The following is a 57,425-nucleotide window of genomic DNA, read 5'->3' on the forward strand; positions in this document are numbered from 1 at the left end:
TGACGCCGCCGATGATGCGCAGTCGGTGGCGCGTACGTTGTTGGATCTGTAACCCCCCTGCTTGCTGTAGCAACACTCATTGTCACTGGGAGATATCACATGTCAGCTGCCGAAGTTCGTCCGCCCCTGCCGCCGTTCACCCGTGAGTCGGCCATCGAAAAGATCCGCCTGGCCGAAGACGGCTGGAACTCCCGCGACCCTCAGCGGGTATCGCTGGCCTATACCCTCGACACCCAGTGGCGCAACCGCGCCGAGTTCGCCCACAACCGCGAGGAAGCCAAGGCCTTCCTGACCCGCAAATGGGCCAAGGAGCTGGATTATCGGCTGATCAAGGAACTCTGGGCCTTCACCGACAACCGCATCGCCGTGCGCTACGCCTACGAATGGCACGACGACTCGGGCAACTGGTACCGCTCCTACGGCAACGAGAACTGGGAGTTCGACGAAAACGGCCTGATGGCCCACCGCTTCGCCTGCATCAACGACATGCCGATCAAGGAAAGCGAGCGTAAATATCATTGGCCGCTGGGCCGGCGTCCGGATGATCATCCGGGGTTGTCGGAGTTGGGGTTGTAGGTGGATTGGGCAGCCAGGGCGATGTTCCCCTGGGACGGCCATGCACAACACCACCCCCGTAGGAGCTGGCTTGCCAGCGAATGAGCGAATGAATGTGCCACCGCCATCGCTGGCAAGCCAGCTCCTACAATTACCGCGCCGACACCATTATCCGAGTGCTGCTCGAGACCCTGTAGGAGCCGGCTTGCCGGCGAAGACGGCGGGCCTGACACACCAAGATTCGAATCGCTGGAACGCAATCCCCCACCTCGCAGTTTTCGGATAGCACCCCCTCCCCACCCCCGGCACCATGCGCGGCCCCATTCGCCACAGCCCATGGATAATCCTGTGAAACGCCTTTCTCGCCTGCTTCCAGTGGTCCTGCTCCTTGCCGTGACCGGTTGTACGACCATGCCCGATGCGCAAACCCATCACTCCGGTTTCCTCGACGACTACGCTCGCATGAGCAAGGACCCGCAATGGCCCAAGAGCGAGGTGTGGGTCAAGCCCGGTCTCGAGCTGAGCCAGTCCTACCAGAAACGGGTGTACATCGAGCCGCCACGCCTGTACTCCAGCGACCCGGACCTCAAGCGCAACCCGGCTGAAACCCGCGCCATGCTCAAGTACCTGAACCAGGCGATGATGCATCAGTTCCTCACCGCCGGTTATGAAGTGACCCGCCACCCTGAGCCCAACACCTTGATGCTGCGTACCGCGATCACCGGCAGCGAGCGTACGCCGCGCGACCTGTCGATCCCGGAATACCTGCCGATCGGCTTCATCATCGGTGGCGCCATGCACCTGACCGGCACCCGCGACGAGAGCGTGCGGATCTTCTTCGAAGGCGAGATGCGTGACGCCAACAGCCGCGAACTGCTGGCCCAGTCCGTCAGCGCCACCACCGGCAAGAACATCTCGCCATCGGCCGCGACCAAGGTCGAGGACACCTATCCAGCCCTCGATGCCTGGGCCAAACAGCTGCGCGAACGGGCCGACCAGGCCTTCACCAAGCCCGCCAGCAGCAACTGACCCACCACCTTGCACCAGGCTCATCCAGGTTGGCTAGACTGTGGCTGACGAGCAAAACATCACGCACAACAGCGCCGCCAGAGGACCGTCCATGAGCCATTCTTTCACCTTGAAAAACGGCTCCAGGGCGCAGTTCAACCCGGATGACTCGACGCTGTCGATCACCACGCCCCTGGGCGAAGTCCAGCACAGCACCCTCGGGCGCGCCGAATCGCGCCTGCTCGACCTGCTGCTGGCCGAGCCCGGGGTGATCAAGACTCGCGAGCAGATCATCGAACACACCTGGAACGATCGAGTCGTTGCCTCCGGCAGCCTGAACCAGGTGGTGTTCTCCCTGCGCAACCTGCTCAACGACAGTCGTGACCACGACATCCTGATGACCATCCCGCGGCGCGGCTATCGCTTCAACCCGCTGTATGTCAGCGGCGGCCCACACACAGAGCCTGCGGCCGTGGCGACCGAGCCCGAACAGCTCGCTGTACCGGCTGGCGAAGCGCCCGCAACCACGACAAGACCACCGCTGAACGGGCTGCGGCTCGGCTATGCGGTGACCTTGCTCATGTGCCTGGCGACCCTGGCCCATTTCAGCCTGTCGGCAAAGCCCCCGAGCATCGAGGTCGCCAGCACCCAACGCGGCCAACTGACCCTCAACACCCTCGGCTTCAGCCTTGATGAGGCCCAGGCGCTGGGCAAGACCGTCAACCAGCAACTGCACAACCTGCCCAAGGACCTGGCCGGATACGTGTGGATCCACCAGTCCAAAAGCAATTACTCGATTTCATGCATTCGCACCGACCAGACCACCCGCAACCTGCTGTTCAACCCTCAGCACCGGGAACTCGCCGCTGTCCTGGCGCAATGCCTGGAGGTGAGCCTGTGAGCCTGTCGCACAAAACCACCTGGCAATGGCTGCTGCTGGCCCTGATCAACCTGGGCTGCATCGCTGCCCTGCTCTACTCGCCGGTGCCGTTCAAGAGCAACAGCAATTTCCACACCCTGAGCCGGCAATGGCTGGAAGATCAGAGCCAACTGAACACCGAGGAATTCCTCACCGTCAGCGAACATCGCATGACCCACTCGACCATCGAAAGCCTCGACGGCCAACTGCGCAATGCCACGCTCACCGCCGATATCATCCAGGCCAGCCCCAACGCCGTTGAGGTCAAAGTGGTGCGCGCCAAACTGAGCCAGGACAGCGAACTGTTCGCCATCGACAAAACCCCGGACCTGTTTTTTCGCCGCCAGTACGTGGTCCAGGAAGGCTCGACCCTCAACTACAGCTTCCTTGCCACTCCCAGCGACAACACCCTGTGTTTCTTCCAGCACGAGATGGATCGCCTGCGCTGCATGAACCACTGAAGGCGTGACAAATGACAATCAATGATTGGCGTTGAGCGCCACACAGGCCGAGCCTGCTGCATTTCCCCTGCCCCAGGAGACCCGCATGCTCAGCCGTCGCTTGAACGCCCTACCGCTCAAACAAAAAGTCCTGCTCTGCCTGTTCGCCTATCTGTGCGGCATCACCCTGGCCTGGCTGGTGGACATCTGAGCCAGCCGCCCCGCTGCCTTTTGCAACCGCCGAATTTGCACTGATCAGGGTCTCGTCATGACGTCGCGCGCAATCAAATTTCACTACGCCGTAGATGCCTCGCAACTGGAAATCACCTACCAGCCCATCTTTGGCGCACACCACGCGCGCCTGATCGGCGCCCGGGCCCTGCCACGCTGGACCCAGGACGGATTGAGCATCGCACCGGGCGCGCTCTGCCACATCGAATCGACAGCGGCCGTACTGCGCCAGATCGCCGAGGACTACAGCGGCTATTTGTGGGCCTGCAAAAACTTCACGATCCACCTCGAACTCAGCGCCCAGGCCATTCTCGACGCCCACTTCCCGGACCTGGTCGACGCGGTGCTGGCCCGCTACGACATTCCACCCCCGGCCCTCACCTTCGGCCTCGGGACCGGTGTGCGCCGTGATCAGCCAACAGGCGCCTCGCGGTTCACGGCCCAGCCGCTGTCCATCACCGCGCTGGCCCGGCGCTACTTCTCGATCGCCAATGAAGCCCAGACCCTGCCGCGCTGAGTCATGGCGGCAAACCAATAAGCATTAATGATTTTTATCAAGCCTTCATGCCGGGCATTGTCCCGCTCAACACCTCAGCCCCTTCATGTTTAAGGATTGCACCGCACATGCCATTTCGTAAGTTCGCCATCGCTTCCCTGCTTTCGTTGCTGTCGCTGCCGGCACTGGCCGATGACAAGGGTTTCTATGTGGGCGCGGGCCTGACCCAGATCGAAACCGACAACAGCTCCCTGAGCGATGAAGACAACAGCTACAAGGTCTTTGCCGGCTACCGCGCCAATGGCTACCTGGCGTTCGAAGGCGCGATCGTCGATCTCGGCAAGTTCAAGGAAGACAACCTGGACTTCGAAGGTCACTCGGCACAGGTCGCCGCCCACGTCGGCTTTCCCCTGGGCCAGCGTTTCCGTCTGTTCGGCAGCGTCGGGGCGCACGCCTGGGACGCCGACGGCAATGCCACCGACGACGACACCGGGGTCGACCTGACCTACGGCGCCGGAGTCGAGATGGACGTGTTCCGCAACATCGGCATCCGCGCCGAGTACGAAGTGCTGCAAGTCGGCGACATCGATCTGAATCAAACCACCGCCTCTGCCTATATACTGTTCTGATTGCACACACCGGGCGCGCACCGTGTTCGCCCGGTTTGATCCTTTCAGACAGCGCTATGCGTTTTCCAGGTACCCTCCCTGTCCAGCATGACCACCCTCGCGTCTCCTGCCCTGCTCACCCTCGAATCGGTTGCCCTGGACCAACTGTCCGTTGGCAATGACTTCTGGCGCATCGACTTCTCGTCCATCGAAAAAGATGCACGGGTGCAGCGCCTGCGCCACGTCCGCGGCCCACGCCTGCGCCACAGCCGCTTCGACCTCGGCTGTTCGATCAGCGCCGTCAGTAGCGTGCCCGAAGGCCACGTCACCCTGGCCCTGTCGCAATCGGCCACCGGCCGACCGACCTGGAACCAGCAGCGGCTGCACCCCAACGAGCTGATGGTGTTGTACAGCGGCGAAGAAGTGCATTACCAGGGTGAGCCGGACGAAGCGCTGTTCACCGTCACCACCACCCTCGAACACTACGAACAGTGCCGCCAGGCCCAGGGTGCCGTGGACGTGCTCAAGCAGCGCCGCGACCAGCGCTATCAGGCACCGGACCTGTGCTCGCTGAAATCGGCGGTGAATACCATCAGCGTCTCGCTGAACCAGCGCCATCCGCCGGATGCCCTGACCGGCGCGCAATGGGAAGCCACCTTGCTCGGTTCGCTGCTGCAGGCCCTGAGCCCCACAACCGAATCGACCCGCGAGGCGCCACTGCGCAGGAAAATCGCCAGCCAGGCCATCGACTACCTGCATGCCCACGCCCATACCACGGTGACCATGCAGCAACTGACCCAAACCCTGGGCACCCCGGGCCGCACCTTGCACCAGGGTTTTGTCGAGGCCTTCGGCACCACGCCCATGGCCTACCTGCGCACCCTGCGCCTGTCCAATGCCCGGCACGACCTGCTGACCCAGCGCTGGGCCACTGTCACCGAAACCGCCATGCAGTGGAATTTCTTCCATCTGGGGCGCTTCTCCCAGGACTATCAGCGCATCTACCGGGAAACACCGTCACAGACCTTTCGCCGCAACAGCGCCTGAGCGGCCGCTGACGGTCGCAGCAACAAAAGGTTACGGGTAAGATGGCGGCCTGCACGACCCCATCGCCCCACCGAATAAGTCGACCCCATGCCTTTCGAACTCAGCGTAGATCTCACCACCCTGGCCATTCTGGTCGCTGTCGCGTTCATTGCCGGTTTCATCGATGCCATTGCCGGCGGCGGTGGCTTGCTGACCACTCCCGCCCTGCTCACCGCCGGCCTGCCGCCACACCTGGTACTGGGCACCAACAAGCTCAGCGCGACCTTCGGCTCGGCGATTGCCAGCGTGACCTTCTACCGGCGCAAGCTGTTCCATCCCCGGCAGTGGGTGCACGCCATCGTCGGCACCCTGGTCGGCGCCTTGACCGGTGCGATCGTCGCCCACTACCTGCCGGCCGAATGGCTGAACAAGATGCTCCCGGTGATCGTCTTCGCCTGCGGCCTGTACCTGCTGTTCGGCGGCACGCCCAAGACGCCGACCGACAGCGATGCGCCGATCAAGAAGAAATGGCAGTCGACCCAGGGCTTCAGCCTGGGGTTCTATGACGGCGTGGCCGGTCCGGGCACCGGGGCGTTCTGGACCGTCAGCAGCCTGCTGCTCTACCCCATCGATCTGGTCAAGGCCAGCGGCGTGGCACGCAGCATGAACTTCGTCAGCAACGCGGCGGCGCTGTCGGTGTTCATTTTTTCCGGGCAGGTGGATTGGATCATCGGCGCAAGCATGGGCGTGGCCGTGATGGTAGGCGCCTTCTTTGGCGCACGCACCGCCATCAGCGGTGGGGCGAAGTTCATTCGCCCGGTATTCATCACTGTGGTCCTTGGCCTGACCGTGCGCCTAGCCTGGCAGCACTGGTTCAGCGTGGCCTAAGCGCCGCGCGACATAGACGTCGATCAGGTAACGGGCAATCGAGCGCGACGCCGGCAACGGCGGCAGCGCGTGAATGTTGAACCACTGCGCGTCTTCGATCTCGTCGGCTTGCGGGACGATCTCGCCGCTGGCGTATTCGGCATGAAAGCCCAGCATCATCGAGTGCGGGAACGGCCAGCACTGGCTGCCCAGGTACTGAATGTTCCTGACCTCGATCTGCACCTCTTCGCGCACCTCACGAATCAGGCAGTCCTCGGCCGACTCCCCCGGCTCGGCGAATCCGGCCAGGGTGCTGTAGACCCCACTGACAAAACGCGGCGAACGCGCCAGCAAAATCTCGTCGCCACGGGTGATCAGCACGATCATGCTCGGTGAAATCCGTGGGTAACTGCGCAGGTCGCACGGCGCGCAGTACATCGCCCGCTCGCGCGGTACCTGAACCATGGCCTGGCCACAGTTGCCGCAAAAGCGATGCTCGCGGGCCCAGGTGCCGATTTGCGCGGCATAGCCGAGCACCTTGTACAGGGTGTGATCGCCGTCGAGCATGAACGCGCGCAAGCCCTTCCAGTTGCAGCCCGGCACCTCGCTGGCGGCCTTGAGTTCGAGCAGGTACACCGGCTCACCGTCGAGGTGGCCGATACCGTGTTCGGCGAGGATCGACAGTTCCTGGCGCTTGAGCCATTCACGCGGGAACAGCGCGCCGTTGTCATCGAACAAAAAGCCCTCGGGGCTGCGAGCCACGGCCCAGCCGCCAGGGGTATCGGTGTCCAGTACTGCAGTGGTCCAGCGTGAAGTCATGTGTACTCAATCCAGAAATTCGGGTTTCTGTTTGCTCATATGGGCGGCCATGGCCACGCGCAGATCGTTGGATTGCAACATGGCGGCGTTCCAGGTGGCGATGTATTCCAGGCCATCGTTGATGCTGTGATCGCGCATATAGCTGATCATTTCCTTGGTCCCGGCGATGGCGATCGGCGACTTGGCGGCGATCTCGCGGGCAATGCCCATCACCCCTTCCAGCAGGCTGGCGGCGTCCGGGTAGACGCGGTTGACCAGGCCGATGGCCCGGGCTTCCTCGGCACCGAAGGTGCGACCAGTGTAAGCCAGTTCGCGCAGCATGCCGTCACCGATGATGCGCGGCAAGCGTTGCAGGGTGCCGACGTCGGCGGCCATGCCGATGTCGATTTCCTTGATAGAGAACTGCCCGTCGGCGGCGGCGTAGCGCATGTCGCAGGCGGAGATCAGGTCGATGGCACCACCCAGGCAATAACCCTGGATCGCTGCCAGTACCGGCTTGCGGCATTTGTCGACGGCATTGAACGAGGCCTGCAGGGCGAAGATCTTGCGTCGCAGCAGACGTGCGTTACGCCCGACGTCCTTGCCCATTTCCGTCGCAACGGAAGCGAGCATCATCAGGTCGATGCCCGAGGAGAAATGCTTGCCGGCACCGCTGATCACCACCGCACGCACTTCGTCAGTGTCATCGATCCACTGGAAAATCTCGATAATCTCGGTCCAGAACGCGGCATTCATGGCGTTGATCTTTTCCGGACGGTTGATCTGCACATGGGCGATGTTGTCCGCCAGTTCGACGCGAAAGGCTTGATATTCGGGCATGGCAGTAATCCTTGCAGGGTCTGGAAAAGAGCCCCGGACTATAGCAAGCCTGTATTGGCGGTCGAAGGCAGTGCTTCGGCCAAAAGCAGGACTGAAAAAAACCGCGCCTGCTCGGGGCAGGCGCGGTCGGTTGCAGCAGGTAAAGGGATCAGTGCATGAACAGCGCGATCAGGATGATGATCGGGATCGGCACACCGAGGAAGAACAATAGAAGTGAGCGCATGGGAATTCTCCTCTCGTTAGCGAAGTGGCGTTGGCGAAGTGGCAGGGATATAGCCGACCGGTTCCAGGTACACCACGGCATCCCGGCGACGACCACCGAAGGTGGCAGCGAGGCTGGCGAAGAAAGCACCGCAGAGCAGCGCGACGAACATCCACAGCGCAGTCCAGGCGGCGACGGTGCTGGCGGTGTCGGCGGCCTCCTTGGCAGCTTGTTTGGCGTGCTCAACCGCCTGGCGGGCCTTGCCGTAGACCTCATCGACCCGGCGCTCGGCATCGGCCTGGCTGAGGTTGGTACGCTGGGCCACCAGTTGCGCAAGGTAGGTACGGTCTTCCGGAGTCAGTTGGCCGTCGTTACTCATGCTCTGCACAAAAATCCGTGCTACGGCAGCGTGGGCTGCGTCGTCGCTGACGGCGGCAGGACGATCATCGCGAAACAGCGTATCGACGAAATAGCCGTAGTCGTTGCTGGAGCCCTGGCTGGCAGCGGTGCCGGCCACCTGGGTCATGGCACTGGCGGCACCGCCGGCGACGCTGGCACCGGCCTGCACCCCACCACTGATGACATTGCTGATGGAGCCGACCACCAGGGTCGCAGTCACCAGCGTCGCGACTGCCCAGGCGAGGAAGCCGTGGGCGGTGTCGCGAAAGTACACCTCATCACCATGCATGTTTTCCCATTTCACCCGCAGGCGTCCGGCGATATAACCACCCAATCCCGAGGCGACGATTTGCGTGAACGCCAGCCAGACGATCGTCGATATCCCCAGGCCCTTGGCACTGACCCCGCTGTCGGCCCAAGGCGACACCGCCGAAAAGCCCAGGCCGAAACCCAGTACGACGAGAATCAGCGACAACGCGGCAGCCGCAGCCGCCCCGGCAAAAATCGCCGCCCAGGACACCCCCGACACGGCACTCGAGGCCGGCAGGTCGGAGGGGTACATATCGGAGGATCTATTCATAGTGGTGGTGCTCCAGGCATGGGAAAACGCTTCACCTGGAGGATTGCAGCGGGCGTGCCAGTCGAAAGGATTTATAAAATCCTTCTATTTCATAGAGTTATGAAATCATTCGATAAAGGCGGTCATGCAATTTGCAACAATCTGTGTCTGAGGGCGGGTTAAATGCATTGGATAGCCCTTGCGACACGAGGTCGAACACAAGCTCCGGATTCACTCTGGATCCACTGGTAGGAGCGAGCCTGCTCGCGAAAAACCCGAGGCCGCCGCGCACATCCAGGACAGCTGCGTCATCGTTGACGATCTTCGCGACGATGCGACGATTCGACAGGCTCGCTCCTGCAGTTTTGGCCGCAGGCGAACGCAATCCCTGCTCGGGAAGGGGCCGGCAGATCCAGCATGTGAAGTGACTGATACACCGCTTTCGCTGGCAAGCCAGCTCCTACGACCCTCTATGAAAGTTAATTTAGCAACCCCACGCCCATTTCTTGGCACACTACCCCGGTAATCCATTTACCCCAGGCAAACCCCATGACCCGAATCCTGACCATTGAAGACGACGCGGTCACCGCGCGGGAGATTGTTGCCGAGCTGAGCAGCCATGGCCTCGACGTCGACTGGGTGGCCAATGGTCGCGAAGGGCTGGCGCGGGCGGTCAGTGGTGACTATGACCTGATCACCCTCGACCGCATGCTGCCGGAACTCGACGGCCTGGCCATCGTCACCACCCTGCGCACCATGGGCGTGTCGACACCGATCCTGATGATCAGCGCCCTGTCCGATGTCGATGAACGGGTGCGCGGCCTGCGTGCCGGTGGCGACGACTACCTGACCAAACCCTTTGCCACCGACGAAATGGCCGCCCGGGTCGAAGTGCTGCTACGCCGCCAAAACACGGTCAAGAACTTCGAAACCACCCTCGGCGTCGCCGACCTCGAACTCAACCTGATCAGCCGCGAAGCCACCCGCGCCGGCCAGGTGCTGACCCTGCTGCCCACCGAATACAAACTGCTGGAATTCCTGCTGCGCAACAGCGGGCAGATCCTCTCGCGGATGATGATTTTCGAAGAGGTCTGGGGCTATCACTTCGACCCCGGCACCAACCTGATCGACGTGCACATCGGCCGCCTGCGCAAGAAGGTCGATCCACCGGGCCTGCTGCCACTGATCCGCACCGTGCGAGGCTCGGGCTATGTCATTGCTGAACCCGTCTAAAGGCTGGCGCTCGTCCAGCAGCCGCCTGCTGGCGCTCTACAGTTCGCTGTTCGTGGTCTGGAGCTGCCTGTTGCTGGGGGTGATGTACTACGAGGTGTCGAGCTACCTCGACAACCTCGCGCGGCACTCGATGATGCAGCGCCAGCACCTGTTCTCGCGCTTTCACGGCAGTCAACTGGACGAAGCGCTACTCGCCAGCCGCACCTTCGACCAGCGCGGGGTCGATGCCTATGGCCTGTTCGACGCGCTGCAACGCCCCCTGCACGGGCTGATCCGACAGATCCCCGACGACCTGCCGCTGGACGGCCAGGTGCATGAGCTGGACAACTGCGGCGACCCGGATGACAGCCTGCTGGCCCACGCCAGTTGCGACGCCGTGGCCACCCCGACCCTCGACGGCCGCTGGCTGGTGCTGGTGCGCGACAACGGCTCGCTGTTCGCGGTGACGCGGATCATCCTCCACGCGCTGTTCTGGGGGGTATCGCTGACGATCATCCCCGGCGTCGCCGGCTGGTACCTGCTGCGTCGCCGCCCCTTGCAGCGGATTCACGCCCTGCAGGCCAGCGCCGAAGCCATAGTCGCTGGCAACCTCAATCATCGCCTGCCGCTGTCCAGTCGCCGCGACGAACTGGACATGCTCGCCGCCATCGTCAACGCCATGCTCGAGCGCATCGAGCGCCTGGTCAACGAGGTCAAGGGTGTGTGCGACAACATTGCCCATGACCTGCGCACCCCGCTGACCCGCCTGCGCGCCCAGCTGTACCGGATGCAGCAGCAGGCCGGGGAGGGCTCGGCCGAAGCAGCGCAGCTGGATCAGGTAATCGGCGAAACGGATACCTTGATGGCGCGCTTTCGCGGCTTGCTGCGGATTTCCGAACTGGAAGACCAGCAACGCCGCTCGGGCTTCGTACTGTTCGATCCGCTGCCGCTGCTGCAGGAGCTACACGATTTCTACCTGCCGCTGGCCGAGGAAGGCCAGTTGACCCTGACCCTGCAAACACCCGCCAGCCTGCCGCCGGTGACCGGCGACCGCGCGCTGCTGTTCGAGGCGCTGTCGAACCTGCTGAGCAACTCGATCAAGTTCACCCCGGTCGGTGGCGACGTGATCCTGCGGGCCAGCGATCAGGCTGGCAGCACCCGGATCGAGGTCGCCGACTCGGGCCCGGGAATACCCGCCGACAAACGCGCAGCGGTGTTCCAGCGCTTCTACCGGGTCGACGACAGCGCGCAGAACGGCGGCTTCGGTCTCGGCCTGTCGATTGTCGCCGCGATCGTCCAGTTGCACGGCTTCAACCTCGAGGTCGGGGTCAGCGAGCGCGGCGGCGCGCGCCTGACCCTCGACTGCCGGCAACGCCTGCTGGCGCCTACTGAGTGATGCAACGGGTGGTCGTGGTGACCCGGGTCACCTCACCGTCGGCCCGGGCATAGCCGAGCACCTGGGTGTTATCGCTGCTGTTGCAGGTTTTCACCGGGGGCGCCTGGACGACCACCGGCGGTGGTGGTGGGCTGGCGCAACCGCCGAGGGTGGCGAACGCCAGGAACAGTGCAGCCAGGGCAGATCTCATAGATAGGTGCATGAGGTGGCCTGCAAATGTGATGAGTGGGGAGCGGCTCTTTACCGGGCACGCCTGAACTGTAGAGCGGCGCAGGCTGACGATAGTTCAACGCGCCCTACTCGGCCGACCACAGGCGCCGCAGGCCGCTGCTGCCCAACTCGTAGCGAAGCTCCTCGACCATGCGTTGCAGATCGCTGTCACTGCTCAACCTGGCCGGCTTGATCCCGGTCACGACCAGGTTGACCTGGCCGCTGTGCAGTTCGAACACCCGCAGGGTCAGGGAGCCGTCGCCGTCCACGTGCAACTCGCACGCCAGAGGCGCGAGGGCACGTTCGATGTAACTGCGCAGTTGCGCGTGGCTGATCACGGCAGGCACCTGTGTACTGGGAAGGGATGTGCCAACGTCCGCTGGATATTATCCAATGGACGTTTTCGCACCCTGACAGCCTAGGGACCTGCGCGTCGGCGCAACAGCCGAGTTTGCACTATTGCGGCTGGTGCATTTGCACCTTCATTTCGGGCGTTTTGCCCGATGCTCGGTGCCAAACAAGCCGCGTTCACGCGCCCAGACGATGGCTTCGCTGCGGCTGTGCACCGCCAGCTTGGAATAGACCGTGGCCACGTGATTGCGGATGGTATTGGGCGCAAGCCCCAGGCGCGCGGCAATCTCCTTGTCGGCCAAGCCCTCGCAGATCAGCCCCAGCACGTCGCGCTCGCGGGCCGTCAGCTCGGTAAAGGTCACCCCCGGTTGCTGGGCCCGCTGCGGGTTCTTGGCGTTGGCGAGTTTTTCGATCAGGGTCTGGCTGAACCAGGAGGCGTCCTGCATCACTTCCTCAATGGCCGCCACCAGCTCGGTCTCGGTGCGCTTGCGCTCGGTGATGTTCATCAGCACCAGCAGGTAGCAGCTGTGCTCGTGAATGCTCACGGTGTCGGCCCATACGGCGCAATCGATCAGCTCGCCGCCCTTTCTGCACACCTTGAGGTCGAGGCTGTCGAGCCGGCCATGCTTTTTCAGCTCGGCAAACAGCTTATGGGCGGCGTCCTTGCTGTCCGTGAGACCGATATCCGCCAGGGTCTTGCCCAGCAACTCATCAACCGGGTAGCCGCTGGTGGTGATGAACGCCTCATTGACCTCGGCAATCTGCAGGGTCTCGGCACTGCACACCAGGGTCGGCACCGGACTCATGCGAAACGACTTGGCGAAGCGCTCTTCGCTATGGCGCAGGGCAGTTTCGGCGCGACGGCGCAACTCCAGGTCGACGAAGGAAAACAGCATGCAGGCTTGTTCGTTGAATTCCAGCGGTTGCCCCGCCACCACCACCAGCTTGCGACTGCCATCGGCGACCCGGAGATCAGCCTGCATCTGCGGAATGGTAATGCCCTGGCTCAGGCGCTCGATCGCCAGCTCGCGGCGCTCGGCGTCCTCCAGCACATCGCGCTCATACAGCGAACGGCCGATGATCTGCTCGCGGGAAAAGCCGGTCATTTCGACAAAGCCCTGATTGACCTTGATGTAACGCAAATCGCTGAGGCGGCAGATCACCGCGGGCGCCGGATTGGCATTGAAGGTTTTTTCGAAACGCTGCTCGGCGCCGGCCCATTCGGTGGCGTCGCTCAGGATCAGCACCATGGATTCCACTGCGCCCTGGGCATCGGTCAGGACCAGGCTGCGCACGCGGTGCACCCAGGTGCGTTCGGGGTCGGCGGTGGGCGTGACTTCCACCAGCACATCGCTGAAGGTTTCGCCGTTGGCCGCGCGGCTGATGGGGTAGTTTTTCAGCGCCACCGGGTGGTTGTTGCGATAGCGCAAGCGGAAACGTTTCGCGTACTCGCGGGCATTGCTGCCCAGGTCGCTGATGCGTTCGACGCCGTGCATCAACAGCACCGCATCGTTGGCCCACAGCAGGCTCTTGTCGGCATCCAGCAGGATCACGCCGTCGGACAACCCGGCGATGATCTGCTGCATCTGGCGGCGATTGGTTTCGGTGACCAGAACATCCTGACTCATTGCATCTCCCCGATTCGCTGGGCCGCAGCCCTTGTGAAGGGTACGACCGCAGCGCTTGAGGATAGTGCAGCGCTAGTGCACGCGCGCGGCAAGCGTGCCCTCCTCCAGCACCAATTCGCGCAGGGTGTCGAGGAACAATTTGAGCACCGGCGAGCTGTCGTCGGCACGATAAGTCGCGTACAGCGGCACCTGGGGCAAGGCCGGGGCCAGGCTGCGAAACACCACGCCGGCCGGGGCCAATTGCTCGATCGAGGCCGGCAACAAGGCCACGCCAAAGCCGGCGCGGACCAGGCTGAGCAAGGTCTGCACCTCGATCACCTGCTGGCTGATCTGCGGGGTGAAGCCGGCCTTCAGGCAGCATTCGTAGAGGAAATTGGCGAAGCGCGACTGCTTCAGCTCCAGCGCGACAAAAGGCTCCAACGCCAGGTCAGCCGGGGCCAGGGTGCTGCGCGCGGCGAGTGGATGATCCACTGGCAGCACCACGCGAATCGGTTCATAGATCAGCAGTTCGTTGCGCAATTCAGGATCATCAGTGCCGACCCGGAACACACAGGCATCGATGCGTTTCTCCTTGAGCGCCGACAACTGCGCCGCCGGGGTCATTTCGTGCAGGCGCCAGCTCACCTGCGGATAGCGCTCGCGAAAACGGCTCAAGGCTCGCGGCAGCACGCCGACCATCACCGAGCTGATCATGCCGATTTCCAGTTCACCGAGTTGCCCGCGCCCGGTCTGACGAGTCAGGTCCAGCGCCCGCTCCAGTTGCTCGAACACTAGCGGCGCCTGCTGCTTGAGCACCGCCCCGGCGGCGGTCAGCTCGACCCGATGGTGACTGCGCTCGAACAGCGGCGTGCCCAGTTCCTCTTCCAGCAGACGAATCTGCTGGCTCAAGGGCGGCTGACTGATGTGCAGCCGGGTGGCGGCACGACCGAAGTGCAGCTCTTCGGCCAGGGCCATGAAGTAACGCAACAGGCGCAGGTCCATGGCCCGTTACCCCGTCACACTCAGGTCCAGCGGCGTCGAGCGCTGGCGGATGCCGGTCAGGCTGAACAGCGCATTGGCAATCGCCGGCGCCACCGAGGGGCTGCCCAGCTCGCCGACACCACCGGGTTTGGACGGTTCGCCATCGAGCACCAGGATGTCCACTTCGGGCATGTCCGACATGCGTGGCACCCGGTAATCGTGGAAATTGCTCTGCAGCACCTGACCGCCTTTCATCTCCATGCGGTCGAACAAACCATGGCCCAGGCCCCACATCAAGCCGCCGTAGATCTGCTCCTCGACCCCGCCCGGTGACACCGCCAGACCGCAATCGACCACACAGGTCAGCTTGTCGACGCGAATCTCGCCGGCCTGTTTCACCAGACGCGCGACCACTGCGATGAAGCTTGTGTAGCCCTGATTGGTGGCGATGCCCAGCGCCGTCCCTTGCGGCAGCGGCTGGCCCCAACCGGCGCGCGCGGCGGCCTGCTGCAGCACGCTGACGTGACGGGGCCGCTCATGCATATGGGCCAGGCGAAAGGCCAAGGGGTCCTGGCCGGCGGCATGAGCCAGTTCGTCCATGAAACTTTCCACGGCAAACACGTTGGGGATGAAGCTCACCGAACGGTACCAGCCGCTGGGCACGCCGGGTTCATGGCGGACCCAGGCCAGGTCGAGGTGCGGAGCCCGGTAGGCAAAATCCCAGGCGGTGATGGCCTCGGTGGTGCTGTAGTCCATGTGATCGGGACGCTCGAAATAGCCCGGTTCCCACTGCTCCGGCGAGGCCGGCGACACCGCGTTGAGCTGCAAGGCGCGCAAGCCGCCATCGGCATCCAGCGCGCCCTTCATGCGGTGGAAAGTCGCCGGGTGGGCGAACAGCGCGCGCATTTCGTCCTCACGGCTGTTCATCAGTTTCACCGGCACCGCGACCTGCTGCGCCAGGTAGGCGACCTCAAACAACCAGTACTTGGATTCGCGCGCACCGAAGCTGCCACCGGAAACCATCTCGTTAATCGTCACTTTGCTGCGGGGGATCTTGCACACCAGCTCCGCCGCTTCCAACGCCGAGGACGGCACCTGCACCCCGCCCCAGTAGGTGATGGCGCCGTCCTTGACCTGGGCGCTGATGCACAGCGGCTCCAGCGGGTTCTGCACTTTGTAGGGCATCACGTAGTCGGCTTCCACCAGCTGCTTGGCCAGCGGCCATTGGCTGGCGACGTCACCGGCGCTCAGGGTCGGCACCCGCAGTGCCTTGCTGTCGCCAATGGCCGCAGCCTGGGCGGCGGGCAGCTCGGCGCTGGCGAAATCCTTCAGCGCCGACTCGCTCCACTGCACCTTGAGCAACGCCCGGCCCTGGCGCGCCGCCCAGTAATCATCGGCGAGCACGGCGACGCTTTCCTGATTGCCCCCCAGCACATCCGAGCGCCCGGGAATCCGCAGCACCTTGCGCACCCCCGGCACTTTCAGCGCGGCACTGGCATCGATGTCCAGCACCTTGGCGCCGACCACCGGAGTGCGTTGCAGCACCGCCACCAGCATCCCGGGCAACTGCACATCAAGGCTGTACTTGAAGCCGCCGCAGACCTTGGCCGCGGCGTCGCGCTTGTGCCGCAGCTTGCCGATGTACTTGAACTCAGCCGGATCCTTGAGCCTGACCTGCGCGGGTGCCGGCAAACTCGCCGCCACCGCCACCAACTCGCCGTAGCCCAGGCTGCGCTGGCCATCGCCGTGCAGCACGCGGCCGTTGTCGGTGCGGCAACTCGCCGGGCTGACCTGCCATTGCTGGGCCGCCGCGGCAATCAGCAAAGCGCGCGCGGTGGCGCCGGCCGTGCGCAGGCGCTCGTACTCGAGGGACACGCTGGTGCTGCCGCCGGTGGAAAAGACTTTCCATACCGGGTGGATATAGGCCTCGAAGAATGGATCTTCGGGGGAGATCACCTGGACCCGCATCGGGTCGACGTCCAGTTCTTCGGCAACGCAGGCTGCCAGGGCGGTGTGGGTGCCGGTGCCGGAGTCGTGCTTGTGCACCACCAGCTTGACCGTGCCATCGGCAAAGATTCGCACCCAGGCGTTGGGCTCGAACTCAGTGGCCGCCGGTGTCTTGGTATCGCCGGATGCCAGGCTGGGCGGCAGGTAGAAGGCAATCGCCAGGCCCGAGGCGACCGTAGCGGCCTGTTTGAGGAAGGTGCGGCGCGGCAGTTCGGGACGGTTCATCAGGCCTCCCTGGTCGCGGCAGCCGCGCGTTTGATGGCCTGGTTGATGCGCCCGTAGGTGCCGCAGCGGCACAGATTGCCGGACATCGCGTTGCGGATCGAATCGTCGGTCACCGCCGCGCCGGTATTGAGCAAGGCCGCCGCCGACATGATCTGCCCGGATTGACAGTAGCCGCATTGCGGCACATCTTCGGCGACCCAGGCCAGTTGCAGCGGATGGCTGTTGGTTGGCGACAGGCCTTCGATGGTGGTGATCTGGTGGCCGACGGCGGCACTGACCGGCAACTGGCAAGCGCGCACCGCGACACCATCGAGGTGCACGGTGCAGGCGCCACACAGGCCCATGCCACAACCGAATTTGCTGCCGGTGAGGTGCAGGCGGTCACGCAATACCCATAACAAGGGCATGGAGGGCTCGGCCTCTACCTGCTCGTGTCGTACGCCGTTTACCGTAAGGTCGATCATTGTCAGGCTCCCGCAGAGCGGCCCGTCTTTGTGCGGGCCTGGTGCCGGGATTATTGAAAAACCGCGGCAAATCGGGCCAGCGACGTTTTCTGCCAAGCGCTGTAAGGAGGACTAACAGCATGTACAAGCGATACCCGTCAGTGCAGTCGATGAACGCGTTCATCCAGGCGGCGCGCAGCGGCAGCTTTTCCAGTGCCGCGCGCAAACTCGACCTCACCCACAGCGCGATCAGCCAGCAGATTCGCTCGCTTGAAGACTTCATCGGCCAGCCGTTGTTCGTCCGCGAAGGCGGCGGCAGCACCCTGACCGATGCCGGGCAACTGTTCGCCAGCGTGCTCTCCGATGGCCTGGCCCAGGTCGATCGCGCACTGTCTTCGGTGAAGAACCGCAGCGTCGGCCAACGCCTGACCCTGGATGTCGACAGCGAACTGGCGCAGAGCTGGCTCAACCCGCGCCTGCCGCAATTGCTGGCAGCGCTGCCGGACACCGAGGTGGTGTTGCTGTCGATGCCGCGCTCGGACCGCAGTGCGTTCGAGCGGGTCGACCTGGCGCTGCGCTACGGTTATGGCGATTGGGAAGACTGCGAGATGACTCAGATCTGCGGTGACCGGGTGCTGGCCGTCGCCTCCCCCGAGCTTCTGAAACGCCATGGTCTGCAACCCCCCATTAGCCCGGAGCAGGTGCTGCAACTGCCGCTGCTGGGCTACACCCGCCGCTCGTGGATCCCCTGGCTCGACGCCGCCGGCCTGGAGCCCCGCGAGCCTGGCGCGCAGGTGATCTTCGACAATGCCGCCAACCTGATCGCTGCCGCCGAAGCGGGGGTTGGCGCCGGGCTGGTGCGGGGGTTGTTGGCGGCGGATGCGTTGCGCAGTGGGCGGTTGGTGGCGCTGAATGAGGCGCAGATTGCTGCGCATTACAACCTATATGCAGTGTGGCCGCCGGGGCATGGAGAGCGGGTTGCTGGGGTGGTGGAGGTGGTGCGGGGGATGGCGGCGGCTACGGTTTAGGTTGATAAGAGCGGTTGCGCGCGGCCCGAATGCACGCGCAGAATTCTGTGGGAGCTGCCCGGGCGGCGTTCCGTTGCTAGCGATGGCTATTGGTTGGTGTACATATCCATTCCTGCGGTAACGGCGGCTTATGGTTTCGCTTTTACAGCGAGTCCCTTTTTCAAACGCCAAAAAGGAACCAAAAGGCTTTGCCCCAACATCCGGCCACCTCGCCTAGGCTCGGGGTACCTTCGCTCCGGCATCCATCCGTGGGTCATCGCCTCGGGTTGGCTTCGCTGGCACCTCCTCTCGATGACTGCGGCTTCACCGCAGCGCGCTATGCGCTCCCCTCGGATGAATGCCTGCACTCAGCCATCTGTAACGGGGCCGGTGGATCAAAATCAAATGCGGCCGAGGCGGCCTACCGGCCGGCCTGGGGACCTATGCAGTGGATGCAAATCTTTCGATTGACCATGACATTGTAGGAGCCAGCCTGCTGGCGATGGTCGTCAACGATAACGCGTGCTGTCTGGATGTACGCGGCAGCCTCAGGTTTTTCGTCGGAACGCCGCCCGGAGCCGGCTCGCTCTTACAGTGGATCTGCGTTGCATACAGATTTTGAAATCGACCAAGGACAGTGTAGGAGCGAGCTTGCTCGCGAGGATCGTCAACGATAACGCGTGCTGTCTGGATGTACGCGGCAGCCTCAGGTTTTTCGCGAGCAAGCTCGCTCCTACAGGCTTCTGCGCCAACCAGAGAAAACAGGCCGGCCGGCAGGCCGCCTCGGTTGCTGTGACCACTCAACAGGCCGAGCGTTAGCTCGCCTGCCGCTTTTGATCTTGATTCACCGGCCCTTCGGGAGGCTGAGCGGAGGTATTCATCCGGGGGGAGCGCGCAGCGCGCTGCGGCGCAGCCGCAGTCATCGAGAGGAGGTGCCAGCGAAGCCAACCGGAGGCGATGACCCACGGATGGATGCCGGAGCGAAGGGACACCGAGCCTAGGCGAGGTGCCGGACGCAGGGGCAAGACCTTTTGGGTACTTTTGGGGCGTTTGCCAAAAGTGCCTCGCCGTAAGGGCGAAACCATAAGCCGCCGTAACCGCAGGAATGGATATGTACACCGATAAATAGCCATCGCTGGCAGGCCAGCTCCCACAATAGAGCTAGCGTTGCTGCAGGAATGGAAACGTACACCTGAAAAATGCCATCGCTGCAATGAGGCACCCCAACCATATCCCCCGCCTATCACCCCCTCGCCCAATTAATATTGTACGAACCCAACCCCCTCTCCCAATACTCGCCCCCATGCAGACAGCGTCCCGAGCCGGATGCGCACAGGCGAGGGAATGGGTGATGCGTCATCCATAGAAACGGCCGATTGCCCGGGACGTGGCTGCTGTGAACCGCAAGGTTCCCTTCCCCGCTCTATCAGGAGATCGACTTCAATGATCATCGATATCAGTTGCTATCCCACCGACCTGGTGGACCTCGCCTGGAGGCATGACGGTGACCCCTTCACCGGCGAGCGTCTGCTGGAGATGATGGATGGCCCTTATATGGTCAACGGCAAACCCCGGCGCATCGACAAGTGCTTCATCCAGCCCCCCCAGGGCAACACCATCTACACCTGGACCGACGGCGATCTGACCGGTCGCGAATCCATCGACGCCTACATGGCGTACACCCTGAAGATGGTCCAGACCTACCCCGACCGCTTCATCGGCTGCTTCGTCTACAACCCCCGTTGCGGCGTCGAGAACGGCGTCGAGGCGATCGAGCGCTACGTCACCCAGCACGGTTTCAAGATGGTCCAGATGCAGGCCAACATGCACGCCTATCGTCCCGACCGGGCGCTGGACTGGGTACGTCCGGCCTTCGAGAAATGCGCCGAGCTGGGCATTCCGGTCAAGCTGCACACCGGTGACGGGCCATACAGCATCCCGTCGGAATGGGTGCCGATGATCAAGGAGTTCCCCAACGTCAATTTCATCATGGCGCACTTCGGCGTGCAGACCGGCGGGGTCTATGTGTTCGAGCCGATGCAATGGGCCATGGAACTGCCCAACGTCTACTGCGAATCAGGCTGGTGCCTGCAGTCGCGGATCGTCGAGTTCGCCAAGGTCCTGCCGACCCACAAGATCCTGTTCGGCACCGACACTCCGCCGAACGAGCCGGGCATGTGGCTGCGCCTGCTGGAAGTGCTGTGCCACGAGCCGCCGCAGGGCATGAACCTCGACGAGGACACCCTCGAAGAGTACCTGGGCAACAACACCGCACGGATGATCGGCCTCGAACCGACGCCGCCACCGCGCACCGTTTGCGAAGCAGAGGCGCAGCTCAAGCGCCCCGTCACCACCCAATTGGCCAGGAGCTGAAGCGATGATTATCGACACCCATCTGCACCCCACCAACCTGGTCGACGAGGCCTGGCGCCACACCGGCGAACCCTTCACCGGCGAGCGCATGCTCAAGCTGATGGACGGCCCGTACATGATCAACGGCAAGCCACGCCGCATCGACATGGGCTTCATCCAGCCGCCACCGGGCAACACCGGCTACCGTGACGGCAACCGCCGTGGCCGCGAGGGCGTGCGCGACTACATGTCGTACATCTCCGAACTGTGCGTGAAGTACCCGGATCGTTTCATCGGCAACTTCAACTTCAACCCGCGCTGGGGACCGGAAAACGGTGCGGCGGAGCTGGAATTCCACATCAAGGAATACGGCTTCAAGATGCTCAAGCTGCACGCCAACATGCACGGCTATCGTCCGGACCGCGCGCTGGACTGGCTGCGTCCGGCGATGAAGGTTTGCGCCAAGTACAACATCGTGGTGCTGATCCACACCGGTGACGGCCCGTACACCATTCCAACGATGTTCTACCCGATCATCCGCGAATTCCCGATGGTCAATTTCATCATCGGTCACTTCGGCATCCAGACCGGCGGCAACTACTCGTTCGAGGCGTTCTGGATGGCCATGGACACGCCCAACGTGTACTGCGAATCGGGCTGGTGCTTCCAGTCGCGGATCGTCGAGTTCGCCAAGGAACTGCCGCGCAACAAGATCGTGTTCGGCACCGACTCACCGCCGAACGAACCGGGGATGTGGCTGCGCGAGCTGGAGGTCTTGTGCTCGCCGGCGCCGCAGGGCCTGGGGATCGATGAGGATCACCTGGAGGATTACCTGGGCAACAACATCGCCCGGCTCTGCGGCATCGAGCCGACTCCACCGCCCAAGGACCTGATCGAGGCGGATATTCGCCTGACCACGACCTACCTCTAAGCGCAGAACCGGTACGGATACCGAAACCCGAATCCGAACCGGAACCTGTGGGAGCTAGCCTGCTAGCGATTGCAGTGTGTCAGCCAATACAAATGCCGGCTGACACGGCCTCATCGCTAGCAGGCTAGCTCCCACAATGAGCTCGCCAACCTCAATCGTTAAGCGCTCTAACGAGGTGCATCCATGACCCTCTTCACCCTTGGCGACACCCAGGATTTCCACGTTTTCATCGACGCCTACCGCGAGCAATTCCCCGACGATGTGCTGACCATTGACCAGCCGCTGTCGGCCGACCAGGACGTCACCGCGCTGGTCGATGCCCTCGCCAGCCAGGGCCGCGACCCGCTGCTGATCTGCGAAAACGTCGGCTCGCTCGGTGTGTCGGTCGCCACCAACCTCTTCGCCTCGCGCACTCGTATTGCGCGGATGCTCGGCGTCACCCCGGCGCAGCTCCACGAAACCTTCCAGACCCGCGCGAACAACCCGATCCCGCCACGCTACGTCGAGAGCGGTCCGGTGCTCGACGAAATATTCGAAGGCGAAGCGGTGGACCTGGCGCTGCTGCCGATGCTCAAGCATTTCGACAGCGACCGCGGGCCCTACGTCACCAATGCGGTGATCATCGCCCAGGATCCGGTGACCGGCATCGCCAACATGAGCTATCACCGCTCGATGAAGCATGCGCGCCAGGCCCTGGCCACCAGCCTGCACTCACGCGGCCATCTGTGGCGCATGCTCCAGGCCGCCCGCGAGCGTGGCGAAGAATTGCCAGTAGCGATGGTGGTCGGCGCTCACCCGCTGTTCATGCTCGCCGCCGCCGCGCGCCTGCCGTTTGGCAGCGACGAGCGCGCCGTGGCCGGTGGTCTGTTCGGTGCACCGCTGGAACTGGTCAAGACCCCGCGCTACGGCATCGGCGTGCCGGCCTTCGCCGAGTTTGTCCTCGAAGGCGCCATCGACCCCACGGCCTACGCCGAAGAGGGGCCGTTCGGCGAGTTCAGCGGCTACTCCTCCGACCGCTCGACCAACAACGTGCTGCGGGTCGACACCCTGCTGCGGCGCAAGGACGCCTGGCTGGTGGACGTGGTCGGCGGGCGCTACGCCGAGCACCTGACCCTGGCGCGCCTGCCCCGCGAAGCGGAGATGAGCGAAAAGCTCAAGGCGCGTTTCCCGGCGGTGACCGCGGTGCACTACCCCAACTCCGGCACCCATTTCCATTGCTACGTGGCCCTCGACCAGAGCCGCGACGGCGAGGCCCGGCAAATCATGCTGGCACTGCTGGGCTGGGATCCGTACCTGAAAAGCGTGATCGCCGTGGACAGCGACATCGACATCAGCGACGACAGCCAGGTGCTCTGGGCCTTGGCCACACACTTCCAGCCGCATCAGGACCTGTTCGTCATCGACGGTCTGCCGGGCAGTCCGCTGGACCCCTCGTCCTCGGTCAACGGCACCACCTCGCGCATGGGCCTCGACGCTACCCGTGGCTCGGGCTTCGACGGCATCCGCGCGCAATTGAGTGCCGAGGTGCAAGCCAGGGCCCGGAATCTGCTCGCGGGGCTGCGGTCATGACCGCGCAGCGCCTGGTGGTGGGCATCAGCGGCGCCTCGGGCTTTATCTACGGGGTGCGCCTGCTGCAGTTGCTCGCCGAACTGCGCATCGAAAGCCACCTGATCATTAGCCGCGCGGCGCTGCTGACCATGGCCCACGAGACCGACTACAAGCTCGCCGACGTCACCGCCCTGGCCAGCCACTACCACCGCAGCGATGACATGGCGGCGGGCATTGCCAGCGGTTCGTTTCGCTGCCTGGGCATGGTGGTCGCGCCCTGTTCGATGCGCACCCTGGGGGAAATTGCCACAGGCACTTCATCGAGCCTGATCAGCCGCGCCGCCGACGTCACCCTCAAGGAACGCCGCCCCCTAGTGCTGATGGCCCGGGAAACCCCGCTGACCCTGGCGCACCTGCGCAACATGACCGCCGTCACCGAAATGGGCGGGATCATCGCCCCGCCGGTGCCAGCTTTCTATGCCCGCCCGGAAAACCTCGGGCAGATGATCGACCACAGCCTGGGCCGGGTCCTCGACCTGTTCGGCCTCGACAGCGGCACGGCGCTGCGCTGGCGCGAGCCGGACACACAAACCCCTCGTAGGAGCGAGCTTGCTCGCGAAGAGGCCATGCCAGCCACCGATGATGTGACTGACCCACCGCCTTCGCGAGCAAGCTCGCTCCTACAAAAGCCTTATCCAGTCATCAAAAGGAGCCTCACATGACCACTCCCTTCAACGCCCCAACCCCCAACCGCAAGATCCCGGTGACCATCCTCACCGGCTTCCTCGGCGCCGGCAAAACCACCCTGCTCAACTACATCCTCAAGGAGAACCACGGGCGCAAGATCGCGGTGATCGAGAATGAGTTCGGCGAGGTCGGCATCGACGGTGACCTGGTGCTCAGCTCGGAAACCGAAGAAATCTACGAGATGGTCAACGGCTGCGTGTGCTGCACCGCCGAGGTTCGCGAGGACCTGGTGCGCATCGTCCGCGAGCTGGTGGCGCGCCCGGTGCGCCTCGACCATATCCTGATCGAGACCAGCGGCCTGGCCGATCCGTATCCGGTGGCGCAGAGCTTCTTCATCAACGACCCGATCGCCGAGGAAGTGGAGCTCGATGCGATCGTGACCATGGTCGACGCCAAGCATGTCGCCCAGCACCTGGAAGACCTGCAACTGGACGGCGTCGACAACCAGGCGGTGGACCAGATCGTCTGTGCCGACCGCATTGTGATCAACAAGGTCGACCTGGTCAGCGAGGCCGAAGTCGCCGCCCTGAGTGCAAAAATCCGTGGCCTCAACGCCACCGCCGAACTGGTCACCAGCCACTACGCGCAGATTGACCTGTCGCGGATCCTCGGGGTTGGCGCCTTCGAATCGACCCAGAAACTCATGGAAATCGGCGCCGAGCACCAGCACCACGCCGACGATCACCACCACGAACACGAGCACGATGAACTCGACCACCAGCACGACCCCAGCGTGTCCTCAGTGGGCATCAGCGTCGACGGCGCGGTCAATCTCGGTGCCTTCCATCGCTGGATCAGCCAACTGCGCAACGACCAGGCCGAGACCCTGTACCGCATGAAAGGTGTGCTGGCGGTCAAGGACCAGGACCAACGCTACGTGCTGCAGGGCGTGCACAGCCTGGTGGAGTTCCGCGCCTCGACCCTGTGGGGCAATGAGCCGCGCAGCAGCAAGATTGTGTTCATCGGCCGCGACCTGGATCGGGCGGCGCTGAACCAGGGCTTTGCCGCCTGCCTCGCCGGCTGAACAACGCTGGAGCCGGTGGATGGCGGCTCCGGACAGACTGAACGGGTTCCTCTCAACAACAACAAAACGCCAGAGGTTTGACCATGTCTGCAGATTCCGTGACAACCGCCATTCACCCCGTGGACCAGATTTTGCCGGTCCGTCAGATGCTCACCCTCGGCCTGCAACACATGGCCGTCTCCTACATCGGTGCGATCGCCGTGCCGTTGATTGTCGCCAGTGCGTTGAAGATGTCCCAGGCCGATACCGTGGTGCTGATCAGTACCACACTGTTCTGTTCCGGCATCGCCACCCTGCTGCAAACCGTCGGTTTCTGGAAGTTCGGCGTGCGCTTGCCGATTCTCCAGGGCGTGGCCTTCAGCAGCGTCGGCCCGGTCATCGCCATCGGCAGCAACCCCGAGGTCGGCTTTGCCGGGGTCTGCGGCGCGGTGATTGGCGCGGGGATTTTCACCCTGCTGGCCGCGCCCTTCGTCGGTCGATTACGCCGGTTTTTCCCGCCGGTGGTGACCGGCTGCATTGTCACGGTGATCGGCCTGCAGCTGTTTCCGATTGCCTATGAATGGGTCGGTGGCGGGCGTCACGCCAGCGACTTCGGCGCTCCGGCCTACCTCGCGGTGGCGCTGGTGGTACTGGCGACCATCCTCCTGGTCAACCGCTTCGGCAGTCCGCTGCTGCGCAATATGGCGGTGCTGGTGGGCATGCTGGTGGGCGCTGGACTCGCCTACGGCCTGGGCATGGGTGACTTGCACAGCGTGAAGGAATCGCCCTGGGTCACCGTGCCCTACCCCTTCTATTTCGGCCTGCCGACCTTCAGCCTGATCCCGATCGCGACCATGGTGGTGGTGATGATCGTCCAGATGGTCGAGTCCATGGGGCTGTTCGTGGCCATTGGCGACATCGTCGACAAGCCGGTGCAGGACAAACAAGTGATCAACGGCCTGCGCGCCAACGGTCTGGCGAGCACCATCGCCGGGATGTTCGCAGCCTTTCCGTTCATTGCCTTCATGGAAAACGTCGGCCTGGTGATCCTCACCGGGGTGCGCAGCCGCTGGGTGGTGGCCGTCAGCGGCCTGCTGATGTGCGCCATTGCGCTGGTGCCCAAGGCCGGGGCGATCATTGCCTCGATGCCCACCGCCGCCCTCGGTGGCGCCGGGATCGCCATGTTCGGCGTGGTCGCTGCAGCGGGGATCCAGACCCTGGCCAAGGTCGACTACGAGCGCAATCGCTACAACGTGCTGATTGTCGCCTTCACCATCGCCGCTGCGCTGGTGCCGGTGCTCGCCCCGGCACTGTTCAAACAATTGCCCGAGTGGAGCCAGCCGTTCCTGCACAGCAGCGTGGTGATCGCCTGCCTGGTTTCGGTGCTGCTCAACGCCGCGCTGAACGGCGTCGCCAATCCGCAAAGCGCCGGTAAGCAAGCCACTTCCCACAGCCTCTGACTGATTATTTCTGCCTTGGAGAAGTCCATGACGCACACCCAGAACATCCTGATCAAGAACCCGGCGGCGGTGATGACCGGCCGCCGTGGCCAGAGCGCTCGCGCCGGCAATGTCGACATTCGCATCGTCGACGGACGCATCAGCGAGATGGCCGCCAACCTTGAAGCGCAGCCCGGCGAGCGGGTGATCGACGCCCGGCATTGCGTGGTCTACCCGGGCTGGGTCAACACCCACCACCACCTGTTCCAGAACCTGCTCAAAGCGGTGCCGGCCGGCATCAACCAGGACCTGCAAGGCTGGCTGGCCAGCGTGCCCTACCCGCGCCTGAACCGCTTTACCCCGCAGCTGACGCGCATCGCCGCCCGCCTGGGTATGGCCGAATTGCTGCTGTCGGGAGTGACCACCTGCGCCGACCATCATTACCTGTATCACGCCAACGGCAGCACCGAGAGTGGTGACCAGTTGTTCGAGATCGCCGATGAGTTCGGCCTGCGTTTCGTCCTCTGCCGGGGCGGCGCGCTGGAGTCGGCCAGTGCCCACCCCGGCTTCTCGAAAACCGCGCTGCAGCCGGAAAGCCTCGAGCAGATGGTCGGCGATATCGAGCGGCTGAAATCCCGCTATCACCAGGACGCCCCGGACGCGATGCGCCGGGTGGTGGTGGCGCCGACCACGCCGACCTTCTCGCTGCCGCCGACCCTGCTGCGTGAGTTGGCCCACACCGCGCGCGGCATGGGATTGCGCCTGCACACCCACCTGTCGGAAACGCAGAACTACGTGAATTTTTGCCGCGAGAAGTACAACTGCCTGCCGGTGGAGTTCGTCGCGGAAAACGAATGGCTGGGGCCGGATGTGTGGTTCGCCCACATGGTCCATCTGCAACCGTCGGAAATCCGCCTATTGGCGCAGACCGGCAGCGGCATTTCCCATTGCCCGGTGAGCAACGCGCGGCTCGGCAGCGGCATCGCCCCGGTGCCGGCCATGGCCGCCGCCGGCGTGCCGATTTCCCTGGGGGTCGACGGCGTGGCGTCGAACGAATCCGGGAGCATGGTCGGCGAGGCCCACACTGCGTGGCTGATCCACCGCGCCGCCCAGGGCGCCAGCGCCACTACCGCCGAAGAAGTGATTCACTGGGGCACCGCCGGTGGCGCCCAAGTGCTCGGGCTGGGCGCGGTCGGCACGCTGCAGGTCGGGCAAGCAGCTGACCTGGTGCTGTACGGCCTGGATCACCCACGCTTCCTCGGTTTCCATGACATCGGCGTGGCGCCGGTGGTGGCCGGCGAACCGATTGCCGTGCGCTACAGCCTGGTCGGCGGGCGCCTGGTGGTGGATGACGGGGTGATTCCGGGGCTCGACCTGGGGCAACTGCGCGCGCAAGCCCGCGAAGGGGTGCAGCAGTTGCTGCAGGAGGCGATGGATTGAACGCGAATGAATAAAAAGCCGCGCTGAAGTGTTCTCCGAGTGTTGCCCATTGATGTGCGCCGCAACTCGGAGAACCTCATGACTATCCGTACCCCTTCCCGCAGCGTGCCGCTGCTGATCGCCGGCTACCTGATCGCGCTGCTCGGCAGCCCGCTGGTCCTGGCCCACGGCGAAGAAGACGCACCGCCCGCCCCCAACTGCCCGAAAGGCCAGGTCTGGGACAGCAAGACCAAGCGCTGTCAAAGCCAGCAAAGCCGCCTGGTCCCGGATGCCGACCGCACCACGTACGCCTATCGCCTGGCCAAGTCCGGTCGCTACGAAGAGGCGCTGGCCCTGCTCGACACCCTCGAACAACCCAACACCGCCATCGCCCTGAATTATCGCGGCTATGCTACTCGCAAGCTGGGCCGCACCGATGAAGGCATCCATTACTACCTGGAATCGGTCAAGCTCGATCCACGCTACGCCAAAGTGCGTGAATACCTGGGTGAAGCCTATGTGATCAAGGGCCGCCTCGACCTGGCGCAAGAGCAGTTGCAGCAGATCCAGTCGATTTGCAGCACCACCTGCGAGGAGTACCAGGACCTGGCCAAGGCCATTGCCGATTCATCGAATACCTGACGGACTCGAGCGCGAGTCACGGAGGTCGCCATCGCCAGCGATCAAGTGGTAAAAGCCGAACTGAGCCAGCACCTGGCGCGCCTGTGGCGTTACGGCCTGGTGTTGTCGCGACAGCGGCATGTCGCCGAGGACCTGGTGCAGGCCACCTGTGTGCGGGCGCTGGAGCGCGCCGGGCAATTTGTCCCGGGCACCCACATGGACCGCTGGCTGCTGCGCATCCTGCATTCGATCTGGCTCAATGAAGTGCGCGCGCAGAAAGTGCGTCAGGGTGAAGGACTGTCGCCGGCGGACGCGGTGCTGGCCTTCGATGGCGAACAGGTCGCGCACCTGCACGTGCTGGCGGCACAGGTGATCCGCCGCGTCGATGCCCTGCCTGAAGCCCAGCGTGAAGCCGTGTTCCTGGCCTACGTCGAAGGCTTGTCCTATCGCGAAGTGGCCGAGGTGCTGGCGGTGCCCATCGGCACGGTGATGAGCCGGCTGGCCGCGGCGCGCCTGAAGCTGGCGGAGCACCCTCCGCTGCGCTCGGTGTCCAGCAACCCCAGTGGAGAACGGCGATGAGCACGACCTGCAGTGATGAACGGCTGGTGGCTTACCTCGACGGCCAACTGAGCAGCGAAGAACGCCGCCAGCTCGACGCTAACCTGGCCCACGATCCGGCCCTGCAACAGCGCCTGGAATGGCTGATGCACAGCGACCTGCCCTTCCAGGGCGCCTATGCCAGCCTGCTGGACCAGGCGCCCATGGAGCGCATGAGCCGCATGCTCGAGGTGCTGCCCACGCCCCTGCTCAGCACCCCACTCAATCGCCGGCTGTTCCTCGCCACTGCCGCCGGCTTCCTGGTAGCCGGGGTCGCGGTCGATCGGCTGTTTCTGCACTGGATGGAAGACACCGAGGAAAAAACCAGCAACTGGCGGGCGCTGGTGGCCGACTACATGTCGCTGTACATCCCGCAGACCCTGGAGCACCTGCCGGTGGACCCGGCTGCCCAGTTGGCGCAGTTGCAGATCATCGACCAGCGTCTCGGCCTGCCACTGACCCCGGCACAGCTGGAACTGGCCCAACCGCGTTTCAAGCGCGCGCAACTGCTCGAATACGACGGCGTGCCCATCGCCCAGATCACCTACCTCGACCCGCTGCACGGCCCCTTCGCGCTGTGCATCACCCGCTCCAACAACGGCCCCCAGGCGCCGGCCCACGAAGTACGACACGGGATGAACATTGTTTATTGGTCGGGGCAGAATCACGCGTACCTGGTGATCGGCCGTAACTCGCCGGAGGAGTTGGAGGGGATGGCGGTGTTGTTACGGAGTCGACTGGATGCCTGATGTCCTTTATTGGCGGTGTGTGCAGCCCCTGTGATCCACCACAAATCCCTGTAGGAGCCAGCTTGCTGGCGAAGGCGGTCGAACAGCCGCCATCATCGGTGACTGACACACCCTATTCGCTGGCAAGCCAGCTCCTACAAGGATTCGGGCGCTCACGCCAACGTCGGCAACCACAATCTGAAGCGCGCACCACCCAGCGGCGACGCCTCGACCGTGAGGCTGCCGCCCTGGGCTTCGAGGGCGCGGCGGCTGATGGCCAGGCCGAGGCCGAAGCCGCCGGTGGCGCGGTCGCGGCTGCGGTCGAGGCGGTAGAAGGGTTCGAAGATCCGTTCGCGCTCATCCTCGGGGATACCGATGCCGTCGTCGTCGACCCAGATTTCACAGCCCTGGGGCGTCACCTGTACGCCGATCTGGATGCGCTTCTCGCAGTAGCGCATGGCGTTGCGCAACAGGTTCTGGATCGCCCGGGCGGTCAACCGTGGGTCGAGGCTGAAGCGCTCAAGCTGGCCATGCAGCAGCACATCGATGACGATCTCTGGCGACTCCAGCTCTTCATCGACACTGCCGAGGATGCTGTCGATAAATTCGTCCAGCGACACCTCGACCTGCTCCGGCAAGCGCGCCGGATTCTGCAGGCGGCTGTAGGACAGCAACTCCAGCACCAGTTCATCCAGTTCGCGAATGTGCGCCACCAGCCCCTGCAAACGCTCGCGACTGGCCGCCGGCAGCTCATCGGAGAGCGCCAGGGCCAGGCCGAAATCGAGGCGGGTCAGTGGTGTGCGCAACTCGTGGGACACCGCATTGAGCAGGTCGCGCTGCTGGTTCAGCAGGTTTTCGATGTCGCCGGCCATGGTGTCGAACACGTTCGCCAGGCTGCCGATGTTGGAGCTGGGCGGCAGCTGGGTGCGCTCGCCGAGGTGGCCCTTGCCGAAGCGTTCGGCGGTGTTTTTCAGGCGTTCCAGATCGCGCCAGTGGGGGCGCAGCCAGAGCAACAGGCAGGCCAGCAGCGCCGCGCCGATCAGCACGTTGATGCCCCAGTAGAGCAAGGCGACGTCCAGTGGATCCGGCGGCACGATCAGCTTCAGCGCGGTGGTAGCGTCCAGCGGCGCCATGGCCATGGTGCGCCAACCCCAGTCACCGGTGCGCACGGCCATTTCCCCGCCCTGCAACAGCGCGCGTTCGTGCTCGCTGAAATCGCCATCGCTGATGGGCACCACGGCAATGCCTAACGGCTTGAACTGCTCATCGAGCTGCGCTGCCAGCGCCGGCCACTGTTCGTGCGGCACAGCGTGGAACTGCTTGACCAGCAGGTTCTGCATGCCCCTGGAGTGATCCAGGTTGTAGCTGGAAAAGCGCTCGTGAAACACCGAGACCACCAGGTCCGGCACCAGGTAAATCGCCGCGCTGAAGGTGACAATGGTGATCAGGTACAGGCGCGTCAGGGCACGAAGCATGGCCTCAGCATTCCCATTCGGAGCGGCTGAACAGGTAGCCCTTGCCCCACACGGTCTTGATCTTGCGCGCCTCGCCGGCATGGTCGTCGAACTTGCGCCGCAGCTTGGAAATCGCCACGTCCACCGAGCGGTCGGTGCCGTTGAATTCGATGCCGCGCAGGCGCTGCAGGATCTGGTCGCGGCTGAGCACTTCTCCGGCATGCCGCGCCAGCACCACCAGCAGGTTGTATTCGCCGCTGGACAACTCCACCGGCTGCGCACGCCAGGTCACGGTGCGCTCCGACAGGTCGATGCACAGGTTGCCCATGAGGATCTGGTCGCTGGCGGTCTGCGGCTCGTTGAGGCTGCTACGGCGCAGCAAGGTGCGCACCCGGGCCAGCAGCACCCGGGGTTCGCAGGGTTTGGTCACGTAGTCGTCGGCGCCCATTTCCAGGCCCAGCACCTGGTCGTGGCTGTCGTCACGGGCGGTGAGCATGAGGATCGGCAGGCTCGCCGAGTCGGCCCGCAGCAGGCGGCAGACCTGCAGGCCATCCAGGCCAGGCAGCATCAGGTCGAGGATCACCAGATCCGGCGGATTGAGCCGCGCCCGTTCACGCACCTGATCGCCACGGCTGATGACGTTGACGTGATAGCCGTTGCGTTCCAGGTAGCTGGCAATCAGTTCAGCGAGCGCGGGGTCGTCTTCGACCAGGAGGATGTTGGGCATGGGTGTTCCGAAAAAATGGGGGGTGCCTGGGGGGTGACGAACCCTTGTAGGAGCGAGCCTGTCGAATCGTCGCACCGTCGCGAAAAACTGCAGGACGCCGTGTAGTTTCTGGATGTCCGCGTCATCGTTGAGGTTCTTCGCGAGCAGGCTCGCTCCTACAGGGGGGCATGACATTGCCCGCGATAAAGAAACCAAGGATATACGCCCCCAACGCCTCCTGAGCAAAACCTTCACACAATTTCACACAGCCAGTACAAAACTTCACCGCTACCCTGTGCGGCTGCCCGTAGCATGCCCGGGTCATTATTGGGGTATTTCCATGTCCAAGCACCTGTTCGCACCGCTCAGCCTGATTGCCCTGGCACTGCTGCTGAGCGCCTGCGACACGTCCTCGACCGCCGAGGAAAGCGCGCCGCTGGCGAGCGTGCGCATCGAAACCATCGAAGCCCGGCCGCTGTCGATCAGCAGCGAACTGAGCGGACGAATCGTCGCGCCGCGGGTCGCCGAAGTGCGTGCGCGGGTCGCCGGGGTGGTCTTGCAGCAGGCGTTTCGCGAAGGCAGCGACGTCAAGCAGGGCCAGGTGCTGTTTCGCATCGACCCGGCGCCATTCAAGGCTGACCTCGACAGCGCCGAGGCGGCGTTGCGCAAAGCCGAGGCGAATGCCTTCCAGGCCCGCCTGCAGGAGCAACGCTACGCCCAGTTGATCGCCGACAAGGCGGTCAGCGCCCAGGAATACGACAACGCCCGCGCCAACTCGCGGCAGACCGCCGCCGACGTCGCCGCCAATCAGGCTGCGGTGCAGCGGGCCAAACTCAACCTCGGCTACGCCACCGTCACCGCACCGATTTCCGGGCGCATCGGCCGCGCGCTGGTTACTGAAGGCGCCTTGGTCGGCCACAACGAAAGCACGCCCCTGGCGCTGATCCAGCAACTGGACCCGATCCACGCCGACGTCACCCAGTCGACCCGTGAACTGAACGAACTGCGCCGCGCCTTCCGCGCCGGCCAGTTGCAGCAGGTCGGCCAGGGCCAGGCCAAGGCCACGCTGATCCAGGACGACGGCAGCCTCTACCCGCTGCCGGGCAAGCTGCTGTTCGCTGATATCAGCGTCGACCCCGGCACCGGTCAGATCATCCTGCGCAGCGAGTTCCCCAACCCTGACCTCGACCTGTTGCCCGGCAGTTTCGTCCGCGTACGCCTCGAGCAGGCGGTGAACCAGCAAGGCATCAGCGTGCCGCAACGGGCCATCCTGCGTGACAGCGCCGGCATCGCCCAGGTACTGCTGCTCGACAGCGAGGCGCGGGTCAGCCAGCAGCCGGTGCAACTGGGCCAGGCGCAACAGGATCGCTGGATCGTCACCGAGGGCCTCAAGCCCGGCGACCGCATTGTCATCGAAGGCCTGCAACACGCCCGCCCGGGTGAAAAAGTAGAGATCGACGACACCCCTCTTTCCAAGGCCCTGGTCATCGGGCAGTAGGCAGGACGCAGACTTTATGCCGCACTTCTTTATCGACCGCCCGGTGTTCGCCTGGGTGGTCGCGCTGTTCATCCTGCTGGCCGGTGCCCTGGCCATTCCGCAACTGCCGGTGGCCCAGTACCCGGACGTGGCACCGCCGCAGATCGAGATCTACGCGGTGTACCCCGGCGCGTCGGCGCAGACCGTCGACGAAAGCGTGGTCAGCCTGATCGAGGAAGAGCTCAACGGCGCCGACCACCTGCTGTATTTCGAATCCCAGAGCAGCCTCGGTTCGGCGACCATCAAGGCGACCTTCCAGCCCGGCACCAACCCTGAGTTGGCCCAGGTCGACGTGCAGAACCGCCTCAAGGTGGTCGAGTCGCGGCTGCCCCAGGCGGTGATCCAGCAAGGCCTGCAGGTGGAGAAAGTTTCCGCCGGTTTCCTGCTGCTGATCACCCTGACCGCAAGCGACGGCAAGCTCGACGACGTGGCGCTGAGTGACTACCTGGCGCGCAACGTGATGAACGAAATCAAGCGCCTCGACGGGGTCGGCAAGGCCTCGCTGTACGGTGCCGAACGGGCCATGCGGATCTGGATCGACCCGCAGAAACTGATCGCCTTCAACCTGACCCCGGCGGACGTCAACGCCGCCATCGTCGCGCAGAACGCCCAGGTCTCGGCCGGCAGCATCGGCGACCTGCCGACCCGCAATACCCAGCAGATTACGGCCACGGTGCTGGTCAAGGGCCAGTTGTCGAGCCCGGAAGAGTTCGCCGACATCGTGCTTAAAGCCAACCCCGACGGCTCCACGGTGCGCGTCGGCGATGTGGCGCGGGTTGAGATCGGCAGTCAGGAATACCAGTTCTCCACTCGCCTCAACGGCAAGCCGTCGACCGCCGTCGGCGTGCAACTGGCGCCGGGTGCCAACGCGCTGAACACGGCGACCTTGGTGCGGGCGAAGATGGACGAACTGGCGCGCTATTTCCCGGCCGGCGTCGAATACAAGATTCCCTATGACACCTCGCCCTTCGTCAAGGTCTCGATCACCAAGGTGGTCTACACCCTCGGCGAAGCGATGCTGCTGGTGTTCGCGGTGATGTTCCTGTTCCTGCAGAACATCCGCTACACCCTGATCCCGACCCTGGTGGTACCGGTGGCGCTGATGGGCACGTTCGCCACCATGCTCGCCCTGGGTTTCTCGATCAACGTGCTGACCATGTTCGGCATGGTCCTGGCGATCGGCATCCTGGTGGACGATGCGATTGTGGTGGTGGAGAACGTCGAGCGGATCATGGCCGCCGAAGGCCTGTCGCCCAAGGAAGCCACCCGCAAGGCCATGCAGCAGATCACCGGGGCGATCATCGGCATCACCCTGGTGCTGGTGGCGGTGTTCATTCCAATGGCCTTCATGGAGGGCTCGGTGGGGGTGATCTATCAGCAGTTCTCGCTGTCGATGGCCACCTCGATCCTGTTCTCGGCCTTCCTCGCCCTGACCTTGACCCCGGCCCTCTGCGCGACCTTGCTCAAGCCGATCGCCAAGGGTGAACATCACGAAAAAACCGGTTTCTTCGGCTGGTTCAACCGGCGCTTCGAGCAGCTGACGGTGCGCTATGAGGGCTGGGTCAGCTATGCGCTGAAACGCAGCGGTCGCTACCTGCTGATCTACGGCGTGCTGCTGATCGGCCTCGGTGTGCTGTTCACGCGCCTGCCCTCCTCGTTCCTACCCGTCGAAGACCAGGGCTACACCATCACCGACATCCAACTGCCGCCGGGCGCCAGCAAGAACCGCACCGTGCAGGTGGTGGAGCAGATCGAAGCGCACAACGCCACCGAGCCGGGCATCGGCGACAGCACGGTGATCCTCGGTTTCAGCTTCTCCGGCAGCGGGCAGAACGCAGCGCTGGCGTTCAGTACGTTGAAGGACTGGTCCGAGCGCGGCAGCGATGACTCGGCGACGTCGATTGCCGACCGCGCCAACATTGCCTTCAGCCAGATCAAGGACGCCGTGGCCTATTCGGTATTGCCGCCGCCGGTGGATGGCCTCGGCACCTCCAGCGGCTTCGAGTTTCGTCTGCAGGACCGTGGTGGTCTGGGCCACAGCACGCTGATGGCGGCGCGCACCGCGTTGCTGGACGCCGCGGAGAAAAGCCCGATCCTCGCCAACGTCCGCGAAAGTGCCCTGGCCGAAGCGCCGCAGGTGCAGTTGATCGTCGACCGCAAGCAGGCCAATGCGCTGGGGGTGTCGTTCGCCGACATCGGCAACGTGCTGTCCACTGCGGTCGGCTCGGCCTACGTCAACGACTTCCCCAACCAGGGGCGGATGCAGCGGGTGGTGGTCCAGGCCGAAGGCGACCAGCGCAGCCAGGTCGAGGACTTGCTGAAGATTCACGTGCGCAACAGCAACGGCAAGATGGTGCCGTTGTCGGCCTTCGTCCGTGCCGAATGGACCCAGGGCCCGACCCAACTGACCCGGTACAACGGCTACCCGGCGGTGAGCATTTCCGGCGAACCGGCGCCCGGTCACAGCACCGGTGAAGCCATGGCCGAAATCGAACGTCTGGTGGCGCTGGGGCCGGTGGGTCTGGGCCAGGAATGGACCGGGTTGTCGCTGCAGGAGCGGTTGTCCGGCAGCCAGGCGCCGATCCTGTTGGGCCTGTCGCTGCTGATTGTGTTCCTGTGTCTGGCGGCGTTGTACGAGAGCTGGTCGATTCCCACCTCGGTGCTCCTGGTAGTGCCGCTGGGGGTGTTGGGCGCGGTGCTGGCGGTGACCTTGCGCGGGATGCCCAACGATGTGTTCTTCAAGGTCGGGCTGATCACCATCATCGGTCTGTCGGCGAAGAACGCGATCCTGATCATCGAGTTTGCCAAGAGCCTGTACGACGAGGGTCACGATCTGATCGACGCCACGGTGCAAGCCGCGCGCCTGCGCCTGCGGCCAATCGTCATGACCTCGCTGGCGTTCATCCTCGGCGTGGTGCCGTTGGCGATTGCCACCGGTGCCAGTTCGGCCAGCCAGCAGGCGATCGGCACCGGGGTGATCGGCGGAATGATCACCGCGACCCTGGCGGTGGTGTTCGTGCCGGTGTTTTTTGTGGTGGTGATGAAACTGGTGCGCAGGTCGCGTTGAGCAACACCTGTGGGCTGGTGGGTCTGAATGAGGTATCGCTGCGAAGATGGTGCTCCATTCACCTTTCATGTTGAATGGGACACCGCCTTCGCCGGAAGCCGGCTCCTACAGTCCATAGACCTCTGTAGGAGCTGGCTTGCCAGCGAAGCTTTTAGCGTTCTCAAGGACGCCTTCGCCGGCTAGCCAGCTCCTACAGGTGATCCGACCCGCCCAGGAGGCGACCCGCCCATGCCCCATCCCCTACGCACTCACCCCCGCCTCACCGCCGCCGCCCTGCTGGGCATCGCGGTCGGCCTTGTGGCGCCGGCCGATACACTAGTGAGCAAGATCCTCATTGGCTGGAATGCCGGGGTCTGGACCTACCTGGTATTGATGCTGTGGCTGACCATTCGCGCCCGCGCCGATGAGGTCGAGCGCATTGCCGAAGTCGAGGATGAAAATGCCGGTGCGGTGCTGTTGATCGTGTGCATCGCTGCCATTGCCAGCCTGGTCGCCATCACCGCCGAGCTGGCCGGCGCCGGCGATCTCGACACGTCGCACAAGCTGCTGCGCTATGGGTTTACCGGGTTGACGGTGATCGGCTCGTGGCTGCTGATCGGGATGATTTTCAGCGTGCACTACGCCCGGCTGTTTTACACCTGGGACGGCAAGGAACCGGCGCTGCGCTTTGCCGAAGGCCTGAAAAAACCCGACTACTGGGACTTCCTGTACTTCTCCTTCACCATCGGCGTGGCGGTGCAAACCGCTGATGTCGGGGTCGCCACCCGCGAGATCCGCAAGATCGTCCTGGCGCAATCGCTGATCGGTTTCGTGTTCAACACCGCGATCCTCGGCTTCTCGATCAACATCGCCGCCGGCTTGTTCGGCTAAGCCTTTTATCTCCTTGTTCATCTCCCTCTTGACGAGCCAATGGCTTTTGGTGTCTTCTGAAACCGGTTTCAGACACTGAGACCCAATAATTCCAAAAACAGGTCGTCCATCGTGAACAGTTTTTCCGCCGCCCAACGCAGCCGCGTGACCATGCTTGATGTCGCCGAACGTGCCGGGGTCTCCAAGGCCAGCGTGTCGCGTTTTATCGGCGAGGATCGCGCCCTGCTCTCCGAGGCCACCGCCTTGCGCATCGAGCAGGCAATCAGCGAGCTGGGTTATCGGCCGAACCAGATGGCTCGCGGCCTTAAACGCGGACGCACGCGCTTGATAGGCATGCTCCTGGCGGATATCCGCAACCCCTATTCGATTGCCGTGATGCATGGCGTGGAAACCGCCTGCCGCCAGCACGGCTACAGCCTGGTGGTGTGCAACACCGACCGCGATGACGAGCAGGAAAGCCAGCACCTGGCGGCCCTGCGCTCGTACAACATCGAAGGCCTGATCGTGAACACCCTCGGTCACCACCCTGACCTGCTGCGCGAACTGCACCGCGAAATGCCCATGGTGCTGGTGGATCGCAAGGTCGAGCAACTGCACAGCGACCTGGTCGGCCTGGATAACCCGGGTGCGGTCGACGCCGCCCTGAGTCACCTGCAGGAGCAGGGCTATCGTCACGTGCTGCTGGTCAGCGAACCCCACGACGGCACCAGTTCGCGGATCGAACGGGTTGACAGCTTTCACCAGCAGATCGCCGAGCGCCCGTTGCTGCGCGGTGCGGCAGTCGAGACCGGTGACGAACTGCAATCCCATATCCAGGCCTTCCTCGCCGACCCGGCAGCCGGGCCGAAAGCCTTGTTCTGTGCCAACGGCATTGCCGCCCTCGCCGCCACCCGCGCGTTGCGTGAGCTGGGTTGCGATCTGTTTGGCGAGGTTGGCCTGATCGCCCTCGATGACCTGGATTGGTACCCGCTGGTGGGCAGCGGTATCACCGCGCTTGCCCAGCCGACGGAAGCGATTGGCGCCAGTGCGTTTGATTGCCTGCTCAAGCGCCTGCGCGGTGATCAGGGGCCGATCAGGAGTGTGGATTTTTCGGTGCGGTTGGTGGTGCGGGGGTCGACTGGGGGAGTTTTGCGTTGATGCGGAGGGCCTCATCGCGAGCGGGCTCGCTCCTACAGTAGGTGTGTGCTGGCTGTTTTTTTTGGTTAAAAATGAAACCGGTTTCAGAGGGGTAGAACAATGCATAAACCTGCTGTTTCCATCAGCCTTTCCAGCTACGGCGCCGACCTTGTAAGGGCGCGCGGGCAGTTGGCGTTTGTCGAGATCCTGGCCAAGGCCGGGGCGCAACGCATCGAATGGCGCGAAGAATTGCTGACCAGTGAAGACCCGCGGGACCTGGCCCGGGCCGTCGAGCAATGGGGGCTGGAGGCGGTGTATTCCTCGCCACTGGAGTTGTGGGTCGCCGGTCGCTCGCAGGCCAACCCGCTGCTGGTCGCCACCCTGAAACGGGCACAGGCGTTCGGCGCGAAATGGCTGAAGGTCTCGTTGGGTTACTTCACCGAGAACAACGATCTTGGGCATCTGGCCGAGGTGCTGGCCGAGCACCCCGTGCAGTTGCTGGTGGAGAACGACCAGACCCTGCACGGCGGGCGCATCGAACCCTTCCAGCGCTTCTTCGCTGCGGTTGAACAACAGCAACTGCCCGTGGAGATGACCTTCGACATCGGCAACTGGCAGTGGCAGGGCCAATCCGCCGCCAGCGCCGCACGCCTGCTCGGACGGCATGTCGGCTATGTGCACTGCAAGGCAGTGACCCGTCGGGCCGACAGCAAGCTGGTGGCGATCCCGCCCACGGCGGCCGATGTGCAGACCTGGGAACAGCTGCTGCGGCACATGCCCCAGGGCCTTGCCCGCGCCGTGGAATATCCGTTGCAGGCCGATGACCTGCAGCACCTGACCGGCGCACACGTCGCCCTCCTCGCCCGGCTGGGCCAGGCCGAACGGGAGCACGCCCATGTCTGAGCTCGATATCCTGTCCTTCGGCGAGACCATGGCCATGCTGGTCGCCGAACAAACCGGCGACCTGGCCCAGGTGATGAACTTTCACAAGCGCATCGCCGGGGCTGACAGCAATGTCGCCATTGGCCTTTCCCGTCTGGGCTTCCAGGTAGCGTGGCTGAGCCGGGTCGGCAACGATTCCCTGGGACGCTTCGTCCTCGACACCCTGCAAGGCGAAGGCCTGGATTGCGCGCAGGTTGAAATCGACCCGGCGCACCCCACCGGCTTTCAGTTCAAATCCCGCGAGGAAGGCGGCGCCGATCCGCAGGTGGAGTATTTCCGCCGTGGTTCGGCAGCCAGTCATTTGTCGCCCCGCAGCGTCACTCCACGCCTGCTGCAAGCGCGGCACCTGCATGCCACGGGTATCCCGCCTGCCCTGTCGCCGAGCGCACGTGAACTGTCATTCGAGCTGATGACGCTGATGCGCAGCGCCGGCCGCAGTGTCTCGTTCGACCCCAATCTGCGGCCGTCGCTGTGGTCCAGCGAGCAACAGATGATCCGCGAGATCAACCGCCTCGCCGCCCTCGCCCATTGGGTGCTGCCGGGCTTGAGCGAAGGCCGGTTGCTCACCGGGTTCGACACGCCGGCCGATATCGCCGGGTTCTATCTGGACCAGGGCGCCGAGGCCGTGGTGATCAAGCTGGGTGCCGAGGGTGCGTATTACCGCACCCCGCTGGACCAAGGCTTTGTCGCCGCCGTGCCGGTGGCGCGGGTGGTCGATACCGTCGGTGCCGGTGATGGTTTTGCCGTGGGCCTGATCAGCGCCTTGCTGGAGAACTGCAGCCTGACCGAGGCGGTGCAGCGTGCGAACTGGATTGGCAGTCGTGCGGTGCAGAGCCGGGGGGATATGGAGGGGTTGCCGACTCGGGCTGAGATGGGGGTTGAATTTTCGGCCGCCTTCGCCAGCAAGCTGGCTCCTACAGGGGATAAATGCCCGGCCTGAATTTGATGAAAATCTGAAATCCCAACCTGCTGCGACAAAAACAACAAGCTCAGGAGCATCACCCATGCAAACGCCGAAACTCGCCACCCGCCGCTGGTGGTACATCATGCCGATTGTCTTTATCACCTACAGCCTGGCGTATCTGGACCGCGCCAACTATGGCTTCGCTGCCGCCTCCGGGATGGCCGCTGACCTGATGATCACCCCGGGCCTGTCGTCGTTGCTCGGCGCGCTGTTCTTCCTCGGCTACTTCTTCTTCCAGATTCCCGGGGCGATCTACGCGCAGAAAAACAGCGTGAAGAAACTGATCTTCGTCAGCCTGATCCTCTGGGGCAGCCTGGCGACCCTGACCGGGGTGGTGTCCAACGCCTACTGGCTGATCGTCATCCGCTTCATGCTCGGCGTGGTCGAAGCCGCGGTGATGCCGGCGATGCTGATCTACCTGTGTCACTGGTTCACCCGTGCCGAACGCTCACGGGCCAATACCTTCCTGATCCTCGGCAACCCGGTGACCATGCTCTGGATGTCGGTGGTGTCCGGCTACCTGGTGCAGCACTACAGCTGGCGCTGGATGTTCATCATCGAAGGCTTGCCGGCAGTGCTCTGGGCCTTTATCTGGTGGCGCCTGGCAGATGACCGTCCGGCGCAAGCGAAGTGGCTGAACGACCAGGAAAAGCACGATCTGGAAAGCGCCCTGGCCGCCGAACAGGTGGGGATCAAGGCGGTGAAGAACTACGCCGAAGCCTTCCGTTCGCCAAAAGTCATTGTCCTGGCCCTGCAGTTTTTCTGCTGGAGCATCGGCGTCTATGGCTTCGTCCTGTGGCTGCCGTCGATCCTCAAGCAAGGCGCGCAGATGGACATGATTCAAGCCGGCTGGCTGTCGGCCCTGCCCTACCTGGCGGCAGTGATCGGCATGCTGCTGGTGTCCTGGGGTTCGGACAAACTGCAAAAGCGCAAACGCTTCGTCTGGCCGCCGCTGCTGATCGCCTCCCTGGCGTTCTATGGCTCCTACGCCCTGGGCGCTGAACATTTCTGGTGGTCCTACGGCTTACTGGTCGTGGCCGGCGCCTGCATGTACGCGCCTTACGGGCCGTTCTTCGCGATCATCCCGGAAATCCTCCCGGCCAACGTCGCCGGCGGCGCCATGGCGCTGATCAACAGCATGGGCGCGCTCGGCTCGTTCGGCGGCTCCTATCTGGTGGGTTACCTGAACAGCGCCACCGGTTCGCCGGGCGCGTCCTTTTTGCTGATGAGCGCTTCGCTGCTGCTGTCGGTGCTGCTGACCCTGTGCCTGAAGACCGGCACCAGCGACCGTGAACAACCCCGCGTCGCCCTCAACCGCCGCGCCGCCCACCCTTGAATTGATAACGAGACAATTCCCATGAAAAAGCAGGTCGTGCTCTACAAGAAACTCTCTGCGGCGCTGATGGCCCGGCTGCACGAACAGTGCGAGGTAACGCTGATCGACAGCCTCGATGCCGAAGGTCTGGCCCGGCTGCGCGAGGCCCTGCCCCGCGCCCACGGACTACTCGGTGCCAGCCTGAAACTGGACGCCGCCTTGCTCGACCTGGCGCCAAATCTGCAGGCCATCGCCAGCGTCTCGGTGGGCGTCGACAATTACGATATCGACTACCTCACCGAACGGCGCATCCTGCTCAGCAACACCCCGGACGTGCTCACCGAAACCACCGCCGACACTGGCTTCGCGCTGATCCTGGCCTCCGCCCGGCGGGTGGTGGAGCTGGCCAATCTGGTGCGCGACGGTCAGTGGACGCGCAACATCGGCCCCGCCCATTTCGGCAGTGACGTGCACGGCAAGACCCTGGGCATCATCGGCATGGGCCGCATCGGCGAGGCCCTGGCCCAGCGCGGGCATTTTGGTTTCGGCATGCCAGTGCTCTATCACAGCCACTCACCGAAACCGGCGGTGGAGCAGCGCTTCGACGCGCAATACCGCAGCCTCGATGAGCTGTTGCAGCAGGCCGATTTTGTCTGCCTGACCCTGCCGCTGACCGCCGAGACCGAAGGGCTGATCGGTGCACGGGAGTTCGCACTGATGCGTCCCGAGACGATCTTCATCAATATTTCCCGAGGCAAGGTGGTCGACGAAACAGCCATGATCCACGCCCTGCAGGCCCGGCAGATTCGTGCCGCCGGGCTGGACGTGTTTGAGCGCGAGCCGTTGGATCAACACTCGCCGCTGCTGCGCCTGGACAACGTGGTTGCCACCCCGCACATGGGCTCGGCCACCCACGAGACCCGCGAAGCCATGGCCCGCTGCGCCGTCGACAACCTGCTGGCGGCGCTGGCGGGGCAACGACCGGCCAATCTGGTCAATCCGCAGGCGTGCCGGTGAAGGGCGGGACCAGCACAATCGTCGGGATCGAGATATTGTTGACCGTTGCCCGGGCCCGGACCTGAAACCGGTACGCAGTGTTGATGCTCAGGCCGTTGATGGTATAGGGCGGTCGCGCCACTTCGATGGTTGAGATGCCAGCGCCCGATATCTCATAACCCACGGCATCGGGGCATAACGCGCAGGTGGCGTAGGGTTCATCCCAACTGAGCACCACCTGCCGCGCACTGATGCGATCGCCCCGCAGATTGCCCGGGCGGCAGATGCGGATACCGGTATAGGCCGCCGTGGTGAAACGGATGGCCGTGTACGCCGAAAAGTAGTCGCCCAAGCCGTACTGGCCGACACCTTTGGCGCGCACCCTGAACAGGTATTCGGTCTGCTCGGTCAAGCCGCTGAGGCGGTAACTGGATTGTGCCAACGTTGCCAGGTGCCGGTTATCCAGATACACCTCGTAGAGGGTCTGGGCCGAATAATCGGGGCCGCCGCTCCAGCGCATCAGCGCGGAACCATCGGTCACCTCAGAGAAGGTCAAACCTTGCGGTGCGGGGAATGCCCTGGTCGTACCGCCAGAGATCGACGGTTCGGACTCACCGGCGGCGTTGGTCGCACGCACCTCGATGAAGTAACGTGTATCGGGGCGCATCTGTTGAAAGCGGTGATTCATGTAAGGGGATAATTCGCGGGCCAGCACTTCGCGCTGCGGGTTATCGATGCCAATGCTGACAGCGTACTGCGCAGACTGCGGCGGAGCCCAGATGATCGTCACCCGATCATGGGTGGTTTCGATGTGCAGGCTCCCCGGCCTGGGTGGCAGCGCCGCCGCGTCGAGGGTCTTCTGGGTAATGCGCGCGGGCACGGATTCACCATTGCCGTTGCGCGCCCTGACCTGCAGGTAATACAGCGTACTGGGGGTCAGTCCGGTCAACGTCTCGCGCAACTGCCGGGTGGTGAGCGTGGTCCCCGCGCCACCGGGTTCAGTGCCATGTCGAATGACATAGTTAACGGCGCCGCTGACCGCCGACCACTGCACCGCCAGCGAGGTGGCTGCAGGCGTCGCTTGCAGCCCGGTGGGGGCCGCTGGCAGGGGCAGTGTCTGTTTGACAATCCGCACCGGCGACGAATCGCCGACAGTGTTGGAGGCGCGAACCTCGAAGTAGTAACCGGTGCCCGCGCTCAAGCCGGTGAAGGCATGGGAGGCTATAGAAACGCTCGCGGTGCCGATCACCGCTCCGTCCGGCGCCAGCCCGTAAGCCAGCTTGTAGCTGCTGGCATTGGCAACGCCGGACCAGGTCAATGTCATTGCGTTACCAGCGGCGGTAGCCGCCAGATTCGTCGGTTGAGGTGGCGGCGACGTGGCGGGATGGGTGGTGGCTTCCACGTCCCTGCTGACAGGCGATACTTCGCTGCCCCTGAGCCCGAAGGCCTGGACGTGGTAGCGCGTGCCGGGACTGAGTCCCGTGATGACATAGGACTTTCCTTCGATCGGTACATCGAACTCACCAACGGGCACCGCGGCCGTGCGCCATTTCAACCGCGTGCCGGTATGACCTCCCCCGGCCATGTATCCCCAGATGACCTTGATGGATGACTCGCTTCGAGTGGTTGCGGAAATTTCGATCGGAGGAACCAGGGAAGTTACTGCTGGTCCGGCGGGCCCATCTTGCTGGTTGCTCATCGCGTTACTTGCGTAAAGATCCTCGTGTCTGTCGTATAACCCCTTCAGCGACTGCGCACCACTAACAGAACTGTTAGTGGTTCCAGGCGACTCTCAAGACAAGCCAGTAGCAGATTGAGCGTGCCTCGTAAAACGACGAACGGGCATCGGCTGTGTTTCGAGGGTCGGCACCCTGAGTGACGTTCGAATTGGCCTCGTGCCGAATCACCGAAGAACATCGGACTGAACCAAAAACCTTTTAATTCAAGAATCTACCGCAGTGTTTGTAGGATGTGAAAACTTATAGATCTTTCCTACAAGCCCGTCAGATGCACCCGACAGCCCTTTCCCACGCATCCGATTAAGGTGCGCTACCTGTAATGTTTGACAGGTTCCACGCTCGCTGAATCGCGCTATAAGAATCCCGTACCTGCACCCCGGGTGCAGATGTCTCAAGGTAGGCCGCGCACGCCATTTGCAGTACGAAGATTCTGCCGCGCCCACGCCGTCATTGATGATGAATGGGAGATTCAGCCATGCACCGTTCCGCCACCACCGCTGTTCGTTCGTCACCCGTTCCAAGCTCATTGCTGCCCCAGGAGTTAACGGCCACCCAAGCCATCAAGCTGACCCTGCGGGAAAAGGAAATCCTGCAATGGACCGCCGCCGGCAAGTCGTCCTGGGAAATCGCCCAAATCATCAGTTGCACCGAAGCGGGCGTGAATTACCACTTTTGCAATACCCGCCTTGTCGATAATGGTGTAGCCACCACAAAAACCACCGTCACCCAATTCGCGAATCAGCCAAACCGGAAAAAACACCTTGCGATCAACGCCCAAGGTGACAACCTCAATTGGACGGATATCGTTCGGATCCTCTGGAAGCTTGTCCGGTACCCAGGAAAAGGCAACCCTGTCGCCATCCGCAGCCCCGGTCCAGTGAGGGATGACGCCCTCCACGTCGGTCAAACCGGCAAGTTTGGCCTCGGTAAAGGGTGGCGTGGGGGAAAAGGTTATTTTGCCCGGCGCGACTGTACCGTTCGGCGGGGTCTTGTCGATATAGATCGCAACATCATCCGAGTGGGCCTCCGTACCCGCGAAGTTAATATGATGGTAGCGAATGTTGAATGGCCCCTCGTTGTCAGGGTGCACCAAAAAGGTACTCGGAATCGTAAAGGGCAAAGGGAAGCGGCTCGTGCCCTGTACATAGGTGACACTGTCAAGGTCTGTGTATTCTTCACTGCCTGGGCGCGCAATCTGCAGCGTCACGTATTCAGTTTCACCGTCAGGTGGGAGTGTCGCCCAGGCGGTAAGCTCCAACGGGACCCCGACATCCAGTGACGCCCGAGGGAACAGGCCGGGCGGGCTTCCCACCAACGTGACCTTACTGACATCCGGCTTGATGAACGCCAGTGGACCATTACGCCCAGGAAGGCGTTGGCTCCATGCGGGTAATGTTTGCTTGCTGCCCTGATTCGCCATGACATCGCTCTCCCATGAACAACACGTCGGCCCTTGCACAAGCAATGGCCATCAAGTCTGTCTGGCAGTTCGAGACATCGGGCACGCACAACACTGTCCCTTCGCTCTGCTCGGTCATTGAAACCTGAGCGAATTCAACCGTATTTTTTTACCGCGCGATACTGTCAAAGTTGACAGGTACCCCGGGGTATTTTGCATTGGAGGTCAGAGGGCATCAGCGGCTTTTTCCGGCCAGCTTCCATAGTCGTGCGAGGTCGCTTGCGCGTTCACGCAGCAAGCGCGGCGCCTGGGCACAGGCCTGTTCCAGGGTCATGGGCCCGCTCGCCAGGGCAAACGCCGCATCGATGCCATGCTCATAGAGTGCCTGGTAGCCCTCGCCCAGAGTGCCGGCGAGGACGATCACCGGCACGCCGTGTTGCCGGGCGACCTGGGCCACACCGAAGGGCGTCTTGCCGCGCAGGGTCTGGGCATCGAAGCGCCCTTCGCCGGTGATCACCAGATCGGCCCCGGCCACTGCGTCGGCCAGGCCCACCAGTTCGCCCACCACCTCGACCCCGGGCCTGAACTGCGCACCGAGGAACGCCTTGGCGGCAAACCCCAGGCCTCCCGCCGCGCCGCTGCCGGGTTCGTCGCGCCGGTCGTTGCCGAGGGCGTTGGCGGCGTGATCGGCAAAGTGCCCGAGGGCACGATCCAGTTGCTCGACCTGCAGCGCCGAGGCGCCTTTCTGCGGACCAAAAATCGCCGAGGCGCCGTGGGGGCCGCAGAGTGGATTGTTGACGTCGGCGGCGATCTCGAAACGGACCTCGGCCAGGCGTGGATCGAGGCCGCTGAGGTCGATTCGCGCCAGCTCCTGCAAGGCCATTCCGCCGCGCTGAAGGGGCTGATCCTGGGCATCAAACAAGCCCACCCCCAAGGCCTGCATCGCCCCCGCGCCACCGTCGTTGGTGGCGCTGCCGCCGATGGCGAGGATCACCCGTTGCGCACCGGCCTGCAGGGCCGCAGCAATCAGTTGCCCGGTGCCGTAGGTGCTGCTGACGCAGGCGTCGCGCTGTGCCAGTGGTACCAATTGCAGGCCGCTGGCTTCGGCCATCTCGATGATTGCCGTGTGGCTGTCCGGCAGCCAGCCCCATGCAGCGGTGACGGCGCTGCCCAGCGGCCCGCTCACCTGGGTGTGGCGGCGTTCGCCCTGGCAGGCCGCCAGCACCGCTTCGACCGTCCCTTCCCCACCATCGGCCATCGGGCACTTGACCCATTGCGCCTGCGGCCAGACCTCGCCCAGCCCTTCGGCGATGGCATCGGCCACGCCTTGGGCACTGAGGCTGTCCTTGAACGAGTCGGGGGCGATGACGATCTTCATGAGCTTTCTCCGGTTGTTATGCCGAACATGCTGCCAGTTGCCCTGCCGGCTGACGCCAGTCGGCTGCACAAGTGTGGGCTGGGTTTGTTGTTCATTTCTACAAAGTCCGGCTGATGTTTACCTTGTGCATACACCCCCCGTAGGAGCTGGCTTGCCAGCGAAGAGGCCAGCCGCTACACCGCCTTCGCCGGCAAGCCGGCTCCTACAGAATCCGGGTCGGTCACAATCACAGCGGTGCTTCTGGCTCGGGCAACAACTGCACCCCCAGGTACAACGCCAGCATCCCATCCAGGCGCAGCGGGTCGACACCGCTGAGTTCGGCGATGCGCTCCATCCGATAGCGCAGGCTGTTGCGGTGGATACCCAAGGCATCGGCGCAGGCCTGGCTCTGGCCGTCGTGCTCGCACCAGCTGCGCAGGGTCGCCAGTAACTGGCCGTTGCCGTCCTTGGCCAGCACCTTGCGCAGCGGGTTGAGTAATTCGTCCAGAGCGTCGTCGTTGCGATGCCGCCAGAGCATTACCGGCAATCGATAGCGGTTGAGGGTCAGCAGCCGTGAGCGCGGCAGCACGTCGCGACCGTAGGCCAGCAAGTCGCCGACCCGCCGGTAACAACGGCGCAAGCCCGCCAGCCCATCGGCCTGGCCACCGACCGCGATGCGCAGGATGTTCCAACCGAGGCCGTCGAGTTTTTCCAGCAGGCGCGGGTTATCCACGCTGTGGCTGGTGGGTCGGCACCACAACAGCGAAGTCTTCGATGCGCTCAGGCACCAGCTGTCGGGATAGCGCGAAATCAGCCAGGCACTCAGCGCCTCGGCCGTCTGGCCATTGCCATGCTCCATGCCCAATTCGAACAGATACGGCGTGCGCGCCCGGTGCGGCTTGAGGCCCATCTGTTGCGCTTCATCGATCAGGCGCGGCGACTCGCCGGCCTCGCTGAGCAACAACGCCAGCAGGTCATCGCAACGTTGCCGGCGCCATTGCTGCTCGGCTTGCTGGTTACGCTGGCCGACGAGCATTTCGGCGGTCATGCGAACCAGCTCGGCGTAGGTGCGCAACTGCTCCGGATCGCCGGTGATGCCGAGCACCCCGATCAGCCGATGATCAAGCAGCAGCGGCAGGTTGATCCCCGGTTGCACGCCCTTGAGGTGGGCGGCGGTGGGCACGTCGATCTCGACCACGCGGCTGTTGGCCAACACCAGTTGGGCGCCTTCGTGGCGCGTATTGACCCGCTCCGGCTCGCCACTGCCGAGGATCAGCCCCTGGCTGTCCATGACGTTGACGTTATAGGGCAGAATAGCCATCGCCCGGTCGACGATATCCTGGGCCAGGTCGTGATCTAGTTCGAACATGGGGCGTATTCCTGGGAAATCTGGGTAAGGGATTGTTCACCCGCACAGGCAGTTGGCGTTATCGCTGTGCTCCGGCACAAAGACATCCGCCATGGGGTGACCGAGACTCTTCTGGCGGTCACGTTACCCGCGCGCCGCAAAAAATCATAATAAAGAGAGACCCGCCATGTCACAGAGCGCCGCTGCCACCCTGGCCACCGATGACGATAAAAACGCCGTCTACAAGCGCATTACCCTGCGCCTGATCCCCTTCATTTTCATCTGCTACCTGTTCAACTACCTCGACCGAGTCAACGTTGGCTTCGCCAAGTTGCAGATGCTCGACGCACTGAAGTTCAGCGAAACCGTGTACGGCCTCGGGGCCGGGATCTTCTTCATCGGCTACGTGCTGTGCGGCGTGCCGAGCAACCTGGCGCTGACCCGCTTCGGTCCGCGGCGCTGGATCGCGCTGATGATGATCACCTGGGGCACGCTGTCCACGTGCCTGCTGTTCGTCACCACGCCCACCGAGTTCTACACCCTGCGCCTGTTCACCGGCGCCGCCGAAGCCGGGTTCTTCCCCGGTGTGGTGCTGTACCTCTCGCAGTGGTTCCCGTCGTTTCGCCGTGGGCGGATCATGGCCCTGTTCATGTCGGCCATCCCGGTCTCGGGCCTGCTCGGCAGCCCGTTTTCCGGCTGGATACTCAACCACTTCGCCGCCGGCCAGGGCGGCCTCGCGGGCTGGCAGTGGATGTTCCTGCTGCAAGGCATCCCGACGGTGATCCTCGGCGCCCTGGCGTACTTCCTGCTCAGCGACAACTTCGACAGCGCCAAATGGCTCAAGCCCCACGAGCGTGCGGTGCTCGAAGCCGACCAGGCCCACGACCGTGCCAACCAACCGAAGACCGCTTCGGATTCGCTGCTGGCGGTGTTCAAGAATCCGGCGATCTGGGCCTTCGGCCTGATCTACTTCTGCATCCAGAGCGGGGTCTACGCGATCAACTTCTGGCTGCCGTCGATCATCAAGAGCCTGGGCTTTTCCGACAACCTGGTGATCGGCTGGTTGAGTGCGATTCCGTACCTGCTGGCGGCGGTGTTCATGGTGCTGGTGGGCCGCTCCGCCGACCTGCGCCAGGAACGTCGCTGGCATTTGGTGGTGCCGATGCTGATGGGCGCGCTGGGGCTGTTGATTGCGGTGAACTTCGCCGCCAACCCGGCGATCGCCATCCTCGGCCTGACCATCGCCACCATGGGCGCCCTCACCGGCCTGCCGATGTTCTGGCCGGTGCCCACCGCCCTGCTCAGCGCCGGTGCCGCCGCCGGTGGCCTGGCCTTGATCAACTCCATGGGCCAGATGGCCGGCTTCCTCAGCCCGTACCTGGTGGGTTTCGTCAAGGACGCCAGCGGTTCCACCGATGCGGCGCTCTATGTGCTGGCGGCGGTGATTGTCGGCGGTAGCCTGCTGGCGTTGCGCATGACCCGCACGCTGCGCGCCTGACCCGCGCAAGCCTGAGCTGACGCCCCCTGTGGCTTGCCAACTGCCGACAATGGTTTTGTCGGAGCGAGCATGCTCCGGGCGGCGTTCCGACGGAAAACTTCAGGGCGCCGCGTTCAATCAGAATGCTCGGGTTATCGTTGACGTCTTTCGCGAGCAAGCTCGCTTCTACAGGGGCTTCGCGCGCCTGTAGGGGGTGTGTTTCCTGGGCCCACGACGAAAAACACCGATGCCGATTGAGCGTCAGTGAGGGAGAGATAGGGGAAAAGGATGCAACAGATAGGAAGTGGTGCCCCGAGCCGGAACCTAAATAACGCAATAATTTCCAGTATTTGCGTACCTTTATCCAGACGCTACGAATTCAGTGTACTAGCCAATGTACTTTTTATGCTCACCTGGCGCATAGCCGTGGGCTGCAATTTCGGAGTTTGTCCGCACATTCTGCGTGATGATGGACGAAATCGGTCCCGGTCGGTTTGCTACGCTAAATCCTTTGAGTCCATTGATGCAAACTTCCATGGGTATGCAACCAGCCTTACTATTTCTGACCGCACGCTACGAGGCTATGGAGATGCGACACAATAAACACGCAACCGCCTGATAACCTATCTTGAACGCGCTATCGAGACCCCGTATCGAGGTGACGAGGCATTGCAGCATCGAAACAGCGAAGCGGCTCAATACCTGGATGACATAGGCAAGTCTTTGACCGGTATAAAGCCTCCGGATCGCTTCCATGAAACGATGCTTCAGGATATCCGGCAGCAATACCATTCGCTCATTGAGCAACGCTGGAGGATCGTCGAGCAGTCAGAGGGAGCGATTCCGGGCCCTTTGATTGGTATGCTGGTTGCTTGGTTAACACTCATCTTCTCCAGTTTTGGATACCGCGCTCCCCGCAATTCGATGGTGATTGGAATGTTCATCATCTCGTCCTTTCTCATTGCGGCTTCTGTTTATCTTGTATTGGACATGGATGTGCCATTTCACGGTCCTATCCAGATATCCGACGAGCCCCTGCGCAGGGCGCTCGCCGTTATGCAGCTCTAGGCGGTTCGTTGGGCGCTTGCATTCTGAGTGGCCGCTTTCAGAGCGGAAGAAATCGAAAGTCCGGTACTGGCCGATTTCTGCCTTTCGCGACGAGCAGAAAGCGACCATGAGCAGTCATACACCACAAACATTCAACCAAACAAACAAGCTCTTGCTCATTGCATATGGATATCCGTATATTCGCTTTTCCATATGTATGGTGCGCCCATGATCACTCCCCCCGAAGTCTTCAAAAGCCTGGCAGACGAAACCCGTGTCCGCGCCACCCTGTTGATTGCCGAGCAGGGTGAGTTGTGCGTCTGCGAGCTGATGTGCGCTCTGGATAACAGCCAGCCGAAAATCAGCCGGCATCTAGCGCAATTGCGCAGCAACGGTTTACTGCTCGATCGCCGCCAAGGCCAGTGGGTCTATTACCGCCTCAATCCGGATCTTCCCGAGTGGGTTCACGAAATCCTGAAGGTGACTTCCAGAGCTAACTCCAATTGGCTCAAGAACAACGCCACCCGTCTGCAGAACATGGATGGCCGTCCCGTGCGCGAAGCCGCCTGCTGCTGAACCCTGATCGAGTGAACTTTGAATGTTTGTCGCTGCAGCTGTTTTCGTCTTCACACTCATTCTCGTCATCTGGCAACCCAAAGGACTTGGCGTCGGTTGGAGCGCCGCACTTGGCGCAGTGCTTGCGCTGGCAGCCGGCGCCGTATCGCTGCAGGACATCCCCACGGTCTGGGCCATAGTATGGAACGCGACAGCCACTTTTATCGCAGTCATCGTTATCAGTTTACTGCTGGATGAGGCCGGCTTCTTCGAATGGGCTGCACTGCATGTGGCGCGCTGGGCAAAAGGCAGCGGTCATCGATTGTTCGCGTTCTGTGTGCTGCTCGGGGCGGCGGTATCGGCAGTGTTTGCCAATGACGGGGCGGCACTGATCCTTACTCCCATCGTCATGTCGATGCTGATGGCTCTGCGTTTTTCACCGGGCGCGACGCTAGCGTTTGTCATGGCGGCCGGCTTCATTGCCGACACTGCGAGCTTGCCTCTAGTGGTATCGAACCTGGTCAATATCGTGTCCGCAGACTTCTTCCGGCTGGGTTTTACCGAATACGCTTCTGTGATGGTGCCGGTGAGTCTGGCCAGTGTTGCCGCAACCTTGTTGGTGCTGTTTGCTTACTTCAGAAAAGACGTACCGAAAAGCTACGCACTGGATGCGCTTCGTGAGCCCAGTGCGGCGATCCGTGACCGCGCCACGTTCATAGTCGGAGGCTGGACGCTGCTAATACTGCTGCTCGGGCTTTTCGCGCTAGAACCTCTGGGCATCCCAGTCAGCGCCGTGGCAACAGCGTGTGCGGCGGTTCTTTTTGCCGTTGCAGCCAAAGGTCACAAAATCTCGACTCGTCGCGTGCTGCGCGAAGCGCCTTGGCAAATCGTGGTGTTCTCGCTCGGCATGTACCTGGTGGTCTATGGCCTGAAGAATGCTGGTCTGACAGATCTGCTCACCCGACTGCTGGACTACCTGGCGGGGTGGGGCCTGTGGAGCGCTGCCCTGGGCACTGGCTTGTTGTCGGCACTGCTGTCATCGGTGATGAACAACATGCCCAGTGTGCTGATCGGCGCGCTATCGATTCAGGCCAGTGACACTCACGGATTGGTTCGCGAAGCGATGATCTACGCCAACGTCATCGGCTGCGACCTCGGCCCGAAAATCACCCCCATCGGCAGTCTTGCCACGCTGCTTTGGTTGCACGTGCTAGAGCGTAAAGGCATGCGCATCACCTGGGTATACTACTTCAAGGTCGGCATCCTGCTGACTCTCCCAGTCCTCTTGATCACTCTTTCGGCACTGGCCCTGCGCCTGAGCCTCTGACGTCCGCCCAAAAGCGGTAGGAGCAATCCATGCGAGTCCTGTTCATGTGCACGGCCAATAGTTGCCGCAGCATTCTTTCAGAAGCCATGTTCAATCACCTGGCGCCGCAGGGTTTTGAGGCGATGAGCTCCGGGAGTTTCCCCAAGGGCCTGGTGCTGCCGCGCAGCCTGTCGACCCTGCAACAAGCCGGAATCCCGATTGACGGCTTGTACAGCAAGGGCAACGACGCCTTCGAAGGCAATCCGCCGGATATCGTCATAACGGTGTGTGACAAGGCTGCCGGCGAAAGCTGTCCGGTTTACTTCGGTCCGGCTCTGAAAGCCCATTGGGGGTTGGAAGATCCGTCCAACGTGACAGGAGAAGAAGCGGCGATTGACGCTGCCTTCCGTGCCACCCTCGCGCGCATCGAGCGACGCTGCAAAGCCTTCCTTGAACTGCCGTTCGGCACCCTCAATCGTGACGAGCTTAAAAACGAGCTCAATCGAATCGGTGCGCTCTAAGGAGATTTTATGTCAGAGCATCTACCCAACTTGGATCTGAACCTTTTCGACCGCGCGCACACCGCAGTGGCGGAGGAGCACAAGCCGCGCATCCTATTGCTGTACGGATCTAACCGTGAACGCTCGTTCAGCCGCCTGCTGGTGCAGGAGGCGGCACGCTTGCTTGACCACTTCGGCGCCGAGACACGAATTTTCAACCCCAGCGGTTTACCGTTGCCGGATGACGCCCCGGTCGATCACCCCAAAGTGCAGGAGTTACGTGACCTCATGCTTTGGTCAGAAGGCCAGGTGTGGTGTTCGCCGGAACGACATGGCGCAATGTCGGCCGTGTTCAAGGCGCAGATCGACTGGATCCCGTTGGAGCTAGGCGCGGTCCGTCCTACCCAGGGCAAAACCTTGGCGGTGATGCAGATCTGCGGTGGTTCACAATCGTTCAACGCGGTCAATCAACTGCGAGTGTTGGGGCGCTGGATGCGCATGTTCACCATCCCGAATCAGTCATCGGTGCCCAAGGCATATATGGAGTTCGACGAGGCTGGACGGATGAAGGCGTCGCCGTTCTACGATCGTGTCGTCGATGTAATGGAAGAACTGGTGAAGTTCACGCTGTTGTTGCGTGGTCACCAGGCTCACCTCGTCGACCGTTACTCCGAGCGCAAAGAAGGTGCAGAGCAACTAATGGCGCGGGTCAACCAGCGCTCGATTTGAAGTGGATCTACGACCCGACATTGAGCACTGCTGCTGTCGGCCAGTTAATATCTGTCACCAAGGCAAAATCCGAAGCTGCCTTTCACTGAGAACTGCTACCCGCCAACAGCAGTCCTGTGCTTTATCTTTACCGTGTTTCTAAGATGCAACATTGTCGCTGAAAATTAAGTAAATCAACGGCAAGCCATTCGCCTGCCACCCATGTACCTCTCATACTCAGAGCCGGACAAGGCGGGATCAGTATCTCCAGAAGACGGGAGTGACGAGCACCAGCACAGTCAGAATTTCTAGTCTTCCTAGAAGCATTCCAACGGTCAGTAGCCATTTGGCAGCATCAGGTAATGATGAGAAATTACCTGCTGGCCCAATGATCGTGCCAAGCCCTGGCCCAACGTTACAAACCGCAGTAGCGGCACCGCTCAATGCGGTTGTCCAATCCAGTCCGATTAGAGCCAAGCCCAAGGCGATAGCGGCAATAGTGATGGTGAAGAAAAACGAAAAGGTCAAAAGCGAGCGCAAGATTTCCTCGTCTATGGGATGGCCATTGTACTTTTTCTGAATCACGGCTCGAGGATGGATCAACTGCTTCAAACTACTGACCAGTAGAGCGGCAGCCACCTGAAAACGGAAGATTTTAAGACCGCCTGCAGTGGAGCCGGAGCATCCACCGACAAACGTAAGATAGAAAAAGAGCAAGACAGCGAAGCTGCCCCACAAGGTGTAGTCACCAACTGCAATTCCGGTGGTTGTGACGACCGAGGTCACATTGACTGCGACGATACGAAACGCATCCCACCATCCGTAGTCGCTGTGAAAACACAGCCAGGTACCCACCGTCAGCGATATGACGAGCAAGAATCCAACGAATCCGCGCACTTGGTGATCCTTGATCAGCGCACCTCGATTGCCCCGCAATGTCGCTACGTACAAGGTGAAAGGCAGGCTTCCCGTAATCATGATGACCACTGCCACCCAATGAATCGCTGGTTGCGTCCAGTGCCCAAGTGAGGCGTCTGAGGTTGAGAATCCCCCGGTAGAGATCAACGACATTGAGTGATTGACCGCTTCAAATGGCGTCATTCCAGCGAGCCATAGTGCCAGTACTCCGATGCCAGTAAGCGTCAGATAAAGCAAAAGAATGTACTTGGCTGCCACATGGGAACGTGGCGTAACTTTCTCTGACCAGTCTGAGGACTCTGTCTGGAACAGACGCATACCGCCTACTCGTAAGAGTGGAAGGATTGCCACAGCCATGCCGATAAAACCGATACCTCCCAACCAATGCAGCATCGAGCGCCAGATCAATAAGCCGGGAGATGAGGTATCCAAACCGGAGAGTACAGTCGAGCCGGTGGTTGTGATACCAGACATCGTTTCAAAAAATGCGTCGGTGTAGCTGATATGGCTAATGAACACCATTGGCAAGGCTGCGAAGGTGCACACAACCACCCAACTGCCAGTCGTCAGTAAGTACATGTCCCGGGGGCGGAGCTGGGCAGCATCCGGGCGCCCCCCCACGATCAACAACAAGCCACAGATTAGGGTAATCAAACTCGACCAGAGGAAGGCCGACAGATCGTCGCTCCGCTCATAGGCCATCAGTGTGATCATGGGAAAAGCCATGCTTACGGCCAGCGTGATCAGAAAAATGCCTAGGATGAAGCCGATAAGCCGAATCGCTGCGAGGGACATAACAGAGCCTTTAAAATTAGCACCGCGCAGTATCAGATACCCAGCCCCAAGACCCCGTAAATTAATCGTAAAATTCCTACTGCCAATTCCCCAGAATTGTTAGGTCAAGGGTTTTCAGTAAGTCACTCATCACAAGCGAGCGCCAGTACATGATCAATGCGTGCAGAAATGAAGGAACGCTTTGGGTATAAGCGGACGCTCTCGAAAGGCAAGAAACGACCCATTGAAGACGCTCGATGATGCGAGAAGACGATTTATCTTTACCTAGATACGCGGACCCTAGATGGATGAGGTGCCACCATCGATCTGACGGTCCAGCTGTAAAACCCATGAAACAACAGTTTACAGTCTAGAAACTAAATATTGGATAATTAGCAATTAGTACCTACGCTCTTCGCGGGGGATCCAGTTTTAAGGACGGTCGGGGGCTCGTCTCAAGGTACTCACGCAAGTACGCAGGAGCTCAACATGAACCGGACAAAGTTATCAACGGCGTTCGCTGTATCAATATTGATGTCTGCAGTGGTTTTCCCCGGCCTCTCTCAAGCCGCCGACAAAACAGCCCCTAACATTGTAGTCATTATGGGTGACGATATTGGCTGGTCCAACATCGGTGTCTACAACCAGGGCATGATGGCCGGTCGAACACCCAATCTCGACCAGCTTGCGGCTGAAGGCATGCGTTTTACCGATTACTACGCCGAGGCCAGTTGTACCGCCGGGCGGGCCAACTTCATCACCGGCGAACTGCCGATCCGTACCGGAATGACCACTGTTGGGCAGGCCGGCTCTCCCATTGGTATTCCCGCCGAAGCCGTGACCATCGCTACAGCGCTGAAATCCATGGGCTATTCCACGGGCCAGTTCGGCAAGAATCACCTGGGCGATCTCAACGAATTCTTGCCCACCGTGCACGGGTTCGACGAATTCTTCGGCTACCTCTACCACCTCGACGCCATGGAAGACCCGGCGCACCCCAACTATCCGCAGGAGCTTCTTGCCACTGTTGGCCCGCGCAATATGGTCCACAGTTGGGCGACTACCACCGATGACACCACGGTCATGCCGCGCTGGGGCAAGGTCGGCAAACAGAAAATCGAAGACGCCGGCACGCTCTATCCGGAACGGATGAAAACCGTCGACGACGAGATTCGCGACAAAGCCTTCGCCTTCGTCGACAAGGCCAAGCAGGACAACAAACCGTTCTTCCTCTGGCTGAACCCGACCCGCATGCACATCGTCACGCACCTGTCTGACAAGTATGAAGCCATGCGCAACTCGCAAAATGGCTGGTCGGAACAGGAAGCCGGCATGGCACAGCTCGATGATATCGTCGGTGACGTCATGGCCAAGCTGAAAAAAGACGGTATGGATGACAACACCATTGTCATTTTCACCACTGACAATGGCGCGGAAAACTTCACTTGGCCGGATGGCGGCACCACGCCGTTCGCCATGGGCAAAGGCACCATCATGGAAGGTGGATTCCGTGTTCCGGCGATCATTCGTTGGCCTGGCAAGGTACCGGCCAATCAGA

General features: G+C 62.6%; 53 protein-coding genes (2 of these 53 only partly in view). 38 read left to right on the top strand and 15 right to left on the bottom strand.

Features of this window, described 5'->3' with window-relative positions; genetic code table 11:
• The 9 genes from ACZYR5_RS24515 to ACZYR5_RS24555 all read left to right on the top strand — a co-directional run.
• Positions 1–52 carry the final stretch of a TetR/AcrR family transcriptional regulator gene (locus ACZYR5_RS24515; RefSeq protein ID WP_489091993.1) on the top strand. The gene continues 512 nt to the left of window position 1, outside the view, so only the last 52 of its 564 coding nucleotides appear in the window; its start codon lies beyond the left edge, outside the window; it ends in the stop codon at positions 50–52.
• A 47-nt stretch (positions 53–99) separates the two neighbouring features.
• Entirely contained in the window at positions 100–576 is a 477-nt protein-coding gene (locus ACZYR5_RS24520; protein ID WP_489091994.1) for a nuclear transport factor 2 family protein, read from the top strand.
• A gap of 327 nt (positions 577–903) precedes the next feature.
• A complete protein-coding gene (locus ACZYR5_RS24525) occupies positions 904–1,584 on the top strand; it encodes a DUF3313 domain-containing protein (protein WP_489091995.1) in 681 nt (226 codons plus the stop codon).
• A gap of 91 nt (positions 1,585–1,675) precedes the next feature.
• Positions 1,676–2,464, top strand: a complete 789-nt coding sequence (locus tag ACZYR5_RS24530) for a winged helix-turn-helix domain-containing protein (RefSeq protein ID WP_489091996.1) — start codon at positions 1,676–1,678, stop codon at positions 2,462–2,464.
• Positions 2,461–2,943, top strand: coding sequence for a hypothetical protein (locus ACZYR5_RS24535; protein WP_489091997.1), 483 nt, complete (start codon positions 2,461–2,463; stop codon positions 2,941–2,943). The genes ACZYR5_RS24530 and ACZYR5_RS24535 overlap by 4 nt, the downstream gene beginning before the upstream one ends.
• Positions 2,944–3,190: 247 nt before the next feature.
• Positions 3,191–3,670, top strand: coding sequence for an EAL domain-containing protein (locus ACZYR5_RS24540; protein WP_489091998.1), 480 nt, complete (start codon positions 3,191–3,193; stop codon positions 3,668–3,670).
• Between the two features lie 107 nt (positions 3,671–3,777).
• Complete coding sequence (locus ACZYR5_RS24545; protein ID WP_489091999.1) at positions 3,778–4,278, top strand: outer membrane beta-barrel protein; 501 nt, start codon at positions 3,778–3,780, stop codon at positions 4,276–4,278.
• An 87-nt stretch (positions 4,279–4,365) separates the two neighbouring features.
• Entirely contained in the window at positions 4,366–5,304 is a 939-nt protein-coding gene (locus ACZYR5_RS24550; RefSeq protein ID WP_489092000.1) for a helix-turn-helix domain-containing protein, read from the top strand.
• Between the two features lie 87 nt (positions 5,305–5,391).
• Positions 5,392–6,171, top strand: coding sequence for a TSUP family transporter (locus ACZYR5_RS24555; RefSeq protein WP_489092001.1), 780 nt, complete (start codon positions 5,392–5,394; stop codon positions 6,169–6,171).
• On the opposite strand, the gene nudC is transcribed toward ACZYR5_RS24555, so the two are convergent.
• From nudC to ACZYR5_RS24570, 3 genes are all read right to left on the bottom strand, one after another.
• A complete protein-coding gene (nudC, locus tag ACZYR5_RS24560) occupies positions 6,139–6,969 on the bottom strand; it encodes an NAD(+) diphosphatase (RefSeq protein WP_489092002.1) in 831 nt (276 codons plus the stop codon). The genes ACZYR5_RS24555 and nudC overlap by 33 nt on opposite strands.
• Positions 6,970–6,975: 6 nt before the next feature.
• A complete protein-coding gene (locus tag ACZYR5_RS24565) occupies positions 6,976–7,788 on the bottom strand; it encodes a crotonase/enoyl-CoA hydratase family protein (protein WP_489092003.1) in 813 nt (270 codons plus the stop codon).
• Positions 7,789–8,027: 239 nt separating this feature from the next.
• Positions 8,028–8,969 carry a hypothetical protein gene (locus tag ACZYR5_RS24570; protein ID WP_489092004.1) on the bottom strand — a complete coding sequence of 314 codons (942 nt, stop codon included), beginning with the start codon at positions 8,967–8,969 and terminating at the stop codon, positions 8,028–8,030.
• A 528-nt stretch (positions 8,970–9,497) separates the two neighbouring features.
• On the opposite strand from ACZYR5_RS24570, the gene ACZYR5_RS24575 reads away from it, so the two are divergent.
• Positions 9,498–10,181, top strand: coding sequence for a response regulator transcription factor (locus tag ACZYR5_RS24575; protein ID WP_489092005.1), 684 nt, complete (start codon positions 9,498–9,500; stop codon positions 10,179–10,181).
• A complete protein-coding gene (locus ACZYR5_RS24580; protein WP_489092006.1) occupies positions 10,159–11,556 on the top strand; it encodes a sensor histidine kinase in 1,398 nt (465 codons plus the stop codon). The genes ACZYR5_RS24575 and ACZYR5_RS24580 overlap by 23 nt, the downstream gene beginning before the upstream one ends.
• Here ACZYR5_RS24580 and ACZYR5_RS24585 read toward each other — a convergent pair.
• The 6 genes from ACZYR5_RS24585 to ACZYR5_RS24610 form a co-directional block, all read right to left on the bottom strand.
• Positions 11,546–11,746 (bottom strand): hypothetical protein, encoded by a 201-nt coding sequence (locus tag ACZYR5_RS24585; protein WP_489092007.1) that lies wholly within the window; start codon positions 11,744–11,746, stop codon positions 11,546–11,548. The genes ACZYR5_RS24580 and ACZYR5_RS24585 overlap by 11 nt on opposite strands.
• Before the next feature lie 106 nt (positions 11,747–11,852).
• Entirely contained in the window at positions 11,853–12,113 is a 261-nt protein-coding gene (locus ACZYR5_RS24590) for a DUF1652 domain-containing protein (protein WP_489092008.1), read from the bottom strand.
• A 135-nt stretch (positions 12,114–12,248) separates the two neighbouring features.
• Positions 12,249–13,745 carry a helix-turn-helix transcriptional regulator gene (locus tag ACZYR5_RS24595; protein ID WP_489092009.1) on the bottom strand — a complete coding sequence of 499 codons (1,497 nt, stop codon included), beginning with the start codon at positions 13,743–13,745 and terminating at the stop codon, positions 12,249–12,251.
• 72 nt (positions 13,746–13,817) lie between these two features.
• A complete protein-coding gene (locus ACZYR5_RS24600) occupies positions 13,818–14,726 on the bottom strand; it encodes a LysR substrate-binding domain-containing protein (protein ID WP_489092010.1) in 909 nt (302 codons plus the stop codon).
• Between the two features lie 6 nt (positions 14,727–14,732).
• Positions 14,733–16,937 (bottom strand): xanthine dehydrogenase family protein molybdopterin-binding subunit, encoded by a 2,205-nt coding sequence (locus ACZYR5_RS24605; protein ID WP_489092011.1) that lies wholly within the window; start codon positions 16,935–16,937, stop codon positions 14,733–14,735.
• On the bottom strand, positions 16,937–17,401 hold the full coding sequence (locus ACZYR5_RS24610) for a (2Fe-2S)-binding protein (RefSeq protein WP_489092012.1): 465 nt from the start codon (positions 17,399–17,401) through the stop codon (positions 16,937–16,939). The genes ACZYR5_RS24605 and ACZYR5_RS24610 overlap by 1 nt, the downstream gene beginning before the upstream one ends.
• 119 nt (positions 17,402–17,520) lie before the next feature.
• On the opposite strand from ACZYR5_RS24610, the gene ACZYR5_RS24615 reads away from it, so the two are divergent.
• The 11 genes from ACZYR5_RS24615 to ACZYR5_RS24665 all read left to right on the top strand — a co-directional run bounded on the left by ACZYR5_RS24615 (position 17,521) and on the right by ACZYR5_RS24665 (position 29,793).
• Positions 17,521–18,408, top strand: a complete 888-nt coding sequence (locus ACZYR5_RS24615; protein WP_489092013.1) for a LysR substrate-binding domain-containing protein — start codon at positions 17,521–17,523, stop codon at positions 18,406–18,408.
• Between the two features lie 1,422 nt (positions 18,409–19,830).
• The gene (locus ACZYR5_RS24620; protein ID WP_489092014.1) at positions 19,831–20,760 is read left to right on the top strand and encodes an amidohydrolase family protein; all 930 of its coding nucleotides are present in this window, start codon (positions 19,831–19,833) and stop codon (positions 20,758–20,760) included.
• Between the two features lie 4 nt (positions 20,761–20,764).
• Positions 20,765–21,670, top strand: coding sequence for an amidohydrolase family protein (locus tag ACZYR5_RS24625; RefSeq protein WP_027620756.1), 906 nt, complete (start codon positions 20,765–20,767; stop codon positions 21,668–21,670).
• A 183-nt stretch (positions 21,671–21,853) separates the two neighbouring features.
• A complete protein-coding gene (locus ACZYR5_RS24630; RefSeq protein WP_489092015.1) occupies positions 21,854–23,239 on the top strand; it encodes a UbiD family decarboxylase in 1,386 nt (461 codons plus the stop codon).
• Positions 23,236–23,940, top strand: a complete 705-nt coding sequence (locus ACZYR5_RS24635; RefSeq protein ID WP_489092016.1) for a UbiX family flavin prenyltransferase — start codon at positions 23,236–23,238, stop codon at positions 23,938–23,940. The genes ACZYR5_RS24630 and ACZYR5_RS24635 overlap by 4 nt, the downstream gene beginning before the upstream one ends.
• Positions 23,937–24,989 carry a CobW family GTP-binding protein gene (locus ACZYR5_RS24640; RefSeq protein WP_489092017.1) on the top strand — a complete coding sequence of 351 codons (1,053 nt, stop codon included), beginning with the start codon at positions 23,937–23,939 and terminating at the stop codon, positions 24,987–24,989. Before ACZYR5_RS24635 ends, ACZYR5_RS24640 begins: the two co-directional genes overlap by 4 nt.
• Positions 24,990–25,072: 83 nt before the next feature.
• Entirely contained in the window at positions 25,073–26,428 is a 1,356-nt protein-coding gene (locus ACZYR5_RS24645) for a nucleobase:cation symporter-2 family protein (RefSeq protein ID WP_489092018.1), read from the top strand.
• 27 nt (positions 26,429–26,455) lie between these two features.
• Positions 26,456–27,847, top strand: a complete 1,392-nt coding sequence (locus tag ACZYR5_RS24650; protein ID WP_489092019.1) for an amidohydrolase family protein — start codon at positions 26,456–26,458, stop codon at positions 27,845–27,847.
• 78 nt (positions 27,848–27,925) lie between these two features.
• On the top strand, positions 27,926–28,468 hold the full coding sequence (locus ACZYR5_RS24655; RefSeq protein WP_489092020.1) for a tetratricopeptide repeat protein: 543 nt from the start codon (positions 27,926–27,928) through the stop codon (positions 28,466–28,468).
• 60 nt (positions 28,469–28,528) lie between these two features.
• Positions 28,529–29,026, top strand: coding sequence for an RNA polymerase sigma factor (locus ACZYR5_RS24660; protein WP_489092184.1), 498 nt, complete (start codon positions 28,529–28,531; stop codon positions 29,024–29,026).
• Positions 29,023–29,793, top strand: a complete 771-nt coding sequence (locus ACZYR5_RS24665) for an anti-sigma factor family protein (RefSeq protein ID WP_489092021.1) — start codon at positions 29,023–29,025, stop codon at positions 29,791–29,793. The genes ACZYR5_RS24660 and ACZYR5_RS24665 overlap by 4 nt, the downstream gene beginning before the upstream one ends.
• A gap of 152 nt (positions 29,794–29,945) precedes the next feature.
• Here ACZYR5_RS24665 and ACZYR5_RS24670 read toward each other — a convergent pair whose 3' ends face one another.
• Both ACZYR5_RS24670 and ACZYR5_RS24675 read right to left on the bottom strand, forming a co-directional pair.
• Positions 29,946–31,247, bottom strand: coding sequence for an ATP-binding protein (locus ACZYR5_RS24670; protein ID WP_489092022.1), 1,302 nt, complete (start codon positions 31,245–31,247; stop codon positions 29,946–29,948).
• Positions 31,248–31,251: 4 nt separating this feature from the next.
• On the bottom strand, positions 31,252–31,953 hold the full coding sequence (locus ACZYR5_RS24675) for a response regulator transcription factor (protein WP_489092023.1): 702 nt from the start codon (positions 31,951–31,953) through the stop codon (positions 31,252–31,254).
• A 319-nt stretch (positions 31,954–32,272) separates the two neighbouring features.
• On the opposite strand from ACZYR5_RS24675, the gene ACZYR5_RS24680 reads away from it, so the two are divergent.
• From ACZYR5_RS24680 to ACZYR5_RS24715, 8 genes are all read left to right on the top strand, one after another.
• A complete protein-coding gene (locus tag ACZYR5_RS24680; protein WP_489092024.1) occupies positions 32,273–33,430 on the top strand; it encodes an efflux RND transporter periplasmic adaptor subunit in 1,158 nt (385 codons plus the stop codon).
• A 16-nt stretch (positions 33,431–33,446) separates the two neighbouring features.
• Positions 33,447–36,536, top strand: a complete 3,090-nt coding sequence (locus ACZYR5_RS24685) for a multidrug efflux RND transporter permease subunit (RefSeq protein ID WP_489092025.1) — start codon at positions 33,447–33,449, stop codon at positions 36,534–36,536.
• A 228-nt stretch (positions 36,537–36,764) separates the two neighbouring features.
• A complete protein-coding gene (locus ACZYR5_RS24690) occupies positions 36,765–37,406 on the top strand; it encodes a DUF1345 domain-containing protein (RefSeq protein ID WP_489092026.1) in 642 nt (213 codons plus the stop codon).
• Between the two features lie 111 nt (positions 37,407–37,517).
• Positions 37,518–38,543, top strand: coding sequence for a LacI family DNA-binding transcriptional regulator (locus ACZYR5_RS24695; RefSeq protein WP_489092027.1), 1,026 nt, complete (start codon positions 37,518–37,520; stop codon positions 38,541–38,543).
• Positions 38,544–38,642: 99 nt separating this feature from the next.
• Entirely contained in the window at positions 38,643–39,425 is a 783-nt protein-coding gene (locus ACZYR5_RS24700; RefSeq protein WP_489092028.1) for a sugar phosphate isomerase/epimerase family protein, read from the top strand.
• A complete protein-coding gene (locus ACZYR5_RS24705) occupies positions 39,418–40,404 on the top strand; it encodes a sugar kinase (protein WP_489092029.1) in 987 nt (328 codons plus the stop codon). Before ACZYR5_RS24700 ends, ACZYR5_RS24705 begins: the two co-directional genes overlap by 8 nt.
• Positions 40,405–40,468: 64 nt before the next feature.
• A complete protein-coding gene (locus ACZYR5_RS24710) occupies positions 40,469–41,764 on the top strand; it encodes an MFS transporter (RefSeq protein ID WP_489092030.1) in 1,296 nt (431 codons plus the stop codon).
• 21 nt (positions 41,765–41,785) lie between these two features.
• Positions 41,786–42,760: an NAD(P)-dependent oxidoreductase gene (locus ACZYR5_RS24715; protein WP_489092031.1), complete on the top strand. Its 975-nt coding sequence runs from the start codon at positions 41,786–41,788 to the stop codon at positions 42,758–42,760.
• On the opposite strand, the gene ACZYR5_RS24720 is transcribed toward ACZYR5_RS24715, so the two are convergent.
• A complete protein-coding gene (locus ACZYR5_RS24720) occupies positions 42,738–44,438 on the bottom strand; it encodes a fibronectin type III domain-containing protein (protein WP_489092032.1) in 1,701 nt (566 codons plus the stop codon). The genes ACZYR5_RS24715 and ACZYR5_RS24720 overlap by 23 nt on opposite strands.
• Positions 44,439–44,953: 515 nt before the next feature.
• On the opposite strand from ACZYR5_RS24720, the gene ACZYR5_RS24725 reads away from it, so the two are divergent.
• Positions 44,954–45,757: a LuxR C-terminal-related transcriptional regulator gene (locus ACZYR5_RS24725; RefSeq protein WP_489092033.1), complete on the top strand. Its 804-nt coding sequence runs from the start codon at positions 44,954–44,956 to the stop codon at positions 45,755–45,757.
• Between the two features lie 355 nt (positions 45,758–46,112).
• Here the strand turns inward: ACZYR5_RS24725 and ACZYR5_RS24730 are convergent, their stop codons facing one another.
• Together ACZYR5_RS24730 and ACZYR5_RS24735 are read right to left on the bottom strand one after the other, a co-directional pair.
• Positions 46,113–47,255, bottom strand: a complete 1,143-nt coding sequence (locus ACZYR5_RS24730) for a glycerate kinase (RefSeq protein WP_489092034.1) — start codon at positions 47,253–47,255, stop codon at positions 46,113–46,115.
• 226 nt (positions 47,256–47,481) lie between these two features.
• Positions 47,482–48,603 (bottom strand): sugar diacid recognition domain-containing protein, encoded by a 1,122-nt coding sequence (locus ACZYR5_RS24735; protein ID WP_489092035.1) that lies wholly within the window; start codon positions 48,601–48,603, stop codon positions 47,482–47,484.
• 166 nt (positions 48,604–48,769) lie between these two features.
• Between ACZYR5_RS24735 and ACZYR5_RS24740 the strand changes: the two genes are divergently transcribed.
• The 6 genes from ACZYR5_RS24740 to arsH all read left to right on the top strand — a co-directional run bounded on the left by ACZYR5_RS24740 (position 48,770) and on the right by arsH (position 54,196).
• Positions 48,770–50,080, top strand: a complete 1,311-nt coding sequence (locus ACZYR5_RS24740) for an MFS transporter (RefSeq protein WP_489092036.1) — start codon at positions 48,770–48,772, stop codon at positions 50,078–50,080.
• A 597-nt stretch (positions 50,081–50,677) separates the two neighbouring features.
• Positions 50,678–51,127 carry a bestrophin-like domain gene (locus tag ACZYR5_RS24745; protein WP_489092185.1) on the top strand — a complete coding sequence of 150 codons (450 nt, stop codon included), beginning with the start codon at positions 50,678–50,680 and terminating at the stop codon, positions 51,125–51,127.
• 207 nt (positions 51,128–51,334) lie between these two features.
• The gene (locus tag ACZYR5_RS24750) at positions 51,335–51,682 is read left to right on the top strand and encodes a metalloregulator ArsR/SmtB family transcription factor (RefSeq protein WP_489092037.1); all 348 of its coding nucleotides are present in this window, start codon (positions 51,335–51,337) and stop codon (positions 51,680–51,682) included.
• A gap of 22 nt (positions 51,683–51,704) precedes the next feature.
• Entirely contained in the window at positions 51,705–52,988 is a 1,284-nt protein-coding gene (locus tag ACZYR5_RS24755; protein ID WP_489092038.1) for an arsenic transporter, read from the top strand.
• A 29-nt stretch (positions 52,989–53,017) separates the two neighbouring features.
• A complete protein-coding gene (locus ACZYR5_RS24760; protein WP_489092039.1) occupies positions 53,018–53,488 on the top strand; it encodes an arsenate reductase ArsC in 471 nt (156 codons plus the stop codon).
• Positions 53,489–53,497: 9 nt separating this feature from the next.
• The gene (gene arsH / locus ACZYR5_RS24765) at positions 53,498–54,196 is read left to right on the top strand and encodes an arsenical resistance protein ArsH (RefSeq protein ID WP_489092040.1); all 699 of its coding nucleotides are present in this window, start codon (positions 53,498–53,500) and stop codon (positions 54,194–54,196) included.
• A gap of 237 nt (positions 54,197–54,433) precedes the next feature.
• Here the strand turns inward: arsH and ACZYR5_RS24770 are convergent, their stop codons facing one another.
• A complete protein-coding gene (locus ACZYR5_RS24770) occupies positions 54,434–55,888 on the bottom strand; it encodes a TrkH family potassium uptake protein (protein WP_489092041.1) in 1,455 nt (484 codons plus the stop codon).
• Between the two features lie 468 nt (positions 55,889–56,356).
• Between ACZYR5_RS24770 and ACZYR5_RS24775 the strand changes: the two genes are divergently transcribed.
• Positions 56,357–57,425, top strand: the 5' portion of a protein-coding gene (locus tag ACZYR5_RS24775) for an arylsulfatase (RefSeq protein ID WP_489092042.1). The gene runs 548 nt beyond the window's last position; 1,069 of the gene's 1,617 nt are visible here — the first part of the coding sequence; the start codon lies at positions 56,357–56,359; the stop codon falls past the right edge of the window.

It is taken from the genome of Pseudomonas sp. F007 (genome assembly GCF_057814275.1).

Bases quoted from the DNA above. Each gene is read 5' to 3' on its own strand.
- ACZYR5_RS24520 (WP_489091994.1), top strand. From the start codon at position 100: ATGTCAGCTGCCGAAGTTCGTCCGCCCCTGCCGCCGTTCACCCGTGAG.
- ACZYR5_RS24530 (WP_489091996.1), top strand. From the start codon at position 1,676: ATGAGCCATTCTTTCACCTTGAAAAACGGCTCCAGGGCGCAGTTCAAC.
- ACZYR5_RS24540 (WP_489091998.1), top strand. From the start codon at position 3,191: ATGACGTCGCGCGCAATCAAATTTCACTACGCCGTAGATGCCTCGCAA.
- ACZYR5_RS24545 (WP_489091999.1), top strand. From the start codon at position 3,778: ATGCCATTTCGTAAGTTCGCCATCGCTTCCCTGCTTTCGTTGCTGTCG.
- ACZYR5_RS24550 (WP_489092000.1), top strand. From the start codon at position 4,366: ATGACCACCCTCGCGTCTCCTGCCCTGCTCACCCTCGAATCGGTTGCC.
- ACZYR5_RS24555 (WP_489092001.1), top strand. From the start codon at position 5,392: ATGCCTTTCGAACTCAGCGTAGATCTCACCACCCTGGCCATTCTGGTC.
- nudC (WP_489092002.1), bottom strand. From the start codon at position 6,969: ATGACTTCACGCTGGACCACTGCAGTACTGGACACCGATACCCCTGGC.
- ACZYR5_RS24565 (WP_489092003.1), bottom strand. From the start codon at position 7,788: ATGCCCGAATATCAAGCCTTTCGCGTCGAACTGGCGGACAACATCGCC.
- ACZYR5_RS24570 (WP_489092004.1), bottom strand. From the start codon at position 8,969: ATGAATAGATCCTCCGATATGTACCCCTCCGACCTGCCGGCCTCGAGT.
- ACZYR5_RS24575 (WP_489092005.1), top strand. From the start codon at position 9,498: ATGACCCGAATCCTGACCATTGAAGACGACGCGGTCACCGCGCGGGAG.
- ACZYR5_RS24580 (WP_489092006.1), top strand. From the start codon at position 10,159: ATGTCATTGCTGAACCCGTCTAAAGGCTGGCGCTCGTCCAGCAGCCGC.
- ACZYR5_RS24585 (WP_489092007.1), bottom strand. From the start codon at position 11,746: ATGAGATCTGCCCTGGCTGCACTGTTCCTGGCGTTCGCCACCCTCGGC.
- ACZYR5_RS24595 (WP_489092009.1), bottom strand. From the start codon at position 13,745: ATGAGTCAGGATGTTCTGGTCACCGAAACCAATCGCCGCCAGATGCAG.
- ACZYR5_RS24600 (WP_489092010.1), bottom strand. From the start codon at position 14,726: ATGGACCTGCGCCTGTTGCGTTACTTCATGGCCCTGGCCGAAGAGCTG.
- ACZYR5_RS24605 (WP_489092011.1), bottom strand. From the start codon at position 16,937: ATGAACCGTCCCGAACTGCCGCGCCGCACCTTCCTCAAACAGGCCGCT.
- ACZYR5_RS24610 (WP_489092012.1), bottom strand. From the start codon at position 17,401: ATGATCGACCTTACGGTAAACGGCGTACGACACGAGCAGGTAGAGGCC.
- ACZYR5_RS24615 (WP_489092013.1), top strand. From the start codon at position 17,521: ATGTACAAGCGATACCCGTCAGTGCAGTCGATGAACGCGTTCATCCAG.
- ACZYR5_RS24620 (WP_489092014.1), top strand. From the start codon at position 19,831: ATGATCATCGATATCAGTTGCTATCCCACCGACCTGGTGGACCTCGCC.
- ACZYR5_RS24625 (WP_027620756.1), top strand. From the start codon at position 20,765: ATGATTATCGACACCCATCTGCACCCCACCAACCTGGTCGACGAGGCC.
- ACZYR5_RS24630 (WP_489092015.1), top strand. From the start codon at position 21,854: ATGACCCTCTTCACCCTTGGCGACACCCAGGATTTCCACGTTTTCATC.
- ACZYR5_RS24635 (WP_489092016.1), top strand. From the start codon at position 23,236: ATGACCGCGCAGCGCCTGGTGGTGGGCATCAGCGGCGCCTCGGGCTTT.
- ACZYR5_RS24640 (WP_489092017.1), top strand. From the start codon at position 23,937: ATGACCACTCCCTTCAACGCCCCAACCCCCAACCGCAAGATCCCGGTG.
- ACZYR5_RS24645 (WP_489092018.1), top strand. From the start codon at position 25,073: ATGTCTGCAGATTCCGTGACAACCGCCATTCACCCCGTGGACCAGATT.
- ACZYR5_RS24650 (WP_489092019.1), top strand. From the start codon at position 26,456: ATGACGCACACCCAGAACATCCTGATCAAGAACCCGGCGGCGGTGATG.
- ACZYR5_RS24655 (WP_489092020.1), top strand. From the start codon at position 27,926: ATGACTATCCGTACCCCTTCCCGCAGCGTGCCGCTGCTGATCGCCGGC.
- ACZYR5_RS24665 (WP_489092021.1), top strand. From the start codon at position 29,023: ATGAGCACGACCTGCAGTGATGAACGGCTGGTGGCTTACCTCGACGGC.
- ACZYR5_RS24670 (WP_489092022.1), bottom strand. From the start codon at position 31,247: ATGCTTCGTGCCCTGACGCGCCTGTACCTGATCACCATTGTCACCTTC.
- ACZYR5_RS24675 (WP_489092023.1), bottom strand. From the start codon at position 31,953: ATGCCCAACATCCTCCTGGTCGAAGACGACCCCGCGCTCGCTGAACTG.
- ACZYR5_RS24680 (WP_489092024.1), top strand. From the start codon at position 32,273: ATGTCCAAGCACCTGTTCGCACCGCTCAGCCTGATTGCCCTGGCACTG.
- ACZYR5_RS24685 (WP_489092025.1), top strand. From the start codon at position 33,447: ATGCCGCACTTCTTTATCGACCGCCCGGTGTTCGCCTGGGTGGTCGCG.
- ACZYR5_RS24690 (WP_489092026.1), top strand. From the start codon at position 36,765: ATGCCCCATCCCCTACGCACTCACCCCCGCCTCACCGCCGCCGCCCTG.
- ACZYR5_RS24700 (WP_489092028.1), top strand. From the start codon at position 38,643: ATGCATAAACCTGCTGTTTCCATCAGCCTTTCCAGCTACGGCGCCGAC.
- ACZYR5_RS24705 (WP_489092029.1), top strand. From the start codon at position 39,418: ATGTCTGAGCTCGATATCCTGTCCTTCGGCGAGACCATGGCCATGCTG.
- ACZYR5_RS24710 (WP_489092030.1), top strand. From the start codon at position 40,469: ATGCAAACGCCGAAACTCGCCACCCGCCGCTGGTGGTACATCATGCCG.
- ACZYR5_RS24715 (WP_489092031.1), top strand. From the start codon at position 41,786: ATGAAAAAGCAGGTCGTGCTCTACAAGAAACTCTCTGCGGCGCTGATG.
- ACZYR5_RS24720 (WP_489092032.1), bottom strand. From the start codon at position 44,438: ATGAGCAACCAGCAAGATGGGCCCGCCGGACCAGCAGTAACTTCCCTG.
- ACZYR5_RS24725 (WP_489092033.1), top strand. From the start codon at position 44,954: ATGCACCGTTCCGCCACCACCGCTGTTCGTTCGTCACCCGTTCCAAGC.
- ACZYR5_RS24730 (WP_489092034.1), bottom strand. From the start codon at position 47,255: ATGAAGATCGTCATCGCCCCCGACTCGTTCAAGGACAGCCTCAGTGCC.
- ACZYR5_RS24735 (WP_489092035.1), bottom strand. From the start codon at position 48,603: ATGTTCGAACTAGATCACGACCTGGCCCAGGATATCGTCGACCGGGCG.
- ACZYR5_RS24740 (WP_489092036.1), top strand. From the start codon at position 48,770: ATGTCACAGAGCGCCGCTGCCACCCTGGCCACCGATGACGATAAAAAC.
- ACZYR5_RS24750 (WP_489092037.1), top strand. From the start codon at position 51,335: ATGATCACTCCCCCCGAAGTCTTCAAAAGCCTGGCAGACGAAACCCGT.
- ACZYR5_RS24755 (WP_489092038.1), top strand. From the start codon at position 51,705: ATGTTTGTCGCTGCAGCTGTTTTCGTCTTCACACTCATTCTCGTCATC.
- ACZYR5_RS24760 (WP_489092039.1), top strand. From the start codon at position 53,018: ATGCGAGTCCTGTTCATGTGCACGGCCAATAGTTGCCGCAGCATTCTT.
- arsH (WP_489092040.1), top strand. From the start codon at position 53,498: ATGTCAGAGCATCTACCCAACTTGGATCTGAACCTTTTCGACCGCGCG.
- ACZYR5_RS24770 (WP_489092041.1), bottom strand. From the start codon at position 55,888: ATGTCCCTCGCAGCGATTCGGCTTATCGGCTTCATCCTAGGCATTTTT.